Annotated in this window: 49 protein-coding genes, 1 pseudogene and 2 riboswitches (2 of these 52 only partly in view); of the genes and pseudogenes, 28 read left to right on the top strand and 22 right to left on the bottom strand. The window is 59.4% G+C overall.

Annotated features, from left to right (window positions below):
- From Thiofri_RS10145 to hemB, 3 genes are all read right to left on the bottom strand, one after another.
- A protein-coding gene (locus Thiofri_RS10145) for an NAD(P)-dependent oxidoreductase (protein ID WP_009151285.1) crosses the window boundary here: on the bottom strand, window positions 1–520 show its 5' portion. It extends 377 nt beyond the left edge of the window; the window shows 520 of its 897 coding nt (coding positions 1–520); its start codon is at window positions 518–520; the stop codon falls past the left edge of the window.
- 13 nt (window positions 521–533) lie between these two features.
- The gene (gene aroE / locus Thiofri_RS10140; RefSeq protein ID WP_009151284.1) at window positions 534–1,358 is read right to left on the bottom strand and encodes a shikimate dehydrogenase; all 825 of its coding nucleotides are present in this window, start codon (window positions 1,356–1,358) and stop codon (window positions 534–536) included.
- Window positions 1,359–1,505: 147 nt separating this feature from the next.
- Window positions 1,506–2,519: a porphobilinogen synthase gene (gene hemB, locus Thiofri_RS10135; protein ID WP_009151283.1), complete on the bottom strand. Its 1,014-nt coding sequence runs from the start codon at window positions 2,517–2,519 to the stop codon at window positions 1,506–1,508.
- 330 nt (window positions 2,520–2,849) lie between these two features.
- Here hemB and Thiofri_RS10130 point away from each other — a divergent pair, with 330 nt between their 5' ends.
- Genes Thiofri_RS10130 through pdxA form a run of 3 tightly spaced genes read left to right on the top strand, consistent with a single transcriptional unit; the run spans window position 2,850 to window position 7,555 of the window.
- The gene (locus Thiofri_RS10130; RefSeq protein ID WP_009151282.1) at window positions 2,850–5,171 is read left to right on the top strand and encodes an LPS-assembly protein LptD; all 2,322 of its coding nucleotides are present in this window, start codon (window positions 2,850–2,852) and stop codon (window positions 5,169–5,171) included.
- 1 nt (window position 5,172) lies between these two features.
- The gene (locus tag Thiofri_RS10125) at window positions 5,173–6,540 is read left to right on the top strand and encodes a peptidylprolyl isomerase (RefSeq protein WP_009151281.1); all 1,368 of its coding nucleotides are present in this window, start codon (window positions 5,173–5,175) and stop codon (window positions 6,538–6,540) included.
- Entirely contained in the window at window positions 6,530–7,555 is a 1,026-nt protein-coding gene (gene pdxA / locus Thiofri_RS10120) for a 4-hydroxythreonine-4-phosphate dehydrogenase PdxA (RefSeq protein ID WP_009151280.1), read from the top strand. Before Thiofri_RS10125 ends, pdxA begins: the two co-directional genes overlap by 11 nt.
- A gap of 80 nt (window positions 7,556–7,635) precedes the next feature.
- Here the strand turns inward: pdxA and Thiofri_RS10115 are convergent, their stop codons facing one another.
- Together Thiofri_RS10115 and Thiofri_RS10110 are read right to left on the bottom strand one after the other, a co-directional pair.
- A complete protein-coding gene (locus tag Thiofri_RS10115; protein ID WP_009151279.1) occupies window positions 7,636–8,592 on the bottom strand; it encodes a Gfo/Idh/MocA family protein in 957 nt (318 codons plus the stop codon).
- 30 nt (window positions 8,593–8,622) lie between these two features.
- Window positions 8,623–8,787, bottom strand: coding sequence for a hypothetical protein (locus Thiofri_RS10110; protein WP_009151278.1), 165 nt, complete (start codon window positions 8,785–8,787; stop codon window positions 8,623–8,625).
- Between the two features lie 142 nt (window positions 8,788–8,929).
- On the opposite strand from Thiofri_RS10110, the gene Thiofri_RS10105 reads away from it, so the two are divergent.
- Window positions 8,930–9,766 (top strand): symmetrical bis(5'-nucleosyl)-tetraphosphatase, encoded by an 837-nt coding sequence (locus Thiofri_RS10105; RefSeq protein WP_009151277.1) that lies wholly within the window; start codon window positions 8,930–8,932, stop codon window positions 9,764–9,766.
- Window positions 9,767–9,880: 114 nt separating this feature from the next.
- On the opposite strand, the gene Thiofri_RS10100 is transcribed toward Thiofri_RS10105, so the two are convergent.
- Both Thiofri_RS10100 and rsfS read right to left on the bottom strand, forming a co-directional pair.
- A complete protein-coding gene (locus Thiofri_RS10100) occupies window positions 9,881–10,378 on the bottom strand; it encodes a dihydrofolate reductase (RefSeq protein WP_009151276.1) in 498 nt (165 codons plus the stop codon).
- Complete coding sequence (gene rsfS, locus Thiofri_RS10095; protein ID WP_009151275.1) at window positions 10,378–10,755, bottom strand: ribosome silencing factor; 378 nt, start codon at window positions 10,753–10,755, stop codon at window positions 10,378–10,380. Before rsfS ends, Thiofri_RS10100 begins: the two co-directional genes overlap by 1 nt.
- A gap of 337 nt (window positions 10,756–11,092) precedes the next feature.
- Window positions 11,093–11,183: riboswitch (glycine riboswitch) on the top strand.
- Between the two features lies 1 nt (window position 11,184).
- Window positions 11,185–11,368: riboswitch (glycine riboswitch) on the top strand.
- A gap of 168 nt (window positions 11,369–11,536) precedes the next feature.
- On the opposite strand from rsfS, the gene gcvT reads away from it, so the two are divergent.
- The 8 genes from gcvT (at window position 11,537) to moaD (ending at window position 18,730) form a co-directional block, all read left to right on the top strand.
- Complete coding sequence (gene gcvT, locus Thiofri_RS10090; protein WP_009151274.1) at window positions 11,537–12,628, top strand: glycine cleavage system aminomethyltransferase GcvT; 1,092 nt, start codon at window positions 11,537–11,539, stop codon at window positions 12,626–12,628.
- Between the two features lie 128 nt (window positions 12,629–12,756).
- On the top strand, window positions 12,757–13,146 hold the full coding sequence (gene gcvH / locus Thiofri_RS10085; protein WP_009151273.1) for a glycine cleavage system protein GcvH: 390 nt from the start codon (window positions 12,757–12,759) through the stop codon (window positions 13,144–13,146).
- A gap of 117 nt (window positions 13,147–13,263) precedes the next feature.
- On the top strand, window positions 13,264–14,652 hold the full coding sequence (gcvPA, locus tag Thiofri_RS10080) for an aminomethyl-transferring glycine dehydrogenase subunit GcvPA (RefSeq protein ID WP_009151272.1): 1,389 nt from the start codon (window positions 13,264–13,266) through the stop codon (window positions 14,650–14,652).
- Between the two features lie 28 nt (window positions 14,653–14,680).
- Window positions 14,681–16,162, top strand: coding sequence for an aminomethyl-transferring glycine dehydrogenase subunit GcvPB (gene gcvPB, locus Thiofri_RS10075; RefSeq protein WP_009151271.1), 1,482 nt, complete (start codon window positions 14,681–14,683; stop codon window positions 16,160–16,162).
- A 102-nt stretch (window positions 16,163–16,264) separates the two neighbouring features.
- Entirely contained in the window at window positions 16,265–16,633 is a 369-nt protein-coding gene (locus tag Thiofri_RS10070; RefSeq protein WP_009151270.1) for a diacylglycerol kinase, read from the top strand.
- 11 nt (window positions 16,634–16,644) lie between these two features.
- Window positions 16,645–17,175 carry a molybdenum cofactor biosynthesis protein B gene (gene moaB, locus Thiofri_RS10065; protein ID WP_009151269.1) on the top strand — a complete coding sequence of 177 codons (531 nt, stop codon included), beginning with the start codon at window positions 16,645–16,647 and terminating at the stop codon, window positions 17,173–17,175.
- A 26-nt stretch (window positions 17,176–17,201) separates the two neighbouring features.
- Window positions 17,202–18,482, top strand: coding sequence for a molybdopterin molybdotransferase MoeA (locus tag Thiofri_RS10060; RefSeq protein ID WP_009151268.1), 1,281 nt, complete (start codon window positions 17,202–17,204; stop codon window positions 18,480–18,482).
- Window positions 18,479–18,730, top strand: a complete 252-nt coding sequence (gene moaD, locus Thiofri_RS10055) for a molybdopterin converting factor subunit 1 (RefSeq protein WP_009151267.1) — start codon at window positions 18,479–18,481, stop codon at window positions 18,728–18,730. Before Thiofri_RS10060 ends, moaD begins: the two co-directional genes overlap by 4 nt.
- 112 nt (window positions 18,731–18,842) lie before the next feature.
- Here moaD and Thiofri_RS10050 read toward each other — a convergent pair whose 3' ends face one another.
- From Thiofri_RS10050 to Thiofri_RS10040, 3 genes are read right to left on the bottom strand one after another with little or no spacing between them, the layout of a single operon-like run.
- Window positions 18,843–20,321 carry a coiled-coil domain-containing protein gene (locus Thiofri_RS10050; RefSeq protein WP_009151266.1) on the bottom strand — a complete coding sequence of 493 codons (1,479 nt, stop codon included), beginning with the start codon at window positions 20,319–20,321 and terminating at the stop codon, window positions 18,843–18,845.
- 32 nt (window positions 20,322–20,353) lie between these two features.
- Window positions 20,354–21,259 carry a DUF6384 family protein gene (locus tag Thiofri_RS10045; protein WP_009151265.1) on the bottom strand — a complete coding sequence of 302 codons (906 nt, stop codon included), beginning with the start codon at window positions 21,257–21,259 and terminating at the stop codon, window positions 20,354–20,356.
- Entirely contained in the window at window positions 21,256–22,428 is a 1,173-nt protein-coding gene (locus Thiofri_RS10040; RefSeq protein ID WP_009151264.1) for a hypothetical protein, read from the bottom strand. Before Thiofri_RS10040 ends, Thiofri_RS10045 begins: the two co-directional genes overlap by 4 nt.
- Window positions 22,429–23,145: 717 nt before the next feature.
- On the opposite strand from Thiofri_RS10040, the gene Thiofri_RS10035 reads away from it, so the two are divergent.
- The 5 genes from Thiofri_RS10035 to Thiofri_RS10015 all read left to right on the top strand — a co-directional run bounded on the left by Thiofri_RS10035 (window position 23,146) and on the right by Thiofri_RS10015 (window position 28,653).
- Window positions 23,146–25,833 carry an ATP-binding protein gene (locus tag Thiofri_RS10035; protein ID WP_009151263.1) on the top strand — a complete coding sequence of 896 codons (2,688 nt, stop codon included), beginning with the start codon at window positions 23,146–23,148 and terminating at the stop codon, window positions 25,831–25,833.
- Window positions 25,834–26,031: 198 nt separating this feature from the next.
- Complete coding sequence (locus Thiofri_RS10030) at window positions 26,032–27,564, top strand: DHH family phosphoesterase (protein ID WP_009151262.1); 1,533 nt, start codon at window positions 26,032–26,034, stop codon at window positions 27,562–27,564.
- 164 nt (window positions 27,565–27,728) lie between these two features.
- Window positions 27,729–27,983 carry a hypothetical protein gene (locus Thiofri_RS10025; RefSeq protein WP_143742042.1) on the top strand — a complete coding sequence of 85 codons (255 nt, stop codon included), beginning with the start codon at window positions 27,729–27,731 and terminating at the stop codon, window positions 27,981–27,983.
- Between the two features lie 47 nt (window positions 27,984–28,030).
- A complete protein-coding gene (locus Thiofri_RS10020) occupies window positions 28,031–28,255 on the top strand; it encodes a hypothetical protein (protein WP_009151261.1) in 225 nt (74 codons plus the stop codon).
- Window positions 28,255–28,653: a type II toxin-antitoxin system VapC family toxin gene (locus Thiofri_RS10015; RefSeq protein ID WP_009151260.1), complete on the top strand. Its 399-nt coding sequence runs from the start codon at window positions 28,255–28,257 to the stop codon at window positions 28,651–28,653. The genes Thiofri_RS10020 and Thiofri_RS10015 overlap by 1 nt, the downstream gene beginning before the upstream one ends.
- A 73-nt stretch (window positions 28,654–28,726) precedes the next feature.
- On the opposite strand, the pseudogene Thiofri_RS10010 reads toward Thiofri_RS10015, so the two are convergent.
- Window positions 28,727–29,471 (bottom strand): annotated as a pseudogene (locus Thiofri_RS10010) (IS4 family transposase); the annotation flags it as partial.
- Window positions 29,472–29,683: 212 nt separating this feature from the next.
- Window positions 29,684–31,114 carry an integron integrase gene (locus Thiofri_RS10005; RefSeq protein ID WP_009151259.1) on the bottom strand — a complete coding sequence of 477 codons (1,431 nt, stop codon included), beginning with the start codon at window positions 31,112–31,114 and terminating at the stop codon, window positions 29,684–29,686.
- Between the two features lie 316 nt (window positions 31,115–31,430).
- On the opposite strand from Thiofri_RS10005, the gene Thiofri_RS10000 reads away from it, so the two are divergent.
- The 5 genes from Thiofri_RS10000 (at window position 31,431) to Thiofri_RS09980 (ending at window position 38,031) form a co-directional block, all read left to right on the top strand.
- Window positions 31,431–31,778, top strand: coding sequence for a hypothetical protein (locus Thiofri_RS10000; RefSeq protein WP_009151258.1), 348 nt, complete (start codon window positions 31,431–31,433; stop codon window positions 31,776–31,778).
- Window positions 31,779–31,939: 161 nt separating this feature from the next.
- Complete coding sequence (locus tag Thiofri_RS09995) at window positions 31,940–32,413, top strand: hypothetical protein (RefSeq protein WP_143742041.1); 474 nt, start codon at window positions 31,940–31,942, stop codon at window positions 32,411–32,413.
- A 141-nt stretch (window positions 32,414–32,554) separates the two neighbouring features.
- Window positions 32,555–33,988: a hypothetical protein gene (locus Thiofri_RS09990; protein WP_009151257.1), complete on the top strand. Its 1,434-nt coding sequence runs from the start codon at window positions 32,555–32,557 to the stop codon at window positions 33,986–33,988.
- Between the two features lie 1,433 nt (window positions 33,989–35,421).
- Window positions 35,422–36,423, top strand: coding sequence for a hypothetical protein (locus tag Thiofri_RS09985; protein ID WP_143742040.1), 1,002 nt, complete (start codon window positions 35,422–35,424; stop codon window positions 36,421–36,423).
- A gap of 330 nt (window positions 36,424–36,753) precedes the next feature.
- Complete coding sequence (locus tag Thiofri_RS09980) at window positions 36,754–38,031, top strand: IS4 family transposase (RefSeq protein ID WP_323706108.1); 1,278 nt, start codon at window positions 36,754–36,756, stop codon at window positions 38,029–38,031.
- 69 nt (window positions 38,032–38,100) lie between these two features.
- Here Thiofri_RS09980 and Thiofri_RS09975 read toward each other — a convergent pair whose 3' ends face one another.
- From Thiofri_RS09975 to Thiofri_RS09960, 4 genes are all read right to left on the bottom strand, one after another.
- Window positions 38,101–39,339 (bottom strand): M48 family metallopeptidase, encoded by a 1,239-nt coding sequence (locus tag Thiofri_RS09975; RefSeq protein ID WP_009151255.1) that lies wholly within the window; start codon window positions 39,337–39,339, stop codon window positions 38,101–38,103.
- A gap of 404 nt (window positions 39,340–39,743) precedes the next feature.
- Window positions 39,744–40,490 (bottom strand): L,D-transpeptidase family protein, encoded by a 747-nt coding sequence (locus Thiofri_RS09970; protein WP_009151254.1) that lies wholly within the window; start codon window positions 40,488–40,490, stop codon window positions 39,744–39,746.
- A gap of 95 nt (window positions 40,491–40,585) precedes the next feature.
- Complete coding sequence (locus tag Thiofri_RS09965) at window positions 40,586–41,329, bottom strand: TSUP family transporter (RefSeq protein ID WP_009151253.1); 744 nt, start codon at window positions 41,327–41,329, stop codon at window positions 40,586–40,588.
- Window positions 41,330–41,363: 34 nt separating this feature from the next.
- Complete coding sequence (locus Thiofri_RS09960; protein ID WP_009151252.1) at window positions 41,364–42,845, bottom strand: phosphomannomutase; 1,482 nt, start codon at window positions 42,843–42,845, stop codon at window positions 41,364–41,366.
- 357 nt (window positions 42,846–43,202) lie between these two features.
- On the opposite strand from Thiofri_RS09960, the gene Thiofri_RS09955 reads away from it, so the two are divergent.
- A complete protein-coding gene (locus Thiofri_RS09955) occupies window positions 43,203–43,976 on the top strand; it encodes a hypothetical protein (RefSeq protein ID WP_009151251.1) in 774 nt (257 codons plus the stop codon).
- Window positions 43,977–44,132: 156 nt separating this feature from the next.
- Here Thiofri_RS09955 and hrpA read toward each other — a convergent pair whose 3' ends face one another.
- From hrpA to nifV, 6 genes are all read right to left on the bottom strand, one after another.
- Entirely contained in the window at window positions 44,133–48,158 is a 4,026-nt protein-coding gene (gene hrpA / locus Thiofri_RS09950; protein WP_009151250.1) for an ATP-dependent RNA helicase HrpA, read from the bottom strand.
- A 128-nt stretch (window positions 48,159–48,286) separates the two neighbouring features.
- A complete protein-coding gene (nifM, locus tag Thiofri_RS09945) occupies window positions 48,287–49,222 on the bottom strand; it encodes a nitrogen fixation protein NifM (RefSeq protein WP_009151249.1) in 936 nt (311 codons plus the stop codon).
- The gene (locus tag Thiofri_RS09940) at window positions 49,219–49,725 is read right to left on the bottom strand and encodes a nitrogen fixation protein NifZ (protein WP_009151248.1); all 507 of its coding nucleotides are present in this window, start codon (window positions 49,723–49,725) and stop codon (window positions 49,219–49,221) included. The genes nifM and Thiofri_RS09940 overlap by 4 nt, the downstream gene beginning before the upstream one ends.
- Complete coding sequence (nifW, locus tag Thiofri_RS09935; RefSeq protein ID WP_009151247.1) at window positions 49,709–50,056, bottom strand: nitrogenase-stabilizing/protective protein NifW; 348 nt, start codon at window positions 50,054–50,056, stop codon at window positions 49,709–49,711. The genes Thiofri_RS09940 and nifW overlap by 17 nt, the downstream gene beginning before the upstream one ends.
- An 87-nt stretch (window positions 50,057–50,143) precedes the next feature.
- Window positions 50,144–50,698, bottom strand: coding sequence for a hypothetical protein (locus Thiofri_RS09930; protein WP_009151246.1), 555 nt, complete (start codon window positions 50,696–50,698; stop codon window positions 50,144–50,146).
- A 35-nt stretch (window positions 50,699–50,733) separates the two neighbouring features.
- Window positions 50,734–51,924, bottom strand: coding sequence for a homocitrate synthase (gene nifV, locus Thiofri_RS09925; protein WP_009151245.1), 1,191 nt, complete (start codon window positions 51,922–51,924; stop codon window positions 50,734–50,736).
- 324 nt (window positions 51,925–52,248) lie between these two features.
- Here nifV and Thiofri_RS09920 point away from each other — a divergent pair, with 324 nt between their 5' ends.
- The 5 genes from Thiofri_RS09920 to Thiofri_RS09900 all read left to right on the top strand — a co-directional run.
- Window positions 52,249–52,374, top strand: a complete 126-nt coding sequence (locus Thiofri_RS09920) for a response regulator (protein ID WP_255324734.1) — start codon at window positions 52,249–52,251, stop codon at window positions 52,372–52,374.
- Window positions 52,375–52,517: 143 nt separating this feature from the next.
- Window positions 52,518–53,666, top strand: coding sequence for a cobalamin B12-binding domain-containing protein (locus tag Thiofri_RS09915; protein WP_009151244.1), 1,149 nt, complete (start codon window positions 52,518–52,520; stop codon window positions 53,664–53,666).
- Window positions 53,644–54,567 (top strand): GGDEF domain-containing protein, encoded by a 924-nt coding sequence (locus Thiofri_RS09910; RefSeq protein ID WP_009151243.1) that lies wholly within the window; start codon window positions 53,644–53,646, stop codon window positions 54,565–54,567. Before Thiofri_RS09915 ends, Thiofri_RS09910 begins: the two co-directional genes overlap by 23 nt.
- Window positions 54,568–54,582: 15 nt before the next feature.
- Entirely contained in the window at window positions 54,583–56,637 is a 2,055-nt protein-coding gene (locus Thiofri_RS09905) for a sensor histidine kinase (RefSeq protein ID WP_009151242.1), read from the top strand.
- On the top strand, window positions 56,634–57,149 hold the 5' portion of the coding sequence (locus tag Thiofri_RS09900; protein ID WP_009151241.1) for a response regulator transcription factor. It continues 126 nt past the right edge of the window; the window shows 516 of its 642 coding nt (coding positions 1–516); it begins with the start codon at window positions 56,634–56,636; its stop codon lies beyond the right edge, outside the window. The genes Thiofri_RS09905 and Thiofri_RS09900 overlap by 4 nt, the downstream gene beginning before the upstream one ends.

Here is a 57,149-nt window from a genome sequence, read left to right as displayed (position 1 = left end):
TCATCCCCGCCGCTTGGCCCAGCTCGCCAATTCGCTGGGGCTGCTGCGACAGCGCCTGAAACACCGGGTTGCAGCGTTCAAACAGCGCCGCATCGCCACCAGCCATGAGAATCAGATTGCCAGCGCGGGCTTCGGGCAGGCTTCCAAGCACTGGCGCCTCGAGATACGCGCCGCCTTGGTCGGCAACGCGACGAGCGAGCCGACGGCTTTCGTCCGGGGCGATGGTGCCCATCTGGACCAGAATTTTCGTTGAGAAATCTGGCGCTGGATTGCTGCTGAACAGGGTCGCTTCAATCGCCTCGGCATCGCTGAGCAACAACAGAATCACCTCAGCATCGGCGATGGCGGCTGCCGGGCTGTCCGCAGCGTCAATCCCTTGCCCGGTCAGTGCCTGGGCTTTGGATAGTGTGCGATTCCAACCGGCCACCCGAAACCCCTGCGATCTCAGTCGCACCGCGATCTCGGAACCCAGCAGCCCAAAACCCAAAACAGCCAGTCTTGGCGACATGGACTCTTTCATAGCTGACCCTCCTTCATAGCTGCCCCTCCCGTAGCGCGTTAATCACCGGCGCGGTATCCGGTCGCAGGCCGCGCCAGAGCAGGAAGGACTCCGCTGCCTGTTCGACCAGCATGCCGAGACCATCAATGACACGCCTCGCGCCCTGCTCCTGGCCCCAGCGGCAGAAAGGCGTTAGCGTATCGGAATAGTACATATCGTAAACCCAGCCACGCTCAGCGAGACAATGGGATGGCAGGTGAATGCCTGATCCGTGTAAACCACTGGAAGTAGCATTAATGATCAAATCAAATCGCTGGTCCCAAAGTTGATCCAGACCACAGCCGCTGACAGGACCCGCAGCGCGCATGGCTTCGGCCAGGGCTAAGGCTTTCTCGACGGTGCGATTGGCAATGGTCAGTGCCGCCACGCCGGTCTCGAGCAGCGGCAAGAGCACGCCGCGCGCGGCACCGCCCGCACCCACAAGAAGCACCGAGCGTCCTGCGAAGGAGAAACCCTGGTTTTCAGCAAGATCGCGGATCAGGCCGATGCCGTCGGTATTGTCTCCATGCAGCAGGCCGCCGTCGGAGACCGCCAGGGTATTGACTGCGCGGGCCACGCGCGCGCGTTCGCTGAGATCATCAAGGAGTTCCCAGGCAAGTTCCTTGAAAGGGACTGTGACATTCAGACCACGTCCACCCGCCGCGACAAAGGCCCGCACATCGCCGGCGAAATCGTCCGGATTGCCAAGAATCCGGTCATAGTCCATGTCTTGCTCGGTCTGATGCGCGAAAGCCGCGTGAATAGCGGGGGACTTGCTGTGCGCGATTGGATTTCCAATCACGGCGTAACGATCAGTCATGGTCCAGTCTCCGCCTCATATCCCTGGCCAGTGTGCGCTTCTCGGATTGTTCATTATCTGCCAATGCCTTCTTGCAACACTTTCCCAACAATGGCTCCCAACGCTGGCAGTCTCCAAGAATGCGCTGTCTCGCGGACACGCTTCCTTTCAGCCGTTCAGCCAGCGTGCGGCCTGCTTGGCATAGTAAGTCAGAATGCCATCGGCCCCGGCGCGCTTGATGCTAGTGAGTGCCTCGAGCACCACGGCCTGTTCGTTGAGCCAGCCGTTTTGGCTGGCCGCCTTGAGCATGGCGTACTCACCACTGACCTGGTAGACGAAAGTCGGCGCGCCAAAGCCATCTTTGATCCGCCGCACGATGTCCAGATAAGGCATACCGGGTTTGATCATTACCATATCCGCACCCTCGGCCAGGTCCAGCGCGACCTCATGCAGGGCCTCGTCGGAATTGGCTGGATCCATCTGGTAGCTGTACTTGTCGCCACCACCAAGGTTGGCTGAAGACCCGACGGCATCGCGGAAGGGACCGTAGAAACTTGACGCATATTTGGCAGAGTAGGCCAGAATGCGTGTGTGGATGTGTCCCGCCGCCTCCAGGGCTGTGCGCACCTCGCCGATGCGCCCGTCCATCATGTCAGACGGGGCAACGATGTCGGCACCGGCCTCGGCATGGGAAACGGCCTGTTTGACCAGCACCTCCACGGTTTCGTCGTTCATCACATAGCCGCTGTCATCGATCAGCCCGTCCTGACCGTGAGTCGTGAAGGGGTCAAGCGCCACATCCGTCACAATGCCAAGCTCAGGCACGGCATCCTTGAGCGCCTTTACCGCCCGTTGCGCCAAACCGTCCGCGTTGAAAGCCTCGCGCGCATCGAGCGACTTGGCCTCCATTGGGGTGACCGGGAAGAGCGCCATGGCCGGAATACCCAGCGCGGCAATGGTGCGCGCCTCCTCCACCAGCAGATCGATGCTCAGGCGCTCGACGCCCGGCATTGAGGGCACTGGCTCACGCTCGCCCTGCCCCTCCAGCACAAAGACCGGATAAATAAAGTCATCCGGCAACAGGTGGGTCTCACGCATCATGCGGCGAGAGAAATCATCGCGGCGCATGCGGCGCATGCGGGTGACGGGATAAGCGGCGCGGGTTGGGGCGATATCAGGCATGGCAACGAAAAACTCGGTCAGGTCGAATGAATGAAACGGAAGCGGCAACCAAGAGGTTAAGATACCGGAACTGGCGCCTTGCTCCAACCGTCAAAGCGCACGCCGATTTGAAGCAAACTCCCAAGTATGCGATTTTTGCGCCCTTGCGCGAGGCCGATGCGCCACTGCCCCAAGGCCAAAGGGCTCGACTCTCACACAGGAACTAGACTGTTGCAGACGCAGCCAGCATCAACTTCACTAGGCCCGCGCGTGGCTTCGCGCCCGTCGGCACGCGCACGCTGGTTCGCCACCGCAGCTGCCGCCTGGCTGCTTTTACTGGCATTGGGCGCGATGGCCGATTCATCCCAAACGCCGACCACTGTCGCCACCCCGACCACGGACGCGACTGGACTCTCCCCCACCGAGTCCGCAGCGGAACAGCGGCAAGCGAACCTGCTCTATGTCCCAGCCACCACAGCGCGCCTCTATGATGGGCTCGACTGGGACTACTGCGGCCCTAGGCCAGTGCGGCTTGGCCCATATCGGCAGCCACCGCCCATCGACCCGCTGACACCCATCGATGTCGATGCGGGCGGCCTGATCCATCATCGAGACACGCGGGTAACCGAGTTGTCGGGCGGCGTCCATTTACAGCGCGGTGCGCAGGCAATCGACACCGAGACACTGAGCCTTGATCACAATACCGGGCAAGTGACCGCCCCCGGCAAAACCTACCTGGCCTATCCGGGGATCCGCCTCATCGGCGAGGAAGTCCAGGTGAATCTCGACAACGACCAGGGCCAGGTTTCCGATGCCAGTTATCGTTTCAGCGGCGAGACCAACATGCGTGGCCAGGCGGAGCGGATCGAAATCGCATCCCGGGAGCTGATGCACCTAAAAAATATCCGTTACCTCACTTCCTGCAAACCAGGCAACAAAAGCTGGTCACTCCATGCACGCGAACTCGACTTGGACCAAGCGAGCGGACGCGGAACAGCGCGCCACGCGCAGTTGCGCATCCGCAACATCCCGGTACTCTACAGCCCTTGGTTGAGTTTCCCAATCGATAACAGGCGCAAAAGCGGACTCCTCGTGCCCATTATTGGCAATTCGGATCAATCCGGTATCGACATCACCCTGCCGTATTACCTGAACTTGGCACCGAACATGGACGCCACCCTGTATCCCCGCTTCCTGAGCAAGCGCGGCCCCATGCTGGGAGGCGAATTTCGCTACTTGACCCGCCGCGACCAGGGCACGATCAGCGGCGAGATCATTCCCCACGACAGAGCCTACGAGCAAAGTTCAGGCCCCCGCGGTGCCCTGCACATCGAACAGAACGGACGCTTCCGGGAGCGCTGGGGAACTTACATCGACTATAACCTAGTTTCAGATGACCAATATCTGGAAGACTTTGGCAATAGCCTAAATGTCACCAGTACCAGGTACCTGATCCAGCGCGGGGATCTGACCTACTTCGGCAACGGCTGGAACCTGATCGGCAGCATGCAGGCTTATCAGACCGTCGATCAGGATGTCGCACCCGAGAATCGTCCCTATGATCGCCTGCCGCAGATTCTGCTGACCACCAACCAGTTTAACTTTGGCCCCGGACTTCAGGCGGGTGTTCAGGCTGAATATGACTACTTCGACCACGAGCATCTGGTTCATGGCCAGCGCTTCACCCTCTCCCCACGCGTCAGCTGGCCGCTGCGACGCAGTTACGGTCATCTGATCCCAAGTCTCGGCGTCCAGCTCAGCCAATACCAACTCGTGGACCAAGACGCTGGTTTGCCGGATGACCCCTCCCACATCATCCCCACCTTCGATCTTGACGGACGTTTAGTGTTCGATCGCGCCATCGACTGGCTCGGCACTGGCGCCATCCAAACGCTCGAACCACGATTGTTCTATCTCTACACACCCTATGAGGACCAGAACGAAACACCGGTTTTTGACAGCTCCGAGTTGAATTTCAGCTTTTCAAACCTGTTTCGCACGAATCGCTTCACCGGTCGCGACCGCATTGGCGACGCCAATCAGCTCACCCTCGGCCTGACCTCGCGCACCATCGGCAACGACAGCGGCGAGGAACTCTTCCGTGCCAGCATCGGCCACATAGTCTTTTTTGAGGACCGCAGGGTACAGATCGCTGGCTCGGAAGAGACCCGCTCGGGCTCACCCCTGGCCGGAGAAGTCGCCGGACGACTGTTCAGCCACTGGCATGCCCGTGCCAGCGTACTGTGGGATTCGGAAACTGGAGTAGAGAACACCAATTGGCAAAAACGCAGCCTGGAGTTGGAGTATCGCCATCCAAGCAATGACCGCCTGATTAACCTAGCGTACCGATTCGACGAGGGAACCAGTGTGGATACCAGTTATGAAGATACCGATGTATCCTTTCGCTGGCCAATCAACAACGGGCGCGCTGAACTCGTCGGCCGCTGGCTCTATTCCGAACAACACCAACGCACCATGGAGGCTTTCGCGGGAATCGAATTCGGCCAGTGCTGCTGGCGACTGCGTCTGGTGGGCCACCACTTCAAGAACAGTCCCGACTCCACCGGCACCAACTCCGTCATGGTGCAGCTCGAGCTTGCCGGACTCGGCAGCATCGGTAACTCGATCGATAGCTTCCTGACGCGCGAAATTTACGATTACCAGATGAACTAACATGCACCAATTTGGCACTTTCAACCTTGGACAGCCCATTCTGCCGCCCACCTTCGTGCGACAGTTTCTGCTGCTGCTAGCCATCGGGCTGTTTCAAACACCGGCGCTTGCCGCAACCATCCAGCCGCTCGACGGCATCGTCGCTGTGGTCAATGAAGATGTCATCGTCCAAAGTGAGATCGAGAACGAAATCGATCTGCTTATGCCTCAGCTTCAGCAGAGTGGTGCTGCGATCCCTCCCCGCCCGGAACTCGAACAGCAGGTACTCGAGCGGCTGATACTGAAGCGACTGCAAGTTCAGCGCGCAAAGATGCTCGGTATCGAAGTCGACGATGCGACTTTGACTCAGGCCATGGAGAACATCGCCGCGCGCAATGGCATGGCGCTTGACGAGTTGCAACTCACGCTGGAGTCCAGCGGGGTTGACTTCAATGACTTCCGCGAAGACACCCGCATGCAGATTCTGACCTCACGTCTGCAAGCGCAGGAGGTCGCCGGGAACATCCGCGTCAGCGAGCCCGAAATCGACCGTTTTCTCGCAACCGAATCCGACTCCCTGCTCGAACGGCGCGAGGTGCGCCTGCAGCACATTCTTGTTGCCCTACCAGACGAAGCCTCGCCCGAGGACATCCGCGCCGCTGAGCAGAAAACCCAGTCCCTGCTCAAACGGCTCCGCGCAGGAGAGGACTTTTCTCGCATTGCCGCTGCCAACTCCGACGGGCGCAATGCCGCCGATGGTGGCGACCTTGGCTGGTTTGCCATGGCCGATGTTCCCGTTCTGGTTGCCGCGCCAGCACGTCAGCTCGACAAGGGAGAGGTATCGGGCCCCATCCGCAGCCCCAGCGGCTTTCATTTGATCAAGGTCACAGACATCAAGGGCGATGACCCCGAGCCCATCACCCAGACCCATGCCCGCCATATACTGATTCGCACCAACGAGTTGGTCTCGGACGCTGACGCCAAACGCCGACTCTCGCAACTGCGCATGCGCATCGTCGGTGGCGACTCCTTCGAGACCCTGGCGCGGGCAAATTCGGACGATACCGGCTCTGCACTCAAAGGCGGCGACCTTGGCTGGATCGGCCCCGGCGATACCGTGCCTGAGTTCGAAAAGACCATGAATAGCCTGGCGCCCAACGACATCAGTCAGCCGTTCCAAAGCTCCTTTGGCTGGCATATCGTGCAGGTGCTCGAGCGCCGCAAGCAGGATACGCGCGAGGATCTCCTGCGGATGAAGGCCGTCGAAGCCATACGCGCGCGCAAGGCCCAGGACGCGACCGAAATCTGGCTGCGCCGGCTGCGCGATGAGGCTTTTGTAGAAGTTCGCCTTGAGCAGCCGGAGCCTGACGACACGGACAATGCCAACTGACTCAGGCTTCGCTTCCATCCCGCGCCTGGCGATCACGCAAGGCGAGCCGGCCGGTATTGGACCCGACCTGTGCATTGCCATTGCCCAGCGCGACCACCCCGCCGATCTGGTGGTGATCGGCGACGGCCCGCTGCTGCGCGAAAGGGCCGCCGCACTCGGCATGCCGCTTGCGTTGCGTCCCTTCGATCCCAAGGCACCAGCACAGCCCCAGCGAGCCGGGCAACTGCGGCTACTTCAGAACCTTTCTCCGGCCAAAACAGTGCGCCCCGGCACCCTGGAGCCCGCCAACGCCGCCCATGTGCTCGACACCCTGGCACTGGCCTGCGATGGCTGTCGCGATGGACGCTTCGATGCCATGGTCACGGCACCCGTGCACAAAGCCGTGATCAACCAGGCCGGCGTTGCATTCTCGGGCCACACGGAATTCCTCGCCGCGCGCTGCGGCGGCCATCCGGTCATGCTGCTCGCTGCCCCCGGTCTGCGCGTCGCGCTGGCAACCACCCACTTGCCGTTAAGGGAGGTTCCCGACGCCCTCAGCGCAGCATTGCTCGAGCGCGTCATCATCACGCTAGATGCCGCGCTCAAACAGGACTTCGGCCTGGACGCGCCGCGCATTCTGGTCTGTGGTCTGAATCCGCATGCCGGCGAAGGCGGACATCTCGGACAGGAGGAACAGACCCTGATCGGCCCAACCGTACAAGCACTCAAGAACCGCGGCTTCCGACTGCAAGGCCCGCTGCCGGCCGATACGGTCTTTGTACCCAAGCGCCTAGCGGAGGCAGACGCCGTGCTAGCGCTCTATCACGACCAAGGCCTGCCGGTGCTCAAACACTTGGGATTTGGCCGCGCGGTAAACATCACGCTCGGTCTGCCAATCATCCGCACCTCGGTTGACCATGGCACCGCGCTCGATCTGGCCGGGAGCGGCGCGGCTGATCCCGGGAGCTTTGAAGCTGCTATCGCCAGCGCCATCGCCATCGTCGAGCAACACCGCAAAAACCGTTGCAGCGGCTAAAGCTATTGCAAATAACGTTATCAGTTTTGGGCCGAAATTCCATATCAGCTAGGTACAAACAAGACCGCGAGCGAGCAGCCTCAATGCGAAAGAGTCATCGGCTCCATCGCCGCCATGCGCTCACGCACCTGCAGCGCGACCTCAAGCGCCCTCAGCCCAACACGCCCGTCAACCAGCGGCGACTGCCCGCGCGCCACCGCCTGGACAAAGGCTGCGATCTCGGCATCCAGCGGCTTGACAGCCTCCAGCGCGATACTCTCGCGCAAAATGCTCGGGCGCGTCTGACCTTCCACTTCCTCACGCGTTGCCACATCCAAGCGCTGTTCGGCAAAATCCAGCGACAGATAATTGCGCGGTTGAAACACCCGGATGCGGCGAATTTTCTTCTCGGAGACGCGACTGGCCACCACATTTGCCACGGCGCCATTGGCAAACTCTAGGCGCGCGCTGGCGATATCCACATGCTCGGTCAACACCGGAGTGCCGACCGCCCGAACTTCCGTCAGATCGCTATCGACCAGTGCCAAGATAATATCGATGTCGTGGATCATCAGATCTGTGACCACATCGACATCGGTCGCACGCTCGACAAAGGCACCCAGGCGCTGCGCTTCGAGATAGCGCGGCTCTCGGATGCGCCCGGCCAAAGCCATGACTCCGGCGTTGAAGCGTTCCAGATGGCCAATTTGCAGCAGCGCACCGCGTTGCTCGGCCAGTTCGACCAGCTCCGCCCCCTCTGCGGTATTCACCGCAATGGGCTTCTCGAGCAGCACATGAATACCCCGGGCCAGAAACGGCCGCGCCACCGCCAGATGCGCGCTGGTTGGCACCACAATGCTAACCGCGTCGATTTGATCGAACAGCGCCTCAGCACTGGCCCAAACCCGGGTACCGGCCTCGGCCGCGACCGCCGCCGCCCGTTCGGCGTCGCTATCCACCACCCCGACCAGCTCTACAGCGGCCAGCCTGGAGTAGATCAGCGCATGGAATCGTCCCAGATAGCCAACGCCAATGACCGCAACGCGTAGCATACTCATGGCGCGGCACTTGCCCCGGACGGTCGCAGCTTAACCATCCTTTGCCGGTCCAACGGCCAGTTCGCTGGCGACTGGCAGTGCGCCATTGCCGTAGAATAGGTGAAACTGATAAGCCACGGTCAGCGAGAGGCCCATGGCCACGGCAACCAGCAGGAGCGAAAAGAGGTCTATCTTGTTTCGACGCTTGTATGACATGGACTTAGACAGCAAATCTAAGGGTTTCGGTATGCTAAGTTTACAACAGACTGAAATTTAGAAAAGGCCAAATTCAACAACAATCGATCAGCGGTCGCTGCCCGCACCGCCAACCCCGCCCACCCAAAGACAGTATTAAGCCATGGCCACTTACGCAATCGGCGACATCCAGGGCTGCCGCGACGAGTTCGCGCGCCTGCTTGAGCGCCTCGCCTTTGATCCGACCAACGACCGTCTGTGGTCGCTCGGCGACCTGGTCAACCGCGGCCCCAAGTCACTGGAGGTACTGCGGTTTTTCAAAACGCTCGGCGAGTGCGCCGTGGTCGTCCTGGGCAACCACGATCTTCACCTGCTTGCATTGGCAGCAGGCAATCAGCGACATGCCCGCGACAGCACCCTGGACGCCGTACTTCAAGCGCCCGACCGCGACGAATTACTCCATTGGCTGCGCCACCGCCCGCTGTTTTTCCACTCAAAAAAGAAGAATGTCGCCTTGGTCCACGCCGGGCTGCCACCGCAGTGGGACTGCACCCAAGCAGCCGAACTGGCAACTGAGGTCGAGTCCGCGTTGCGCGACACGGGTTATCAGGAATTTTTGCAGGGCCTCTACGGCAACGAGCCAAGTCGCTGGCGTGATGACTTGCGCGGCATGGATCGCCTGCGTTTCATCGTCAATGCACTGACCCGACTGCGCTACTGCGACGCTGAGGGCACGCTGCTACTCAAGGAGAAAGGACTGCCAGGCAATCAACCCGAGGGCGCCCTGCCCTGGTTCCAGGTGCCCGGTCGCCGCAGCCGTGATGAGCGCATCATCTTCGGGCACTGGTCAACCCTTGGCTATCACACAGAGGACAACATCTGGGCCATCGACAGCGGCTGCCTCTGGGGCGGGGAGTTGACCGCGATTCGGGTCCGTCGCAAGAAAACGATCGAGCGCATCGCCATCGACTGCCCCGGTTATGCCGAGCCGGGCGAATGACAGCCATGGCACCGTCTTTATTTACAAGGCCCAGCTGGATTCGCCACTTCCCCTGGGATCAACCACCCTGGGATCAGCCACGCCAAGGTCCAGCACAACTTGCAACCAGGGAGCTCAAGCATCGGCGCATCGCTCCAGGGTCACAAAGCGCAAATCATAGGCATTGCGCGCATCCGCCGGGCGCGACTCGCTGGCGATTTCACGCCAGTGCGCCGGATTCCAGCGCGGAAAGTCCACATCGCCATCGACATCCGCCTCAACCCAGGTGAGATACATGCACGCGGCCTGCGGCATCAGTGCGCGATAGAGCGATGCCCCGCCAATCACCATGAGTTCCGCCGCGCCCGCACAAGCGGCAATGGCAGCTTCCGGACTGTGAACAAGAATCACGCCATCAGGCTGAACATTGCGCTCACGCGATACCACAATGTGCTCACGCCTTGGCAGCAGACCAGGCAGCGACTCGAAGGTCCGCCGCCCCATCACAATCGGCTTATCGAGCGTTAGCGCCTTAAAGTGAGCCAGGTCGGCGGGCAAATGCCAAGGCAGCGCATTGTCGCGGCCGATGACAAAATTGCGCGCCAGCGCAGCGATCAGGGTAACGCGCGCCATCACCCCGCCGCCAGTTGCCGCACGGGCTGAGAGCTAACCAGAGTCGGCGCCGACCACAACCGCTCCAGATTGTAGAAATCCCGCACCTTCGGCAGCATCACATGCAACACAATGCCGTTTAAGTCCACCAGCGCCCACTCGCCTTCGGTCACGCCTTCGGTTCCCAGCGGTGTTTCACCGGCCTCCTTGGCCTTGTACGCCACGGTCTCGGCAATCGCCTTCACATGCCGATCAGAGGTCCCGGAGGCCAGGATCATCAGATCCGTCACCGAAGTCTTGTCGCGAACATCCATCACCTGAACATCGCGCGCTTTCATGTCATCAAGGGTGTTGAGCACCAGTTGTTTCAGAACAAGAAGCTGTCGGTCGAGCTGCATGCAATCTCCGTTTGTTAACGCCAAACTGCTTGGCGGGAGTAGTCAGTGTTAATCAGTCGCCAAGAATACCCGTTCCGAGGCATCCGGGTCAGCCGCACCTTGAATCAAACTCTGCTGACCCCGTCCCATCCGACAGGCTCGTCGGCATCTCTGCTGGTAGAGGGTCTGCTATACCAGTCGCAAACAGTCTTAGGTCTTGGGCCAGAATCTCAATAAAGTTTCGGTCTGTCAGTCATTTTGATGGATCAATCATAAGTGAAACCGACGGTCTCTTTCTAGAAAACCACAACCCCCGTCTTGGCAAGGCGGTGCGAGCACGGTTATAGTTAGCACTCGGAAAGCTGTCGCGGGAGAGATCGGCCCATGGCCGACGCCGAAGGCGCAACTCCGCCCGGAATCGCTCAGGCACCAAGGACCGCGAAATACAGCTCCGACTCTGGAGAGTGGTTTGTCCGCCAACTCTTGCCCCTACCGGGATTTTGCCGGTTTTTTTAGGGGCTCGAGCCGGATGCGGACCAACCCACCGAAGGGGCAGCCCAGCAAGATGTCGCGCGCTATCATCTGCGCGTAACAGGCTAGGGCAAACTCTCAGGTTCAGGACAGAGGGGCGGTGCAACAATCGGCGACAAGCTCCATATGCTGTCACCCCAGGTCAAAAAGTCGCCCGCGCGACCCATGCCATCTGGGTGTCACGCATAGGAGTCATGGTTTGCCATGAGACACGCGCCCCTTCACGCCCCCAAGAACCTTGCCCCAGAGACCCGAACCAGAGACTTTATCTATGGCTCATCGCACCCCCCTCTTTGCCGCGCACCAAGCCGCCGGTGCCCGCATGGTGCCCTTTGGCGGCTGGGACATGCCCCTGCACTACGGCTCCCAGATCGAGGAACATCACAGCGTGCGCCGCAGCGCCGGGGTCTTCGATGTCTCCCACATGCGTGCCCTCGACATCTCAGGCCCGCGCGCGAGCGATTTTCTGCGCTACCTGCTGGCCAACGACATCACCCGAATAAAAAACCCCGGCAAAGCGCTTTATAGCTGCATGCTGAATACCACCGGCGGAGTGATCGACGATCTGATCCTCTACCGAACCAGCACCGACAGCTACCGTCTGGTCCTGAACGCCGCCACCACCGACAGCGACATTGACTGGATCAACGCCCAAGCCGCCCCCTTCGCGCCGGTCATCGCCCGTCGCGACGATCTGGCCATGCTCGCGGTGCAGGGTCCGGAAGCGCGCGCGAAGGCCATTCCCCTGCTGCCGGCGGATATGAAAGCAGTGCTCGAACAGCTTAAACCCTTCAACGCCTGCGAGCACGACCAATTCTTTGTCGCTCGCACCGGCTATACCGGCGAGGATGGCTTCGAGATCATCCTGCCCAATGCGCAGGTAACAGACCTTTGGCAGCGGCTGCTGGATGCCGGCGTGCGCCCCTGCGGGCTGGGCGCGCGCGATACACTTCGGCTTGAAGCCGGCATGAACCTCTCGGGACAGGACATGGACCCCGAGGTCTCGCCGCTGGTCAGCGGCCTAGGCTGGACCATCGCCTGGGAGCCGACCGAGAGGGATTTTATCGGTCGCGCGGCACTGGAGAAGCAACGCCAAGAACCGCCAGCCGAGCGCTTTGTCGGACTGCTGCTGCTTGAGCGCGGCGTGCTGCGACATGGCCAGCTAATCATTGACAACGACCAGACCGCCGGCGTGATCACCTCCGGCGGTTTCTCGCCCACGCTAGAGCGCTCCATCGGCTTGGCGCGGGTCAAGACCGAGATCGCGGGCAATTGCCAGGTCGAGATCCGCGGCAAGCGACTCGCCGCCCGTCTGGTCAAACCGCCCTTCGTGCGCCATGGTGAGATTAAGATCCCACTTTGACCTGAAACGACTGCTTCATCCTCCGGGGTGCCCGGGTCCATGAGCCTTAGGCCGACACTCTTCCCTCATGCCCCGCCCCACCCCGAAAGGGTCTCATTCACCCCCGCTTTACAGCCCGGAGAATCCCCATGAGCCAGGTACCCTCAGATCGAGTTTACAGCGACAGCCACGAGTGGCTAATGGACAACGGCGACGGCACTGCAACCGTCGGCATCAGCGAACATGCGCAAGAGGCGTTGGGCGACCTGGTGTTCGTCGAGACGCCCAGTGTTGGCGACGAACTGAGCGCCAAACAGGCGTGCGCCGTGGTTGAATCCGTCAAGGCCGCCTCTGATATCTACAGCCCAATCAGTGGCGAGGTGGTGGAAGTCAACGAACTGCTCAGCGAAACCCCGGAGCTGATCAATGGCGATGCCCATGGCGAAGGTTGGATATTCCGCCTCAAGATTGCCGATCCCACTGAAATTGATGACTTGCTCGACGCCGACGCCTACGGCGAGCTAATTGCCGAGGACTGACGCGCGCAGCGCCTGCCGCGCCTTGCTAGCCGGCCCTTTGGCGTTGCCGCAGTCTTACATCCGCCCCCTCTCTGGCCGGCAGCTTGCAGGCCGGGGCCAATGACGTGAAACCATCACATGCCCTTTATTCCCCACACCCCTGAAGACACCTCGGAAATGCTGGCCACCATTGGCGCCGCAAGCATCGAAGAGCTGTTTGACGAAATCCCGCCCGAATTGCGCGCCGGGGACATTTCCGGCCTGGCCCAGTCGCTGATGAGGCCCGAGCCGGAAATGGCCGTTGCCCGCTTGATGCAGGAACGCGCGCGCGCCGATGGCGAGCCGCTGTGCTTCTTGGGCGCTGGCGCCTATGAGCATCACATCCCAGCCGCCGTGTGGCAGCTTGCCACCCGGGGTGAGTTCTACAGCGCCTACACCCCTTATCAGGCCGAGGCCAGTCAGGGCACCCTGCAGGTGCTGTACGAATTCCAGTCCATGATGACCGCCCTGACCGGCCTGGATGCCTCCAACGCCTCGCTCTACGACGGCGCCTCCGCGCTGGCCGAGGCGGCACTGATGGCAGTGCGCGCCAACCGCAAGGTGAAGGACAAGCGCGTGCTCATGCCGGCGAGCGTGCATCCCTTCTATCGCCAGACGGTGCGCAGCATTGTGCGCCACCAGGGCATTGAGCTGGTCGAGGTCCCTTATGATCCAACCGGTGGTCATACCACGATCAGCGCCCTGGAACAGGCCGCTGCCGGCAAGCCCTTCGCGGCCCTGGTCATTCCGCAGCCAAACGTCTTCGGCGTGCTCGAGGAGGTCGACAGCCTGACTGACTGGGCGCACCAGCACAACGCCCTGGTCATTGGCCTGGTCAATCCCGTCGCCCTGGCGCTGCTCAGCCCACCCGGCGAATGGGGCACCCAGAGCGAAAAATCCGGCGGTGCCGATATCGCCTGCGGCGAAGGCCAGCCACTCGGCATGCCACTCGCCTCCGGCGGTCCCTATCTCGGTTTTCTTTGCTGTACCCAGGCGCTGGTGCGGCAACTGCCTGGGCGCATCGCCGGCAAGACGCTCGACCTCGACGGCAACCCCGGCTACACCCTGACCTTGCAAGCGCGCGAGCAACACATTCGCCGCTCCAAGGCGACCTCCAACATCTGCACCAATCAGGGCCTGCTGGTCACGGCGGCAACCATTCATTTGTCGTTGCTTGGTGCCGAGGGGCTTGAGCGCGTTGCGGCTGCCTGCCATGCCAACACGCGCGCCCTGATCGCGCGACTGTGCGAAATCCCGGGTATCGAGCCCGTCTTCGACCGCCCGGTGTTCCACGAGCAACTGCTGCGCCTACCTCGGCCGACCGAGGATATCCTCAAGGCGCTGGCTGCCGAGAACATTCTTGCCGGTTTCAACCTCGGTCGCTCCTACCCCGAACTCGACGGCAGCCTGCTGGTGTGCGCCACAGAAACGCGCACCGAGTCCGACATCGACCGCTTCCGCGACGCTCTCGGCCGCGCCCTGTCCTGAGCCAGCGCCAATTAATCCTTCATTCGCCATGCTAATTCACGACCATTCCCATCCTGGCCGCCGTGCTGCGGCCCAGGCGCCGCTTCATCTCGCCAATTGCGACGACCTGCCCAAGGCACTGCGGCGCAAAACACGCCCAGCGCTGCCGGAAGTCTCCGAGCTGGATGCGGTGCGCCACTACACCCGCCTGTCACAGAAGAACTTTTCCATTGACACCCACTTCTACCCGCTCGGCTCCTGTACCATGAAGTACAACCCGCGCGCCTGTAACAGCCTGGCCTCCCTGCCCGGCTTCCTAGCGCGCCACCCGGCAGCGCCAGAAAGCCACAGCCAGGGTGTCATGGCCTGTCTGTTTGATTTACAGGAGATGCTCAAGGCCATCACTGGCATGCATGCGGTCTCCCTCGCGCCAGCCGCCGGTGCACAGGGCGAGCTTGCCGGGGTGCTGATGATTCGCGCCTATCATGACGCGCGCGGTGACCATGCCCGACGCGAGGTTCTGGTGCCCGATGCTGCGCATGGCACCAACCCCGCCTCGGCCATCATGGCCGGCTTCGAGGTGCGCGAGATCCCAACAGGGCCGGATGGCGACGTGGATGTCGAGGCTCTAAGCCAGGCGCTTGGCCCCCAGACCGCCGGCATCATGCTGACCAACCCGAGCACCGTCGGCGTCTTCGACCGCAACATCCAGGTGATCGCCAAGAAGGTTCACGCCGCCGGCGGCCTGCTCTACTACGACGGCGCCAACCTCAACGCCATTCTCGGCAAAGTCCGCCCGGGCGACATGGGCTTTGATGTCATCCACATGAACCTGCACAAGACCTTCTCCACCCCGCACGGTGGCGGCGGACCAGGTGCGGGCCCGGTGGGTGTGGCCAAGCACCTCGAGCCCTATCTGCCGATTCCGCTGGTGGCGCACGAGGGTGAGGGTCCGGGCGAAAAATGGGTCTGGCAAGACGAGCACAGTCGCCCCGAGACTATCGGCCGCCTGACCGCTTTCGGCGGCAACATCGGCATTTTGCTGCGCGCCTATATCTACGCCCGTCTACTCGGCCTCGAAGGCATGCAACGGGTGGGCGAATACGCCACACTGAACGCCAATTATCTGCTCAAGCGCCTGAGCGCGGCCGGCTTTCAGCCCGCCTACCCGCAACGGCGCGCGAGCCATGAGTTCATCATCACGCTAAAGCGCGAGGCCAAGGACCATGGCATCACCACCATGGACTTCGCCAAACGGCTGCTCGACTATGGCTTTCACGCGCCCACAACCTACTTTCCGCTGCTGGTGCCCGAATGCCTGCTGATCGAGCCGACCGAGACCGAGAGCAAAGAGGCGCTCGATGCCTTTGTAGAGACCATGATCGCCATTCGCGAAGAAGCGGTCCAAAATCCTGAGATGCTGCGCACCGCACCGCACTCGCTACCGGTCAAACGCCTTGACGACGTGCGCGCCGCGCGCCACCTCGACTTGGCTTACAACAGTGAAACCAACAATGCAACGGCAATTTAGGCAGACCGCAAGGCGCACGAAAGGCCCTGATCTTAACGGCGTCGACCATTTCGGGCCGCGATCAGACCCTATCATACGCCTGCACCATTCACGCTAAACGGCATGGCCTACCAAAATCAAAACGGCCTGAAACGCATCCTGCGTGCGTTTGGCTACTCGATGAAAGGCTTCAAGGCTTGTTTCGAGCTCGAAGAAGCCTTTCGCCAGGAAGTCATCTTGCTGATTCCACTGGTCCCACTCGGCATGTGGCTAGGCGAGACACCTGTCGAGCGCGCCATGCTGGTCGGCAGCCTGCTCCTGGTGCCCACTGTCGAACTGCTCAACTCCGCAATTGAAGCGAATGTCGATCGCGTGGGACTCGAGCGTCACGAACTCTCCGCCCGCGCCAAGGACATCGCCTCGGCGGCAGTTTTCTCCAGCATCGCCTTTGTGGTGGTAATCTGGCTACTCATCCTGCTCCCAAAGATTTAGCGGTTTAGCCCATGTCCCATCACGCGCCAGATCTTGATTTTCTGCCACTCAATCTCGCGATCCTGACGGTATCCGACAGCCGCACAGCAGAGAACGACGCATCCGGCGATCTGCTGGCCGAGCGCGCCACCGCAGCCGGTCACCAGGTGGTGGCACGCGAAATCTGTAGCGACAACCGCTATCTGCTGCGGGCGGTGTTCTCCCACTGGATCGCAGATGCCGAAGTACAGGTGGTCATCAGCACCGGCGGCACCGGCGTAACCGGACGCGACAACACGCCCGAGGCGCTGATGCCCTTGCTGGACAAAGAGATCGCAGGTTTCGGCGAGCTATTTCGCTCCCTGTCCTTTGGCGAAATTGGCGCCTCCACCATCCAGTCGCGCACCCTGGCCGGCATGGCCAATGCCACCCTGCTGTTCTGCCTGCCCGGCTCCACCGGCGCCTGCCGCACCGCCTGGGATGGCATTCTTGGCCCGCAACTCGACCGGCGTACCCAGCCGTGCAACTTCGCGCAGCTGATTGAACGTTTCAGCGAGCGCTAAGCGCTGACTGCCGAGTATTTGCGACCATGACCACCGCCACCGACTCCAACACCTGCGACTCAGCCAGCAACACGACACTGACAGTTGAAGAGGCCATCGCGCGCATTCTCGCCATTGAGCATCCGCCGCTAGAGCTGGAACACCTGCCGCTGGATCAGGCCCTCGGGCGCATTCTGGCCAAACCTGTCGTCAGCTCGATTGATCAGCCCAACTGGGACCACAGCGCCATGGACGGCTATGCGCTGCGCCATGCCGATCTGCGCCGCGACCCGCCCGAATGGCCCGTCAGCCAGCGTATCCCGGCGGGCAGCCATCCCGGCCCCCTCGCCCCCGGCACAGCCGCGCGCATCTTCACTGGCGCACCGGTACCAGAGGGCGCAGACACCGTGGTGGTGCAGGAAATCTGTAGCCAAGATAAGGATAAGCTGTACATCGCGCCCGAGGATCTCGCGCGCATCAAACCAGGTGCCAACATCCGCCAGCGCGGCGAGGACATCCGCGCAGGTGATCACATTTTAGACCCGGGTACCAAACTCGACCCCCAGCATCTGGCGCTCGCGGCTTCGCTCGGCGCGGCAGAGCTCCAAGTCTATCGGCGCCTGCGCGTTGCCATTCTGAGCAGTGGCGATGAACTGGTCATGCCGGGCCAGCCCCTGCAACCCGGACAGATTTATAACTCCAACCGCTTCATGCTCGCCGGCTTGCTACGCGCCCTAGGCTGCGAGGTCATTGACCGGGGGATGATCCCGGATCGCTTTGAGCCGACCCTGAAGGCATTGCGCGAGGCCGCCGACCAAGCCGATCTGGTCATCGCCAGCGGCGGCGTCTCGGTCGGCGAGGAAGACCATGTCCGCCCGGCGGTCGAGCAGCTCGGCAAGCTAGATGTGGCCCGAGTGGCGATGCGCCCCGGCAAGCCCATTGCGGTCGGGCACATCGGCCAGGCCGCCTTCCTCGGCAGCCCCGGCAATCCGGTGTCGCTCTTCGTCACCTTCGTGCTCTTTGCCCGACCGCTGATCCTGAAACTCCAGGGAAAGCTCCGGGGCATGAGCAGCGACCTATTGCCCCACCCCCGGCGCGTCAGCGCCGATTTCGAGACCAAAAAGCCAGACAAGCGCCGAGAGTACCAGCGCGCCCGGCTGGTTCCAGGCGACGACGGCCAGCCCCGGGTTCAAGTCTTCCCCAGCCGATCCTCAGCCGCCATCACCTCGCTCACCTGGGCTGATGGCCTGGTGGTCATCCCCGAGCGCACCCGAATCAGTCGCGGGGATATGGTCGACTTCCTGCCCTTTAGCGAGCTGCTGAGATGATCCGCCTGCTCTATTTCGCCAGCCTGCGCGAGGCACTGGACTGCGAGGGCGAGGACTATCCGCTCGAAGCCCCCATCACAACCGCAGAACTGCGCGCCCAACTCGCCATGCGCGGCCAGCCTTGGTCCGATGCGCTTGCCCTCTCTCAATCAGTGCTTGCCGCCGTCAATCAATCCATCGCCAGCGCTGATGCCATCATCAAGCCTGGTGATGAAGTGGCTTTTTTTCCTCCAGTAACCGGTGGTTAACTTGGGATGCTCGGTCCCGCCACCTGCGGCAAGGGTCTCGAGCCCCCAGGGTTCTCGCGTGCGCAATCACGGCCTTGATGGTAAAGAAATCGAATCTGCACCATTTTATTGCTTAGAACCCACCCCCGGTGCGAAAGCCACCGCCTCGGCCACCTCCGCTCGGGCGTCCTGCCCCGCTGCGCCTTCTGCTTGAAGTCCGGCCAGGCTTCCCAGAGAGCACGCCGCCCAGATTGCCAAGATCGCCCATGCCGCCGGCCCAGACGCTACCGCGACCGAAGCTTCCGGAGCCGAAGCTCGGATCGCTGCGCGGCGGGCGATAGCGTTGCTGTTCCTGGAGCACGCGCCAGAGTCCGTGGCGGTCAAGCATGCCATTGAGAAAATTGCCGAGCATGAGTGTGATCAGGGCGCCGTCCTTGAAAGTCGAGCCGGGGCGATCATAGCCACTGCGTTTGACGTCCAGCCGCAGGGCTTCAAGCTCGCTCGAGCGCTTGCGCTGCTGGACGAGAGTTTCGCCCAGGCTCTTGAGCGAGACCTCGAGCAAACGGCGCTGGTCATCGCGCTCGAGCAAGCGCTCGACAATGAGGTCGTCGTCCGGGAAGGGCGTTTTCAAGGCTTCTCGCCGCAGTGCCATCAGGTCGTCACGCTGCAGCTCGGCTGCAAGAACGTCTAGCGCCTGCTTGGTGTGCGGATCATCGCCGCTAGCGAAGCGGGCTTTTTCCGAGCCAAGCTCCTGTTGCCTCGCCTCGGCGGCTTCGATGCGAGCGTCAATTGCACTCAATGCCAGCTGTGCCTTCTCGAGCTCGGCTTGCAGTGCTGGAATGCCGTCGGCCTCGCCTGCGGCAGTGTCCAGGCTTATTAGCGCATCAATGACGGCGTCAGCCGCTGCCTTGAGCGCTTCGGCATGCTCGCCCAAGCGCTCGGGGATTTCATTCAGCCGAGCAAAATTAGCGCGGGCATCGGCAAACCCAATAAGCCGCGCGACCTTGCCATCGAGCCAGCGTGCGAGGGGATTGGCCTTGTAGGCCGAGGTGCCGTAGTGGCGACGCCAAAGATACATGAACATCGGATCCGCTCGATAAGAAGCGCCCTTCTCCTCCATTTCCTGCGCGCTCTGGACAGCCTTTTCCTCGGCGTGCAGGGCGGTGCGCTCGGCTTCGTTAGCCTGCTCGCGCTGACGCCGATAGTCAGGGTCGGCATCGAGTCGGGCCTGGGTGCTGGCCTCGGCAGCATCGACGACCTCGGCTGCGCGCTCCACCTCGTCAGCCTGGTCCATGCGTTCGGACTCCAAGCGCGCACGTTCGTCCTCGGCGGCTGCCATGCGCTCGTCGAGGCCTTGCAGAGCCTGCTCGCGCGCCTGCAAAAGCGCCATGACTTGCTGCTCCGCCTGGTCGATATGACGGAGCAAGTCATCGCCGGTCAGCAAGTCGATGCGAGTCCGCGCCAGCGCGCGATAGTCCTCGGCATCGGCTTGCTGGAGCTGCAACCCTTGAGTGTTGGCGGCCTGGATGCGCTGCTCAAGCTCGGCAAGCCGGGTGCGCTCCGCAGCCATGGCCTGGTCGATGGAGGCCAGGGTTTGTCGCCCAGAGATCATCTTCGTCTCCTTACCAGGTTCTCACCAAGTCCTTACCACTGGGTAATGGCGCCGCCGGTGGTGCGCATCTCGTAGCTGGGCGTCAGCGCGCCGCGCGCTTTCTGGCCGAAGCTGTTGTGCTCGATAATGCCGTCATCCTGCTTGTCGCGGGCGACTGCATCGAAGACCGGCTTGTCCACGCGCAGCCCCCAGGCGGTCACCATTTCCGTCTTGCCGGTTTCTTCGTTGGTGATGGGGACCCGGAGCACCCCGCCGCTCAGGTCGACCGCTTCGACGATGATGTAGTAGTTGCGCGCCTGGGTGTTGATGTCCGGAATACGCCAGACACCAGTTTGCTCGCCCGGTCGGTTGAGGATCCGCAAGCTGTATTCCTGACGCAGGATGCTCTGCATGGCGTCAAGAGCGGCCAGTGCCTGGCGGGCAGCGTCAGTGTCGCCGCTCCGAGCGGCGGCCTGGCCGGTTTCAAGCAGTTGTTCCGCTCGGGCGCGCGCTTCGCCTGACTGGGCGATTGCAATAGTCTCGGCATGAACTTCGGCGAGCTGGTGCGGCAGGGCCGCATCCGGTGCCACAAAGATAACGTAGTTGAGCGCCCAAGCAGCGATCACGGCGGTTAGACCACCAAGGAGCCATTTCCCCCAGCGCCCGCGACTGACATAGACCCACGCGAACGTAACGGCAAGGCTGCGCACGGGCGGCTTGTAGACGAAACGGTCTTCCTTCAGGGCCGCGACGCCCTCCTCGAGAATCTGATCCGAAACCTCAATACCCTGGGCGTGATAGATCTTGTGCAACCGGTCCTTGAGATCCTGCTCGCGCCCAGCGCCGTCGAGCTCGCGCTTGACCAGACGCTCGCGCCTGCGCAGGGTGTCGACCACGTCCATGGCCAGCATCAGGTCGTCGAGCGGCGCAGCGACCGCCGAGCTGGTCTGGGCGCTCATCGGGTGAGGGGCGCCAGGCCCTTACCTTGCTCGGCCAGCCGGGCGAGCTTGCGTTTGCCGTCTTCGACCGCGTTGCGAATTTCGGTGGCATTGGCGGTGCTCTGCGCGCGCATCTCCTCAATGATCTCGTGCGAGCGGGTCTGCCAGTCGACCACTGAGTCGACCAGCTTCTTGACAGCGTCGGCGCGCACCGTGGGCCCATAACCGGCCTTGACGGCCGCCTCCTGCACTTTGCCGCCAATGTCGGCGAGCACCTCAAGCGACTGGCTGACGCCTTCTTTCATCGCCTCGACGGTGCGAGTCCCTTCGTGCAGCCCGAACATCCCAGTGAAGGAGGCGGTCAGCGCGGTGAGGACCACCTCATTGGTGCTGAAGAAGCTCACAGCCTGGGCATAGACCCGCTCCTTGGCGTTGGTCGTCTGCACTAGGCGAGCCATGACCACCTCGGAAGTGTTATAGGCGATGGTCAGATTGTCCGACAGGTCTTTGGCGATCTGGTAACGCTTCTCTTCGTCTTGCAGGGCGCGGACTTTTTCATCGCGCGCCAGTTCGAGCTTGGCACGCTCCGCGGGCTCCTCGCCCTGAAAGCCCTCAATCGCTGCCATGGACGTCTTCACCTCGGCCTTGGCCGCATCGAGCCGAGACTCCGCAGTCTTGAGCACCTCAAGCGCCAGCACCTCAGATTCCTTCAAGGCGCCACGGAAGTCCTGATAGGCTTCTAGGATCTTGTGCTCGCGCTGGATCTGGTCGCTGGTCGAAGCGGTAACATCCAGGTATGTGTCCTTGATTTTGTCGAAGCGACTAGCGATGTCGCCGCGAGTAACCTTCATCCAGGCATTGCTCATACGCTCGAAGGTGTCGATCTTGCCGTCTTCGACCTGATCGACCATCGATTTAGCATCGTCGCGAATGCTGTTGAAGGCCTTGGTGATCTCCTCGTAGCGCTGGCCAATCTCCATGGCCTGCACCTGCTCGCGCACCACGTCGTTGAACAGCGAGGACTGGCTCAGGGTGCGGGCGATGGCGGCGACGCGACCCTCGTCAAGCTCGGAGATCTGGTTGAGCAGGGTGATGATGGGCGCGCGCTCGTCACGTTCCTCGGGCAGCAGTCCTAAGTCGTGCAACTGCGTCATAGCCTTGTCAAGGTATTGCATGGGGGTGGCAGACATGGCGATTCCTATAAGATCGGGTAAGATCGGGTAAGATCGGGTAAGATCGGATAAGATCGGGTAAGATCAGGGAGGTCGTGACGTCGGCACGGTTAAGCGTTGAAGCGCAGCCGTTTTTTGGCGAACATTCGGCTGGCTGCAAGCAACTTAGTTTACCCTTATGATCCAGAGAGATTCAGACTTCTTGACCCAGAAACAAGGGAATGAGCTCTTTAACGCGCGACTCCGCTCCCGTAGGCTTTCCAATCGCCAGTTTCGTTCCGTTAAGGACCAGCAATTCAGTCTTAGGCGAAGAGAAACTGACGGCTCCTGCCGACCAGCCCGCGAGTCTTTTTCTCAATGATGGTCTCTAGCCCAATCCGCCGCCAAGCCCATCAGACGGCTATTGGGCCACACCCAGTCATCAGCGACAAGCATCAGCGTATCTCCCGACCACTTCCGGCCCGAAATTGGCAATGAGATCGATCAATCTATAGACCTCTGTTCTTCCGCGAGCTGCTATATTGTTTGGACAGACTTCAGTTTTTTGCCGAGCCCATCACGCCATTGCCCTGACAGGGAGCTCTCGACGCCGTCGCTCCCGGCTCCGCAACCTGCAACAGATGGAGGTCGCTTCAGCCCTGTGCCCGCCCAAGCGGCGGCCACTCTGCCCAAGCCATTGCATTGTTCCAATCTCACGCTCAGCCCCCAAGCCCGGCGCAGCCGACACCGGAGTCCATGCCGAAACCGGTGCCCAAACCTGTACCCAAACCAGTACTGGGCAGGCTGCTTCCGCCACTCACCCTCTTGATCACTCTGCTTCTCGCCGGCGCCATCTGGCTGCTCATTGACCTGCACCGAAACTACCTAGACGAATCGCTTGGAAACCTGGCCCTTGACGTCCGCCACGAGGTCGAGCTTTCGCTGGAGGAGCAAGCCGATGGGCTTTTGGTCGCAGCGCAGGTCCTCGCGCAGGATGCCGACCTGCAACAGGCGCTCGACGATTTTGATCGCGCCGCGCTGCTCGCCCAATGGAGCCCCTTGTTCGCAAGCCTGAAGCAGCGTCATGAAGTTACCCATTTCTATGTCATCGGACCTGACCGCCGCTGCCTGGTCCGGCTGCACCAGCCGGCACGTCATTCCGATCTGATCGAGCGCTTCACCACGCGCGAGGCAGAGCGCAGCGGCGAGCCGGCCGCTGGCATCGAGCTTGGCGCTCTGGGCTCCTTTACGTTGCGGGCCGTGGTGCCCGTTCGCGCCGATGGGCGACTACTTGGCTATGTCGAGTTAGGCAAGGAGATCGAGGACGTCCTCACAGACGTTAGCCGTCATCTTGACATCGAATTGGCCGTACTGATCGACAAATCCGGTCTCGACCGTGCACGCTGGCAGGAGGGCATGCGCATGCTCGGCCGCAAGTCAGACTGGGACAGATTCCCACAGCAGGCGTCGAGCTTTGTCTCCAATTCGGCGCTGTTGGACGCACTCGAGCCCCGGACTGCCGCCGAACAGGAGACCGAGCGCCTCAGGGCGAACGAAGACCAAGGGGTCAAGGGAAAGCGTTTTCGCGCCCCGGATGGCCAGGTTTGGTGGCATGCCCGTCTGGCGTTGCGCGATGTCGCGGGCATCCAGGTGGGCGACTTGGTAGTCTTTCGCGACATCAGCGCCGAAGAGACGAACTTCTACCGGCTACTCGGCATCAGTTTGCTCGCCGGGCTTGTCTTGCTGCTGATACTGCTTGGCCTGGTCATCGCACTCTTGCGCCGCGCAGACCGCCAGCTACTCGCGCAACAGCAGGCATTGCGCGACAGCAATCAACTGCTGGACAGCCTGGCACGTATGGTTCCCGGCTATTTGTTTCAAATGGAACAGCTTGCCGATGACCGCCTGGCCATCCCATTCGTCTCCGATGGCTTCCGCGACGTTTGCGGACTCTCGCCCGAGACCGTGCATGACGATGCGCAACCGGCCCTCGCACGCATTCACCCCGAGGACAGCGCGCCCTTTATGGAATCGATTCGGGAGTCCGCGCGGACTCTGAGCCTATGGCAGTTGGATTTCCGCGTGCTGATCCCCGAGAAGGGTTCGCGCTGGCTGCGTGGCATGTCGCGTCCGGAACAAATGGCGGACGGGCGCGTGCGCTGGTACGGCTATACCGCCGACATCACCGAGCGCAAAGCCGACGAAGAACGCCTGCTCGACACCAATCGCCAGCTCGCTCAAGCATCCGCCAAGGCCGAAGCGGCCAATCGCGCGAAAAGCCAGTTCCTAGCCAACATCAGCCATGAAATCCGCACGCCGCTAAATGGCGTACTCGGCACCCTGCAACTGCTCGAAGACAGTCATTTGGATGAGGATCAGCGCCGCCTGCTCGCCACCGGGCTCGAGTGCGGGCAGACCTTGTTGCAGCTCATCAATGACATTCTGGATTTCTCCAAGATCGAGGCCGGCATGCTGGAGCTGCGCCCGAGCACCTTCGCACCCCGCGAGTTGCTGAACGCCATCTGCGCCATTTTCGCACTCCAGACAAAGCCAAAAGCCGTGCATCTCGAATACAGCGTTGCGCGGGAGGTACCCAGCTTGATGCGCGCCGATGCCGGTCGCCTGCGTCAGATCCTGCTAAACCTGATTGGCAACGCCGTCAAATTCACCGATCAGGGCCGGATCGACATCAGACTAAAGGCCACACCCACGGCGAATGTGCCTGGGCAATGCCAGCTGCAATGCACCGTTGAAGACACCGGCATCGGCATGGACCCCGCAATGGTGGATCAGCTCTTTGAGCCCTTCACCCAGGCCGATGCCTCCGATACCCGACGCTACAAAGGTACAGGGCTTGGACTATCTATCGTCAAGCGACTGATCGATCAGTTCGGCGGCGACATTCAGATTAATACCAAACTGGGTGACGGCTGCCGCATCCAGTTCTCGCTGCCTGTCGAGGTCGTCGCACCAGCCCCTGATATCGCCTCGCCCGATCCCCTCGCAGTCCAACAAGGCATCGCCTCGGCGGAGCCCAAACAACCAGCTAACAGCACCGGGGCCAAGCTTCCCCTGTCCATCCTGGTCGCCGAGGACGAACCGGCCAATCGCCTGGTGGTACAAAAGTTACTGGCTAAGCTTGGGCATCAAGTGACCTGCGTCGAAAACGGCCAGTTGGCGTTAGACGCCCTAGCTGCCGGGCACTTCGATCTGATCTTGATGGACGTACAGATGCCCAAGCTCGACGGCCTCGACGCTACACGCCATATCCGCACCGATCCCCAGGCAGACTGGCCGCGCGATATCCCCATCATCGCCCTGACGGCGCATGCGTTCGAGCAGGACGCCGATCACTTTATCGCCGCAGGCATGACCGACTTTCTGCCCAAACCGATCGATTTTGCCGCTCTGAAGAAGCTGCTGGCGCGCTATCGGCAGCTATGATGAGATTGATACAGTCGCGACGGCCTCTGATTGACCGACGCAGTACATCGTTTATGCTCACTGCGACGGCTTATTCAAGCCCATGCTCAATGCGCCCGAAGCGAGCCTGACATCCACAAGATAGGTGCTCAGGGCGGTGACAGGGCCAATTTGGAATTGCTGGAATCAGACACCCAATTTGACTGATAGAGGCGCATCATGCTGCATTTACAAGACCTGCACGATTTTCCGGCCGTTGTCATCCAATGCCACAACATTCCAGATGCCGACACCATCGCGTCGGCCTTTGCCCTAGGACGTTACTTCGAGCAGCGTGGCACACCGGTCAAACTGGTTTACGCCGGACCATGCCCGATCAGTAAGCCCAATCTCGCGCGCTTTGTCGAGGCGCTGGACATTCCCCTCGTTTATCTTCGCGATGCCAGCCGCGATCAGCTCAGCTTATTCCCGAATGAGCCGGATCGGCTGCTTATCACCGTTGATTGTCAGCATGGGGCGGGAAATGTTCAGTTGATCGAAAACGACGCTGTCTGCGTGATTGATCATCACATCAAGGAAAAAGACCTTGCCCGGTTCGAACTCATCGAGCCTTATCTCGGCAGCTGCTCCACCGTGATTTGGAAACTGCTGCAACAGGCCGAATTCGATTTTTCCGCCAATCCCGATGTCGCTACGGCACTCTATTACGGCTTGTATACCGATACCAACAGCTTTGCTGAGCTCTTCCATCCGATGGATCGGGACCTGCTCGACCATCTCGATTTCGACGCAAAACTCATCAAAGAGCTTAAAGGATGCAATCTGGCCAAAGAAGAACTGACCATCACCGGAGAGGCCCTGCACCGCGCCCGTTACGATGATGCACGCGGGGCAGCGATCTTCGAGGCGCCCCCCTGTGATCCAAACATCCTTGGCTTTATCAGCGACCTGGCAATGCAGGTGCAGGATGTGAATGTGATTGTTGGCTTCACACCCATTAGCGGCGGCATCAAACTGTCGCTCAGGAGTGCCACCGCAGAAGTGATGGCCAACGAACTGGCCGGATTCCTCACCGAAGGTCGCGGCAGTGGCGGCGGAAACAAAGAAAAGGCTGGAGGATTCCTGAGCCTGCCGGAGTCAGACACCGGGGCTGGCGATTTTCTGTCGCACCGGCTGGCCAAGTATTTCGACAACTATGACAAGATCATCTCCGGAGCCTACCAGCCCGATACAACGGACATGCCCCGCTACAAGAAAAAGCCGCTTCAGCAAGGCTATGTGCGACTGAGCGACCTCTACTCCGAGGGCACGGAAGTGATTGTCCGCACCCTTGAAGGCGATGCCTCATTCACCGTCTCTGCCGATACCTATCTGATGATTGGGGTTCAGGGCGAAGCCTACCCCATCGACCGACAGAAGTTCGAGCGAAGCTATATCCAGGAGGACGGGACTTTTTCATTCCTGCCTGCGGCCATGACCGAAGCCTTTTACGCCCCGACAGTGAAAGACAAGCTGCGGCATGAGTCGATTGATCTGCTCCCCCACGCACGTCCGTGCAAGGCATCAGGGGAAACCTTTATTCATGCCAGCCCACTGGAACGCAACACCAAGGTTTTCACACCCTGGTACGCGGACGGCTACATGCACGGCAAACCCGGCGACTACTTGGCCGTGCGCAGTGACAGCAACAGCGACCTTTACATCATTGCCGCACCGATCTTTCAGCTAAGTTACGAACCACTTCCTGACTAAAGGCTCATCGTGTGGCTCTAGCCCAATGTCGTTAACTTAAGCGCCATCGCGCGGATTTTGCTGAAATTATCGCCTCGATTCCCGATTTTCACCCAATGGAGTACAACCAATGAAGCGCCACACACAAATTGTAAGCGCTCAGTTAAGTACATCTAGCCCAGCCCATGGCGATCAGCCACGATGCCCACCACATGAACAGCGCGTTATGCCAGCTTGGCGGGAGTATTTTTGTTTGCAGCGGCGACAAAGCGCTGAAGCTTTCCGGTGCCAGTTCAGAGTTTCTGGAGTGCAGTTATTCCGGAGTGGCCGTTCGGCTGGTTCTGGATACAAGCAAGATTTCACGACTAAATGACACTCTCGATGAGCTTCGACGGAAAGGCGAAAAAGTCGCATCTCACGGCTTAGCGCCCGATGGATAAATGCTTAATAGTTAGGCCCGCATTTTAAATACTGAAAGGTATGTTTTATGTCAGTAAGTGAAGTTATCCCTATTATTACGTCTTTATCGCATACTGATAAATTCAGACTGATGCAGGTTATTCTGACGCAACTGGCTAAAGAAGACGGGGTTCCCTTGCAAGCTGAACCAGCCAGTCAGCAAGACCCTCTATTTGATATTATCGGTATTGCGGAAGGAGAAGACAGTGACGTGGCACGGCGGCATGATGCTTACCTGTACGGTGCTTCATAATGCAGAGCATTTTTGTTGATACTGGCGCATGGTATACAGCAATGGTTCGCAAGGATCGGGATCACGAAGCGGCAAAGCTTTTCCTGAAACACAATACATCGTCGCTGATTACAAGCGATTATGTCATGGATGAAACCGTCACTTTGTTATTGTCCCGTGTGGGTCACAACTATGCAGTGAAGTTTCTTGATATGCTGCAAACCAGTCAGAAAATTCGGCTAGTTTACCTTACTCCGACACAGATTGCCGCAACAGCAGTCTTGTTTCGTGAACGGGCAGATAAAGAATGGAGTTTTACCGATTGCTCGTCATTTGTCCTCATGCAGGAGTACCAGATTCAGATTGCGTTTGCATTTGATGAGCACTTCAAACAGGCAGGTTTTCAGGTTAAACCGTAGAAAGCGCCTAGCGAATCGCTCAAGGTCGACCACCCGCCGTCGAACTTTTTTGGTTTTATTTTGAGCTTTGTGGCGGTGTGCTTGAAGCTCAGTTGCCTGGGAACTTGGTCGGCCAGCAAAGCGGCTTGGGCCATCAGCAAGCGGATCAGGTTGTAGGCCAGTAAGTAGACCCACAGTTCCTTGATGGCCATCTCCGGGGTCTTGCAGCGCAGTTGTGCCATGCCGAGGGTGGTCTTGATGTTGCGCAGATCCAGCTCCACGTTCCAGCGGCGCAGGTAGAGCACCTTGAGTTTGTTCTTCGGGGCCGCTTTGGCATCCAGAAAGGTGGTGACCATGATTTTCCCACCGGCTGCGAACTCGCGCACCTTCAGCGTTTCCGGAGCTTGCGCGTACTGCTCCTGCGTCATCCAATCCGGTCGCTTTTTTGGTTTCTCCAGCACCAGCAAATGATCACGCGCGCCGAGCGTCTCCCCGGTTTTGAAGTCGGTGCTGCGTTTGCGTGCGCCGTGCTGCTCGAACACCCCATCGACGCCCCGGCGCACTAATTCGCAGAGCAGAAAGTAGGTCGGGTAGAAGGCGTCGCCGAGCAGGATATCGTCCGCAGCGAGCGCATCGAGCATGCCGCGCAGCAACGTCTGCTCATCGCTGCCCCTGCTTCCACACTGGCCTTCGCACGGGCCAGTGGCGGCATCGAGCAATGCGCCACTGCCCAAACAGATCAGTGCCACCATGCGGCAGATCGGAAAGCCCATGCCGGGTTTCTGGCTGCTCGGCTGCGGATAGACCGCTTGGTTCTCCTCCGTGTCAGACATGGTCATGTATAGTTCAATTTGGCAGGATTCCCTGTCTTCTAGCTCATGCAGTTTTTCGCCGTCACGGTGCCGTTTTTTTTGTGCATTTTAACAATGACTTACGACCGGCGCAGTGCATGAATGTTGCGGGTCGAAAAAGTCCATGAATCAGTTCAAATTGAACTACCTACCCGGGGCCCATTTGACGGATGCGAAATCGCCGGCCGGCAAATGTGCATTTAGAGCAACCCATCCAACGGACTGCGCACTCCCTGACAGCCGCGATTAAGCACATGGGTGTAAATCATGGTAGTCGACACATCCGCGTGCCCCAGCAATTCCTGCACCGTGCGAATGTCATAGCCCGACTCCAGCACATGGGTGGCGAACGAATGGCGCAGGCAATGGCAGTTCACCTTCTTCGCGATCCCGGCCCGCGTTCCCGCCGCCTTCACCGCCTTCTGCAAGCCATTTTCATGCACATGATGCCGGCGCATCTTCCCGCTGCGCGGGTCCACCGACAGTCGGCCGCTTGGAAAGACATACTGCCAAATCCATTCCTTAGGCGCATTCGGCCACTTGCGCGCCAGCGCGTCCGGCAGAAACACCTCCCCAAATCCCTGGGCCAAATCCTGCTCATGTAAAGCGCGGACTTTCTCCAGCTGCTCCCGCAGTGGTTGCTCCAACCGCCCCGGCAGCGGCACCACCCGATCCTTCTGTCCCTTGCCATCGCGCACCACAATCTGATGGTACGCAAAATCGATATCCTGAACCCGCAGGCGCACGCACTCCATCAGCCGCATTCCCGTCCCATAGAGCAAAGCCGCCATCAAATGCTGGGTACCTTCGATGCCCGTCAGCAAGAGCGCGACCTCCGAGCGCTCCAGCACCACCGGCAGCCGCTTCGGCCGCTTCGCCCGGACGAAGTCGCCCATTTCGTCCATGGACCGACCCAACACCTGCCGGTAGAGAAACGCCAGCCCATTCAGCGCCTGGCTCTGGGTACTGGCCGACACATTGCCTCGCACCGCCAAATCCTCAAGGAAGGCACGCACGCGTTCCGCACCCAGCTCCGTCGGGTCGCGGTTGTCGCAGAACAGAATGAAACGGCAGACCCAGGCTTCATACGCCTGCTCGGTGCGGATTGAATACTTGCGCCGGCGAATCTCCGCAATCATCCGCTCGAGCAGCGCGGAATGATTTTCCCTCACCGCATCCAATGGCGAGCGCGCATTGCGCTTTGGCTTGAAGGCGATTCCTGATGGGGGTTGCTCGTCCACCTTGGCGGCACCCGATGCCTCGGTCTCGCGCGTGATCGTGGGATGATCCGTCTCCAGCGCCCGCGCAGAATCGCGCCAGAACCCCCAATCCACCTGCCCGACCAAGGGTGCATTCGCGGTCTCCAGCAGATTCTGTATAGCATCGACAGTTTGGACAAATTGCCAGTCCTTGATTCCGCCTAGCCGACCGGTGTGTTCCAGGTAGCCGCTCACATCATCGACGCTGTGTTGCGCCAGTCGCTTGCCCGCAAATGCCTTGAGGTAGGCTTCCGCCCGCCGCACAAGCCACCGAATCGCGTTCTCCTTGACGCCTTTCGTCCGCGCCCGCTCAATAAAGCGATCCCAGAACCGATCCATGGCGTCTCTTGTTGTTGCTCGATGCGCGGGCATGTGCTAGCCTCGAATTCACAGACAGGAAGTGTTAGATTTGGAGCGCCTGCGAAAACATTGTTTTCAGGCTCGGCGCTAGACAGAATCTATGCTAACGGTGCTACACGGATTCTGTCTAGCACGCCTGACCAACTTTCTGTCTAGTAAACTGTTAGGCGCTCAATACGTCCAGTGTCTAGCGTATCCATTAAGTAACGTTTCATTGATAAGTAGTGCATTCTCTATAATCGCAGGCCAAGTTCTAAAAGGCTTACGATTTGCAGAGGTGTTCAACTTATTTTTTACACGTTACTAATCGTGCTAAAGGAAAAAAGAAATGAAAAAAGTCGTGATTACCTCGTTCGTAATGTACTCGGTTTTTCAACTTGGAGTTGCAAATGCGGATTTTAAAGTAGTGGAGGATCCAACGCCTGGCCAGCAAGTCTATTGGACAATGCAAAATGATAAATCATCACCATGCGCTTGGTATGAAGTTTGGGAAGTACTGGCAATTCAAAATGGTGTGGTAAAGCTAAAAAAAGTGAAATCACCAAGCGTCTCATTTACTGATGATGAAACGTATCAGGAATTAGGCAAACTCAAAAGCTGGTCATCTGAGGAAGATGCCAAAAAATCTTCTGATTCGAACAAGTGCCATCTCAAGCACAGATTTGAGGGCAAGTAGTCGCTTAAAATAATCGCCTAACAAACGCCTCCAGTCCGACCGCTCGCTCCGCTCGCGGCGGCTGAGGCTGGCGTTAGGCCACTTAGGAGAAAATTAAACTCCGTTATGTTACCAATTATCAAATATTCTACAACATCATTCCACAACGAAGGTACATTACAATGTCTCATAAGAACTTACTGTTTTCGGTGATCATGCTGCTATCAGCGAGCAGCACTAGTGCTGAGCCCATTACTATTTTTGGAGTTAATATTACAATGACTCCTGAAAAAGTATTGACGACAATAAGCGAACGCGGGTTGCAATGCCAGCCAGTATTAAAAATGTATCAGTGTAGAAGACCAAATGATATTTCGGTTATTAATCTGAATTTTCAACCGGGCAGGACTTATATTAATTTTTCATGTGGCATTTTTGACGTATGCTCGCTTGGCATGGAAAAAGTTGCCCGACAGTTGATGCAAGAAGATACTGTGCCGGTTTCTACAATGGAACCTACTTCATGGGGTCTATACTGGGAAGCAAAACCGGCATATTGTGGTATTGGCGAAGATGGAGATCGTCTTTGTGTGACGGATGGCGGCATTACCATTGAGCAATTTCGATATGGGAAGAGCGAACCAAACTTTAACTGAACATGGAATCAAAGAATCAAAGAAGAATCAAAGGGGTCTGGAATCAAAGGGGTCTGGATCGAATTGTTGCCGCCTGTGCTGTAATCAAACCGATCCCGGCCCCATAAAACCGGCCCCATAAATAAGTCTCAGGAGAATAAAATGTCTGAATTAGCTATCGGAGAGACGGTCACGCATAAAGCGCGCCGGGAATTTGGAGTAGGTAAGATTTTTAAGGTTTACGATAATGGCAAGGTTGCTGTAGAGTTTCCGGATTCTTCAACCAAGACGCTAATTTATAAAGACAAACCTTACACGACATTCACATACATCTCGAGAGATTGCCTAGTGCCTGCTGGTTCTTCCAATAGTAGGCAGTTAAAAAAGGCTAAAGGTGCCAAACAAACTTCTTCGATGAAGCAGAGTTATTTAGATTACTACATTCCGCTCGTAGCGAAGTTTTGTAGCCAGCTGAAAATGGGTCAGTTTGATGATCTCGAAAGACTTTCTCAACCATTTTTGCCTCTTTTTGGAGACAGCTATGAACACTCCCAACAAAAGCTCCTTATAATCGGGCAGGATACTTATCAATGGTTTCCTGCTGATCAATTCATTGCCGGTGAGCTAGCTGAACCTGGCAGTGGTATTAATAAAGCTTTTGAAAATGTGATTCAGGGGTATCAGTTTCGCGATTGGGGTCGAAATACCCATTCTTTTCTGGGCTTCGTAATGGGGTTACTCGGTTCAGTAAACGAAATCGATGATTGGACAATACTCAAAAGGGGAAGCGGCTATGAGAAAGTGCTTGGCTCATTTGCCTGGGGTAATTCAAACGCAATCGAGGTATGGGCAACAATAGAAAAGTATAAGGAACAAGGCTTGCCACATCCCTCTCAAGAAACATGGGAAGCTGCGCGCGAGGCGAGTAAGCATTTTAATAAACTAGAGCACATGCTTTTGACGTTAAAACCTAAGACAGTCTTGATTCTTAATAGCGGCTTAGAAATAGAAGATTTTTTTGCTGGTTTAGATTTTGAAGGGTTAGGTAAGATTGGCGAGCGATTTTTGCGCTACAGGGTCAGGAATTTTGATGTGGATGTTTATCATACATGTCATCCATCCTACATGAGGAACCGTGGTGGCCCATTAGGTTTCATTAGAGAGTTTCATGACATTCTTGAAGAAAAGAATAGTGTACGCATTGAGGTCTCAACGCTTCTCCAAAGCGAAGCAGAAAAAGCTAAGTCAGAAGACGAAGCTCTGCTTGATTTTATACGCGAACATGCACCATCAGCTGAAAAAGCAGACAAGTATGAGCTTGTTGCTTGGGTTGCTGCAACTTTAATAAAACATGATGCGTTTATGGTGGTTCCTACTTTGGCTGAAATTCTTAATGATAAGGGGTTTAAGACAGACTACGACACAGAGTATTCTGGAGGGCGAGGGACCTATCGATTAGTTAGCTCGACTTATATCAGGCTTGAGAAGGATGGGGCCATTGACGAAGCGCGTTATGTTGCGGAAGCATTTAGAAAACCTGATTTAACCTATGCTTACTGCAGTGATGATGAGTCAGCCGAAAGTGAATTCAATTGAATTAAACGGGTCAGGTTCGGTATTATTTTCAAGACCGAATCTAAGCCATCAAATCGCCGGCCTTGATCATAAGTCCGCCCAAAACCCAGCGTCACCGGTGGTTGTGCTTCTGCCAAGCTCGTCAAAACAGACACTTAGCCTGGAGCGTCGGAGACCGCAGCAGAAAGTGGTCGGAGTTATGATCAAGGCCAAATCGCCTAACACGGTGCTTCACCCGACCCGCGCCGTCGGCACTTCGCTCTCGCTCAGTGCCGCCATCGCGGGCGGGTGAGCCGGGCGTTAGGCAACTTCAACGAAATAGGTGAGCAAAATGGCGAGACAAGGTTGTAGAGATTGTGAAATTTGCACCCGAAGCGGCATTTCAAAAATATTGCATATTCCAGCCGATATCGTGTATGCACTTGCTTTCAGTTGGAACCATGGTCTGTTTGTAAAAAAATGCCCGCAGTGTAAGCACGCAATGAGCAAGCATCAGCGTCGAGACGACGGCTCGTTCAAAGATTAAAAAGCCTATTAACTGGTTTTGAATTTGAAAGCCGATTAAGCACAACGTCATCTCCTTAGAAGAGTTCAATAAATTAACTCTGGGGAGATGATTTAATCAAAGGCATGAAAACAGATTATGGCAAATGTTGAAATACTAGAAGAGGTGTGCGTAGGTGACAGTGGAGACTGGAATCTATGCTTCCAATGGGCTCGTTACAAATATGATGACGACTTCTATCCTGACACTGAGGGCCTCGACCGGGGTTATGTTGTCCCTCAGTCTCAAACGGTACCCATTCCATCAATTGGGAACCCCTCTGACTTCCATGATAGGCGACAGCGACTTCGTTGCCTTATACGCTGGCGTTGGTGGTCTTGCCCACCTCCCGTCATGGATCTCCAGCACTGGACAGATAAATCTTCAAGAACATGCCGCCCCTGCTACCCCGAGAGACGATGACCACCACTTCCGTTCTTCCAGTGGCCAACCAACGGCCTTCCCCTTCTGACCACAGGGTCGGCGTCTCCAACCTTTGTTCACGAGGCTACATCTAGGTTCACTTAGCTGACGGCCTGCTCTCTTGCTGTGTGGAAACTTACGACCCCTTGTTACCAAGACGCCGCTTCCTCATGCTACCGAGGTGTACGGACAACTCCCCGGACGGGACTTTAACCCGCTAGACTTACTGTTGTTACTGCGAACGGCCAGGCTCGGTTTAATTTCTGAGTGCTAAATCAAGCCAACTAATTCGCCTAACACGGTGCTCCAGCCGAAGCCGGTTTCGCTCTCGCTCAACCGGCTCGGCTGAGCGAGGCGTTAGGTGCAGAAATCAACATAGCCCGCCAGGAGGAGTATGCTCAGCATGGGTAAGGTGTGCAAAAAATGCGGATATGCCAGAAAGCCACAGGACGCAGCTCCAGCCTATGCATGCCCAAACTGTGGAGCAGTGTATGAGAAGGTCGAAGCGCAGCTAGCCCGCCAGGCGACCGGTGACGGCGCTCCTAAGAACTTACCCGGCGCCCGCAGAATCAACCGCAAGGCCGGGCCTGCATTTCGTCGCGGTAGTCATTTACTTCTGCTTCTCGTCTCCTGGGTTCTCGGCCTTGCGGGAATCGTTAATCTGCTTGCGGGCGATTTCAAACTTGCCATCTTGACGCTTCCTGCGTTGATCGTTGCTTTACCTGCGTCGCGCAAACTGTTGCCGTCGGTGGTGCAAGTTTCGCTTATCGGGCTACTGATTACCGGACTCACTGTCAACAACCTAATCGACGCCATTCAGGAAACCGAGCGCCTAGAAAAGGAGGCGGCCGAACGCCAAGATCGGCGGGAGGAATATGCCAAGAGGCGAGCGGAGCGAATTGCCGATTTCGAATCAAAAAAGCAAGCGTTGTTGAGCGAAGCAAGACTGAACTTGAGTGACGGCAATTTTGGCGCTGTGCTGGCGGTAACAACGGAATGGGCTGATTTGAAAGATAAGGAACTGGTTGAGTTGGAGCGGGAAGCGCTGCGTAGTGCCAAGGAGGAACTCGCAAACGGGAATTTCGCCTTTCTTAGTGGCTTCAATAACTCCGACTTTCCGCAATTCGCGCTCTTGAATGAAGAAGCGCAACGTCTGCGCGCAGCCGCAGAAGCGCGAGCCGAGGCAGAAGCGTGCAAGAAGGATCTACAATGCTGGGGTGATAAGCATACTGTTATGGCGGGCTTTCGTTGCGACAATCATGTCGAAAGATTGGCCAAGTACGCTTTCGAATGGACAGACGGCTTCCTTGAGCCGAAGTTTAGCCGCTTCAGGTGGAAGTCTAAAGAATCTGGAGTAATCACGTATATCGGCGATAAGATACGTTTTCAGAACGGCTTCGGCGCATGGCAGAATTACGTATACGAGTGCGATCTCGACCCGATATCGGAAGTCGTTCATGACGTTCGCGCTAGCCCAGGGAGGCTTTAGAACCATGCGGAAGCGTGGCCACAAGCACCTAACTAGGGCGCAAGCCCGACCGCCAACTGGCCAGCCGCCGCTGACGCGGGCGGCTGGCCAGTTGGCGGCGGGCTGCGCTTGACGTTAGGCAAAAGAACGTACGGAGGAACTATGTCAGAGAAGAAAAAGGACGAGTACCACAGACCGCAATGTCGTTGACTTAAGCGCCATCGCGCTGATTTTGCTAAAATTATCGCCTCGATTCCCGATTTTCACCCAATGGAGTACAACCAATGAAGCGCCACACACAAATCGAACTGAAGCCGGCGGAAGTAGCGCATACAAAGTGTATTCCAAAATGTGTACAACGCGATTAATGGCTCACTTTCCAACGCCGATTTTGCCGCTGAACATCGTCTGAATGAGCGCGCCTTCACCCGCCAACGTGATTTGCCCTTCGAGCGCTTGGTGTCCTTCCTGATGAAACCCCGCGCGCGCAGCACCGAAACCGAACTGGCGAGTTTTTTCGCCGCGATTGAGGGCGAAGCCGTGGCCTCGGAGGTGCCGACGCGCTCGGCGGTGAGTAAGGCGCGCAAGGGGCTGGCCGCGTCGGTGTTCGAGGCGCTCAACCGCCAAGCCTTGGCGAGGTTTTTCTCCGGTTTCGGGCGTCCAACCTGGCATGGGTTCCGCCTGCGGGCGGTGGATGGGACGACCTTTCGCCTGCCCGATGGCGAGGGCATTGAACGGTCTTTCGGCGCTCAACCCAGCGGACCGGTGCTGGCGCGCGGTTCGCTGCTCTATGACCTGGACCTGGAGATGGTTCTGGACTTCGCCGTGGCGGCCTACTGTGTCAGCGAACGTGAACTGGCGGTCGATCATCTCAAGGCGACCGCGCCGGGGGATTTGGTCATTTATGATCGCGGGTATCCGGCGCTTTGGCTGTTTGCTTTGCACCGGACCTTGGGGGTCGACTGCGTGATGCGTTTGCCGCGCAAACAGTTCAAGGAAGCCGAGCCGTTTTGGCACAGTGATGCGCCCAGTGCGCTGATCACCTTGCATCCCTGCGCGGAACAAGCGCGCGCGTGCCGCGACCAGGGGGCCGAACCCGATCCGATCACCTTGCGCCTGGTGCGGGTGAAGCTCAAAGGCGGCGAAACCGAGGTGTTGGCCACCACAGTACTGGAGGAGACGCGGCTGCCGGCACGGTTGTTCAAAGACCTCTACCACCGGCGTTGGGGAGTGGAAGAAGGGGGCTATAAGGTCACTAAGGTGCGCGCGGAGATGGAGAATCTCTCCGGGCGCACGTCGCTGGCGGTGCGCCAGGACATGCATGCGAAGGTGCTGGCGATGAATCTCGCGGCCATGCTGCGCGCGGTGGCCCAGTTGGTGGCAAAGCGCCTGTACGAGGCACGCCGGTTTGACTACAAGGTGCGCATGACCAGCGCCTTGTCCCACCTGAGCGATCAGTTGTTTCATCTCCTCTACGCTTCACCAATCGGTTGCGCGGAACTGATCACACGGATCATCCAACGCTTGTCACAAACCACTGAGCAAGTGCGCCCGGGGCGGAGTTTCCCGCGCCACAATCCCGGGCAGCGCAAGGCGGGATACCATATCCCGTACAAGCGGGTCGTCTAAAGTTGACGGCATTGGTGCTCTACCCTGGTCGATGAAGCTGCTGTTACGGTAACGCTCACAGCGTTCCGATCACTCCTGTTTTCGGCACCTCACTGGCCGGTACCTGGATTCGAGCGAGCCGTTGGTGCAATCCCAAAGAACATTTCCGTCCTCCACCACAGGCACGATGATCACTGTCTTGCCTTCGAGTTGGGTTGGCGGTCCGGCGTAGGTCACAATGATGACGCCGCCGTCGGTGACGACCACGGAACGCACAGCCGAATTCTCCGCATCCCGATTCGCGTCCCAGCCAATATCCTCGTTGCTGGCTGGCCATTCGCCGGTCTCTCGCGCGAAGTCAATCACCTCCTGCTCGACCTGGCGACTGGTGATCAGGCCTTCAGACACCCGCGCCCGCATGGTGAACTCCTGAAAAGCGGGAATTGATATGGCGGCCAGCATGCCGATGATCGCGACCACCATCATCACAGCAATCAATGAGCCGCCACCGGTACCCGCGCCAATGCCAAGCCTGGGGACGAATACAGCGACTATCCAAGCAAGAAAACTCCTGCGAGGCAATTTCGGATCGCGGGCCTCGGCACGCGCCATAACGCACTCCATGCGCTTGGTCAGCCAGGGATAGTCGCCAATCAACTCGTGAAAAGACATCCAAAAGCCCCCGGTCACGGCCGTCTGCGCCCGATATTGTTCGAGGCTGAGAGTTCGCCACCGCTTGCTCCCCGCAGCCAATGCCGCCAATCCGCGTAAAGCGTCATCGGCATTCTGGCAACAGGCTAAACCGTGGAGATCACAGCTATACTCGCGCGCCCGTGAATATGCCGCTCCGAGCAGCGGCAGAATGCCCGCCGGCCACAAGACCGGACCCCAGGTCAGATGTCCGCGCCGCACATGGCCTAACTCGTGCCCGATGTAAAAGGAGATGGCGCCGGGTTGCTCATCCAACGCATCAACAACGTCCGCGTACAACACAACAAAGTCGCGGCCGAGAAAGCGCGTCGCAAAGGCGTTAAAGACCCCGTCGGCATGCAGCAGGAAAGTCTCGGGAGGCTGTTGAATGCCGAGCTTTTCACAAGCGGCCAAAACTTGCGCATGCAGATCCGGAAACTGAACCGCACTAACCCTGACCGCAGTTCCTTTCAGGTAGGAGATCAGGGCGGAGTGTGCAAAGAGATAAATCAGAAAAAAGAGCAACAGCCACAACAAAACGCCGCCAAAGGTGGCAAGAATCAAAACCAGCCAAAAGAGAACCGAAATCACCAGGGAGAGCACGAACAGCGGCTGCTCGTTTTTGTAGACCAGATCCATGCGCTATCCTCTTGTATGGGTAGAAAACCGGCCACAAAGTTGCGGTCTCGACACCAAGTCGAATCCAGACCGTATGGCCTATACCAATCGCAAACTGATTTTCGGTCTTGGGTCGGGTGACGGCCACGGGGGTCTCGGCGGCAGGACGCCACCGGAAAGTCTACAGAGAGGTATTCACGGCGTCCCCCGTGGCCGTCACCCGGCCCAGAACGAGCCGAAATCTCAAAGGGTTTCGGTATACATTGTTCATTCTAACCCTGGCGGATCTTCCCTTCTCGAACCGCTAGCTCCGCAGGACGGTAACGAATTCAGCGACCTTGCCCGCAAGCCCAAAGATGGCGCACTGGACAGCGCGAGAAACCAAAGGTCACTCGCAATGCTAGGCTCGGCCAGTCGCCTTCCGATCAGTAGCCTTCCTTGGTGCCATACCTGACGATAGTCACCGGAGTCCCCTCCTTGAGATCATAAGAAAAGAGCTTGTCCATGTCCTCATTCGACAGGGCGATACACCCGAGCGTCCAATCAATGCCCATGCCGCCCTCGCCATGGATCTCAATATGACCGCCAGGTCTTGCGGTAGATTTGACCAGGTTTCTCGCCTGCAAGTCTCTCAACTCATTCAAGTCCGTCTGATTTGGATAATCCAGCAGATAGGCGCGGTAATAACGTGTCTGACCATGGTCCCGAACCCATGTCACCCGATAAAAGCCCTCCGGTGTCGCGCCATCCCCTTCAAGAATTTTGTCCCTAATGGGGTCGCGACCAAGATCAACGGGGAAAGACGCTTCTTTCTTCCCATCAATCCATAGCTCCAAGGTACGCGCCAATTTATCGATGATGATGGCAGGTTTATCCCCTGAGCCCTGAATCGCTTGATCAATCCAGGAACGATAGCGCTGAAACGCCGCATCCGAATAACCATAGTCAGCTGGAATGCCGTAAGCATTGGCAGTGCTCATGTCCTCTCGGGTTTTGTTGATCGGTCGAGATCGCGTGCTTGCCTCTTTAGGCACCTCATACAAATACGGCTGCAGCTTGACGTACAACTGATCGATCAGTGCATGCATCTCCGCTTGGAAAATCTTCGCAGCACCAATGGCTAACGCGCCGATCGCCAACAAGATCACAAACCGTTTCGTGGATTTTTTCATTCCCGTTTCGCGACTCTATCCGACCCAAAGTGGAGAGCAACAGAAGGCTGTTGATAGTACACAGAATTTGAAAAAGCGCAGCCGGCGGGCAGCGCTCAGAACAGCAGCTTCACTGAAATCACAAGCGATACCGCTACCAGCACCGGCCGCACCAGTCGGGCACCATGGCGCAACACCAGGTGGGCGCCGAGCCAGCCGCCGAGGAGTTGACCGCCAGCCATCAGCAGTCCAAGCGTCCAGACCACATGGCCACCAGCGGCAAAAAATAGCAGTGCCGCCAGGTTGCTGGTGAAGTTGAGCAACTTTGCGTGCGCCGTGGCGCGACGCAGGTTGTAGCCAAGCAAGGCAACATAGGCAGCGGCGAAGAAGGTCCCCGTGCCTGGGCCGAAAAAACCGTCGTAGAAGCCGACGCCCAGCCCAATTAGCAAGGCAAAGGCTGTGGCGCCGAGGCGCTGCCGCGAGTCGATATCAGCCACCCGGGGCGAGAGACCAAAGTAGAGCGCGAAACCGATCAGCAGCACCGGGATCAGTTGCTCTAGCAGATCGCTGGCCAAATACTGCACCAAAAGCGCACCGGCGCCGGCTCCGATAAAGGTCGCCAGCACGGCACGCCAGGCATGCAGCGGTTTGACCATGCCCCGACGCGCAAAATGCACCGTGGCAGCAAAGCTGCCGAAAACAGCCTGAGCCTTATTGGTGGCTAACACCGCAACCGGCGGCAGCCCAGCCCAGAGCAGCGCTGGAATGGTCAGCAATCCGCCACCGCCGGCAATGGCATCGATGGCACCGCTGACAAACGCCAAGACCACCAGCAGCGGTGCGACTTCCAACCATTCCATCAGTGTGTTTTGCGCTCAGGCCAGAGCCGCTCTGTCAGCGCCAATCCTGCAACACCCGCATGCACTGCCGATTCATCTCGTTCGCGCGCTCTGGCGTGTCGGCCTCGGTGTAGGCGCGCAATTCCGGCGCATTGCCTGATGGTCGCAGATGCAGGATTTCCCCATTACTCAGAGTGGCACGCACGCCGTCGGTATGGTCAATCGCAACAACGGGGGCAAAGACATCGCCAAAGGCGGCAGCAAATGCCTGGCAATCGGCACTCGGGTCGCTGGTATTAAAGGCACCGAGTCGTTCGCGACTGAGGTCGACGGGGAAGTCCTTGATGCGGTCACTGTCGGTGAAGCGCGGCGGTAAGCCAGCGCAGAGTTCAACCAGGGACAGTCCGCGTGCTTTGGCGTCGGCCAGCACCGCCACCGCAACGATGGCCGCATCGCGCGTCGGCAGAGCCGGCAGCAGACGGCCCTGGCGCTCAATGCACGAGGCAATCAGAAAGCCACCATTGGCCTCATAGCCGACCACAGGCCGATGCCCGTCATCAATCAGGGTTTTCATGCCAGCGATCACATAGGGCGAGCCAATGCGGGTGCGATACACCCTGGAAAACTCGCCCAAGCGATCAACGGCCGTGTTGCAGCTCACTGGCGTTGCAATGGCCGCAGCCCCCAGCGCCCGCGCGCACAGGATGCCAGCCACGTCGCCGCGCAGCCAGCGCCCGCTTGCATCGGCCAGCAGCGGGCGGTCGCCATCGCCATCGGCCGAGACCAGGGCGTCGAAGTCGCCTCCGGCGCACCAATCGCGGGCCAGGTCCCGGTCTTCGGCGCGGATGGCCTCGGTATCCACCGGCACAAAGGTGGCGGAGAAGCCGAGCCGGGTGACATCCGCCCCCAGTCCGCTCAGAATCTCGAACAACGGATCACGCGCAACTGTCGAGTGCTCGTAAAGGCCAATGCGCAGACCGGCAAGGCAATCGCGCGGGAAGAAGTCCAAAAAGCGCCGCTGATAGGCCTCGCGGGCAGCATCGGTCTGCGCCGGCAGTGCGGGAGAACCGGCACGAAAGCTCCCCGCCTCATCGAAAAGATCGGGCGGCAGCACCACGCGTTGATGCGCGATACCGGCCTCGTCGTCTTTGAGTATTTCCCCTGCTGGCAAATTAAACTTAATCCCGTTGCGATCCTCCGGGATGTGGCTGCCGGTAACCATCATGCTTGGCATGCCAGCAGCGAAACTAAAGGTCGCCAGCGCTGGCGCCGGGATGCGCCCGAAATAGCGCGGCTCGCAGCCGGCATCGCGCACCGCCTGGGCACAGGCTGCCAGAATGCGCCCGGTACTCTCCCGGTAATCACCAGCCAGCGCCACGGGGGCTCCGGTCTCCAGCCTACCAGTCTCGCTGAGGTAGCTCAGGAACCCGCTGGCATAGCTGTAGCAGACCGCATCGGTCATGTCCGCCACCCGCCCACGCGCACCGCTGGTGCCGAACTTCACGCCCGAGGTCATCATCAAGTCGCCGATCTGCATGCCTTTCTGCCACTCCTTATCTTTCTCTGTTTCTTTCCGGAAATCTTCCGCCGGCTGACCCGCTGCACCAAAGGCACGATTTTACCAACTGAGGCGCGCGCGCGCCTGTCGCGGCCGACCCATCAGTCTCCCACCGTCTCAGATGACCCAAGCGCGCTCAGGTTCTTGATTCAATACAAGACGGAACCATGCTATGGTCGTGCCTGTCGGGTATCCGGCTGACGGCATCGATCCACGCATCCTGCGGTAACGGCAAAACCGCGCATTAACATAACGGATGACCGATGCCCGAGCGCCCGGCAACAGAAACAGCCTAAAGTTACCACCGAAACAAGAACCAACTGACGGAGTGACACAATGAGCCGACAATCCACCTCGATCCTGGTCGCAAGTATTGCGGCCGCAGCCCTGGGCCTATCTCAGGGCGCCTTTGCTACCGACGCCACCGCGCCCGCAGCAGCCACCCCACCGGCTCCGCCCGCACCCCCGGCGGCCCCTGCCCCGATGAGCGCTCCGGAATCTCCCGATGCGATCATCGCCCGCATGGAAGCGCGCCACAAACAAATGGCTGAGGAGCGCGAGCGCCGATACGAAGAATTGCGCAACCGCGCTAGCCAGCTGGGCTTTGAGATGCCCGAGATGCCACCTTGGGAGCCAGGCGAACGCGCCGGCATGCCATCGCCCGATTACGCTCCCTGGATCACGCCCGAGGAGCGCAATGCCCTGCGCGAGAAACGTTGGCAGGAAACCCGCACCCGCGCTGCCGAGCATGGAATCGAGCTGCCCGAAATGCCCCCTTGGAAAGCCGCTGAAGAACGTCGCAAGGAAATGAAAGCGCGCTTCGACAAGTTTCGCGAGACCATGGACGCCCTGAACCAAGAACAGCGCCAAGCCATTGAGCAGGTGATCGGCGAGATGCCGGACTTTGGCGAAATGCCGGAATTCGGCACCATGCCAAGCCGCCCCGGTGGCATGGGTCCTGGCTGGCATGGCCAAAGCCGCTGCCCCCATGGCAGCAAGCCATGCAATCATCCGCGTCCCGGTTACCCGGTTCCCATGGGTGCTCCCGGCATGATGCCGCCGCCGGCCGCTGAAGCGCCCGCACAACCCACTCCGGCTCCTGCCAATTAAAGGCTGAAGCAGGCTCCCTCGCCGCCCGGACCGCTCGCGTCCGGGCGGCCTTCCCGCCTGATTCCTGGTCCACGGTTTATGTTGGAGCGACATCCCAAAGCATGAATCCATGAGACTCGCGGCCCGGAGACCTTCAGTTATCCAGTCGCGACCAGGTCAAAGCCCCAACTCCCGCCAACGCGCCTTCACTCTCTTGACTGAAACAGGATAGGCCGTCCCCAGTTGCTGGGCAAAAAATGACACCCGCAGCTCCTCCAGCATCCAGCGGATTTCAGCCAGTCTCGGGTCCGCGCGTCCCGCCTTGTCAGCGGCCGTCTGGCGCTCCCCCCATTGCTCCAGCAGCGGCCTGATTTCCACCATAAGCGCACGATCACGTCCGCCGGCGTGGAAAAGCTTCTCGGCTCGCTGCCCAATGGCTTTCAGATAGCGCGGATACTGCTTGAGCTGACCGAATGGCATCTGCTGCAGGAAACCTTTAAACACCAGGGCATCGAGCTGTTCGCGCATGTCGCTCACCGCCTCGAGCCAGTTGATCTGGGTAATGCCGCCCAGTTGCTTGCGCAGGCTTTGATAATTGCCGAGTATCTCAGCGGCCAGGGCACAGACCTCGTTCGCGGTTGGAAACAGACGCGGCTTGCCGGCGGTCAGGCACTGCTCAAATGCGCTCTGGCTGTATGGGGTCGGCTGATCCTCGAGAAAGGCGAGATCCAGGATCAGGGCGATGAGTTCATCGGCCAGATCAGCGGGCTGAGCGCGACGGGATGTCGCATCGACCGGCGCCTTGGCATACTGCAATCGCATCCGATCCAACCCCGGCAGCTGCCGGCGCAGTGCGCGCATGTCAGTCGCCAGCTGTAGCATGATCAGCCGCCGCAGCCCGGCGCGCATGGCTTGCGCGGCACTGGCTTCGGAATCCAGCACCCGCACGGCCACCGTCTTGCCCTCGTCGACCAACGCCGGATAGCCGCGCAAGCGGATGCCGCCGCGAGTGAGATCAATCTGCGCGGGCAGGTCGCCGAAGTCCCAGCGGGTCAGCCCCTCGCGCTCCAGCCCGGCGCTCGGGATTTCAGCAAAGCGCGCGCCACCGGCCTGGCCATATTGGCGTTTAAGCGCGATCAGATCCTCCCCGCTCGCCACGGCACGACCGTCCTGATCGATGAGCCGCACCTTCATACGCAGATGCTCCGGGATGACGGATTCATCCCAGGCATCCTCCGGAATGATCTGGCTGGTCAAGGATTTGATCTCTTCGTTCAGCGCCTGGATCAGCGGTCGCTCGCTGGGCGACAAGCCCGCGGCAATCTTCGCCGCTGTATCAGGGATGGGCACCAGCGCCTTGCGGATAGGTTTGGGCAGGCCACGCAGCAGCGCGGTGATGCGTTCTTCCAACAGCCCCGGCACCAGCCATTCGAGCTGCTCGGGCGCGAGCTGGTTGATCAGCGGCAGCGGCAACACCAGGGTGACGCCATCGGCCTGATTGCCGGGATCGAAATGATATTCCAGTGGCAGTTCGGTGGCGCCGACCCGCAAGGCATCCGGAAAAGCCTCGGCGATGATGCCGACGGCCTCCCGATTGTAATCAGGGTGCATCACATCCTGCATGCTCATATGCAGCAGTTTCGGCTGCTTCTTCAGCGCTCGGCGCAGCCATTGCTCGAATTGCGGCTTGGAATAAATGCCGCTCGGCACGCGCTGGTCGTAGAAGGCATAGATGGCCTCATCATCGACCAGAATGTCGTGGCGACGTGATTTGGCCTCCAGATGGCGCACGTAGTCGATCAACTCGGCATTGTGGCGCCAGAAAGGAGCGCGGGTGTCAAAGTCGCCTTCGGTCAACGCAAAGCGCAGAAATATCTCCCGTGCCTCGGTCGGGTTGTTGGGCCCGTAATTGATCCGCCGTTTGGGTACCAGGGTGAGCCCATAGAGGGTTACTTTCTCAAAGGCCGCCACCTGTCCGGCGCGCGCCTGCCAGTGCGGCTCAAAATAGCTGCGCTGGATGAGATGGGCACCGGCGGCTTCGATCCAGGCTGGCTGGATTTTGGCAACGGTGCGGCCATAGTGCCGGGTCGTCTCCACCCGCTCGGCGACCAGAATCCATTTCGGCGCCTTTTGGTTCTCAGCCTGGGGCTGGCTCCCACGCTGAAGTCTTGAAGCCAGGCCGGAGCCGGGATGAATATAGAAGCGGCTATTGCGCGCGCCTAAATACTCACGCTGTTCGTCTTTGACGCCAATGTTGCTCAGCAGACCGGTCAGAAGCGCGCGATGGATTTCTTCATAGCTGCCATCCGCTGGCCGGTTCACAGGTTCAAGCTTGGGAACCAGGCCCATCTCAGTCAACTGCTCGCGCAACTGGGCATGAATGTCGCGCCATTCCTGCACCCGAGTCCAGGACAGGAAGTGCAGCCGGCACAGGTTCTGGAATTTGCGCCTGGAGAGCTTGCGCCGCTCAGATTCGAGAAAATTCCACAGATTCACAAAGGCGAGAAAATCTGAGTCTTCATGGCGGAAAGTGGCATGCACTTCATCCGCTGCTTGCTGCTTTTCCAGCGGGCGCTCGCGCGGGTCCTGCACACTCAAAGCAGCCGCAATGATCAGCAACTCGCGCAGGCAATGGTGCTCGGCACCCGCGAGCAGCAGGCGACCGATTCGCGGGTCGACCGGCAACCGTGCGAGCTGTTTGCCAAGAGGTGTCAACTGGCCCTCGGCATCAAGCGCGGCCAGTTCCTCCAGAGTGCGATAACCGTCCTTAATCAGACGGCTGTCAGGCGCATCAATGAACGGAAAGCCTTCGATGGCGCCGAAGCCAAGCAGCTTCATCTGCAGGATGACGGCGGCCAGATTGGTACGCTGGATCTCGGGCTCGGTGAACTCGGCGCGCGCCTGGAAGGCGTCCTCGTCGTAGAGCCGGATGCAAATGCCGTTGGCAATACGCCCGCAGCGACCCTGGCGCTGATTGGCCGAGGCCTGCGAAATCCGCTCTACCGGCAGGCGCTGCACCTTGGTGCGATAGCTGTAGCGGCTGATACGCGCAAAGCCAGGGTCGATCACATAGTGAATGCCAGGCACCGTCAGCGAGGTCTCAGCGACATTGGTCGCCAGTACCACGCGGCGAGCACCATGGGGCTGAAAGACGCGCGCCTGCTCGGCCGGCCCCTGACGGGCATAAAGCGGCAGGATCTCGGTCGCCGGCGGATGATGCTTGCGCAGCGTCTCGGCGGTCTCGCGAATCTCGCGCTCGCCGGACAGAAACACCAGCACATCGCCGCGCCCTTCGCGCGCCAGTTCAGCCACCGCCTCAGAGATGGCGGTCTGCATGGCCTCGTCGCGCTCGCCGGCATGCTCTTCTGCGGGCGGGCGATAGCGGGTTTCGACTGGATAGGTGCGCCCGGAGATTTCGATAATCGGCGCCGGCTGGCCATGGCGATCAGCAAAATGGCGTGCGAACCGCTGTGGGTCGATGGTCGCCGAAGTGACAATGACTTTCAACTCAGGGCGCTTGGGCAGAAGCTGCTTGAGCACTCCGAGCAAAAAATCGATGTTCAGGCTGCGCTCATGGGCCTCGTCGATGATCAGGGTGTCATATTCATTGAGCCAGCGATCCTGCTGAATCTCGGCCAGCAGCATGCCGTCGGTCAGCAGCTTGATACGGCTCTCAGGCCGCACCCGATCATGAAAGCGCACCTTGTAGCCGACCAGCCCGCCCAATTCCGTGTCCAATTCGGCACCGACACGACTGGCCAGCGAGCGAGCAGCAATGCGTCGCGGCTGGGTATGGCCAATGCGTCCAAACAGCCCGCGCCCAAGCTCCAGGCAGATCTTCGGCAACTGGGTCGACTTACCCGAGCCAGTCTCGCCGCACAGCACAATGACCTGATGCTGTTCAATCAGCGCCGCAACCTCCTCGCGGCGCTCGCTTACCGGCAACTCGGGCGGATAATGAATGACAGCCGGGCAAAGCTGGCGACGCTGCTCGACCAATGCCTGGGAGCGCGCAATGCATTGCTTGAGATCGGCAAGGGCCGACTCCTCTGGCGGGCGGGAATCACGCCCAAGGAGACTCTTCAAGCGTCGGCGCAGACGGTGACGGTCGCGTAACAGGCAGGAGGCGAGATCGGCTTGCGTTGGCAGTGCGGTTGAGGTCGGAGATCCGTCCATTGCGTCATTGACCAGGGCATTCGACATTCCAGATGCTCAGCCGGGCCGGCACGCGCCGGTCGGGGGAATCTGGAAAAGCGCCTATTATGCAATGCTGGTGCTGCCGACAGGCAGGGGATCACCAGTTTTTCAACATCAAGCCACGGAATTCGCGCTTATTTGCCCGTCTGCGCGCGCAATTCTGCTATCCAGGCTTTTTGCATTTCGCCTTGGCGGCGCTCGGTGAGCGCTTGGCGGATGCGCTCGCGTGCCTGCTCGAAGGGGACGGTTTTGGCAGGACTGATGGCTTCGCAGTAGAGCAGGTGGAAGCCGAGCGGGGATTCGAGCACTTCGCTGATAGCGCCTTCGACCATTTCAAAGAGCGCGTTATCCAGCGCCGGGTAAAGTTGGCCGCTGGTCAGTGTGCCGAGTTGGCCATCTTGCAGTGCGCTCGGACACTCCGAGTGGTTGCGCGCAAGCTCGCCGAAGGTAGCAGCATCGCCGGGTTTGATCTGTTCAGCCAAAGCCTCCAGGCGCGCACGGGCGGTGGCGCGGGAATTCTCGGCGAATTCCTCGTTGACTGTGATCAGCAGATGGCGGGCGCTGCGGGTCTCCGGCTGGCGAAAGCGCTTGGCATGGAGTTCGTAGAAGAGTTGCTCGTCGGCTTCGGTCACCGGCGCATGACGGGCGCCGACGGTACGGATGACGGCATCGAAGGTTAGCTCGCGTTGGAGGGCACGGCGCAGCGCTGCCAGATCAAGCCCATTTAGCGCCAGTTCGTCGCGAAATTGCGCTTCGTCGGCGTAGCGCGAGCGCACCTCCACCAGTGCCTGTTCGATCTGGTCCTCCGGGATGCAGACAGCCTGAGCTTCCGGTGCATTCAGCACCAGGTTCTCGAGGCAAAAGCTCTGCCTCGCGCGCGCCTCGACCTGCGGCCATTGGTCATCGGCTAAGGCGGCAAGTCCGCAGGAAAATTTGTCCGCCGCCGCACGCAGCAAGTGGTAGCGGTATTCCGCTGGTTGCGAGTCGTGTTGAGCATTCGCTGCTAAGCCTGCGCTCTGTTGGGACGCTCGCGCGGTACCATTCATACCATTGGTCATACGATTGGTCATGCGCCTGGCTCCGACGGTGCTGAGGGCGCGCTCGCCTGATCATTCGCCGCTGGCTCTTGCACCCATTCAGTGGCTTCAAGCGCGGACTCTGGCACCTGTAGCAGATTGGCGCCAGGAAACTGGACATGGTAGCCAAGCAGTTCGCGCTCGCCGCGTAGGACCTTGACCACTTCCCCGATGCTGCCCTCCTCCACCAGCAAGCGACCGCCGCTGGCCAGGGTCAGGGTGGCGCGCACCCGGTCGCGGGTATCGAAGCGACTTTCGACCCAAAAGTCACTTGCCGCCTGCAATTCCTGCTCGCGACAGCCAACGACGAGATCCTGGTCGACAAAATGCACGCTGTAGATGATCTGGTCCTGCAAAAAGGTCCCAACATCGCGCACATAGCCCGTGCTGCCGCGACGAATCAGCAGCGCACCGCGATCCCGACCGGGAAATGTCCCGTCGTTGCGCAGGTGGCGGATAACGCGCACCTCATCGCCGTAGTCATACGCTGGGCGCATGATGCAACTGACCAAGCAGCGAATCCAACCCCACGTTCACCGGCTGCCCTTGCTTAAAGACGCGAAAGACTTTCTCGGTGCGCGCATCCGAATTCACAAAATCTCCATAGGCGCCTTCGAGCAGATCCCGGTGTAACTCAAACTGTGCCTGGGCATCCTCTGGCAAGGTCTCGACCTCGGCGAGATAATCATGAAAGCGTTGCAAAATGTGCAAACGGTTCACATGAACCACGGCAGGGTCAAAAGCAATACCGAAGTAGGTCAGGAAATCTTCGGCACTTTCGAGTTCATCGAGGTCCAGTTCCTCGATCGTCTGTGTTACATCGGACATGGCAGGCACCTTTTAGTTGATGGTCAAGGCCTAATGGCGAATAGATTCGCCGCGTCGGTCAGGCGAATTCATTCGCCAAATTTTGCGTCAGCGACGCCGCAAAACATGCAGGTTATCCCCAGCACCCTGAATCTGTTGCTCGGTCACCAGACTGCGCGCCAGGCGCAGCAGGCTGTCGATGCCCAGACGCCCCTCGGTATCGAGCCGCGCAAGGGTCTCAAGACGTTCGAGCGCCTCGGTGGCGCGCTCCAAACGCAACTCCAGATAGCCAGCGCCTTTGAGCGCCAGCAGCAGAAAGCGGGTCAAGGGCATGGCATGCTGGCTTAATTCATGCAGCCGGGCCTCATCGAGTTCCCGCCAGCCGCCGTCCAATCCCAGGTCGCGGGCACTCAGCGCCAGCGCACGCTCGGCCACAATCAGCGCATCCTCCAGCCGGTGCTGATAGTAATAGTAGCGATAGAGCGCGACCAGCACCGATAGCTGCTCGGGCGCCAGAAAGTAAGCCCGCAGCAAAGCCAACTCAGCGCTCGCGCCGCCTTCGCTTCCATAGTCGCTCGCAGCATCCTGTATGAGCGCGTCCACCTCCGCCGGCAGCGGGGCGTCGAAGTACATCTCCTGGCCGGTGAAGTCGAGTAAATCCAATGCTATCCCACAAATTGCTTGGCGATGGTTGCTGGCTATTGCAAGCGCAGACTACCGCCGGCGCTAAGATCAATCTCCGAGAGGAAACCGCGCAGATCACCCAGCTCAGGCGAGCGCTTGTGCTCGGTCACGAAGCTGCGCACACGCGTGAGCAGACAGGCAGCCTGCTCAGCACTCAGTGAGGTATTGAGCTGCTCGGCATAGGCGCGACACAGGGCATGGCGGCCGGAATGCTTGCCCAGCACCAAGCGGTGAGTGCGGCCAAGCTCGGCCGGATCGACACCCTGATAATTGCGCGGATCTTTCATCAGTCCATCGACGTGGATGCCAGCCTCGTGGGTAAAAGCCCCGGCGCCGATCAGGCTCTTCTGCCAGGCCACTGGCCGGCCCGATGCGGTTGCAACCAACTCGGACAGACTCTCGAAATGGGTGAGATCAATGCCAGTTGCGCAACCATGGACGTGCTTCAGGCCAATTGCCACCTCTTCGAGTGCCGCATTACCAGCGCGTTCCCCCAGCCCGTGCACCGTGGTATTCACATGAGTGGCCCCGCCGCGCACCGCCGCCAGAGTATTGGCCGTGGCCATGCCGAGGTCGTCATGGGCGTGCATTTCAATCTCGCAGTCACAATGGGCGCGCAGATCGCTGATGGCGGCAAACACGCCGAAGGGGTCCAACACCCCAAGGGTGTCGGCATAGCGCACGCGCCTAGCGCCCGAGGCTTGTGCCACCTCCACGACCTGGCGCAGAAAATCCGCATCAGCGCGCGAGGCGTCCTCAAAGCCAACGCCAACCTGAAAGCCCGCCTCCAGTGCCCGTGGCACCTGGATGCGAATCTGTTTGAGCACCCAGGTGCGATCACGCCCGAGCTTCCCGGAAATTTGCTGATCGGACACCGGAATCGACAGGTCGATTAGATCCACCGGTAGGTCACGACTGGCGGCAATATCCTGCTCGACCATGCGCGCCCAGACCATTAGGCGCGCATTCAGTCCCAAGGCCGCGACCGCAGCGATGGATGCGCGTTCCTCCTCGCCCATCGCCGGAATGCCGATTTCCAACTCCGGCACGCCAAGGGCGTCGAGCCCGCGCGCAATGGCAAGCTTTTCGTCCAGCGAAAAGGCCACCCCGGCAGATTGTTCGCCATCGCGCAGCGTCGTGTCGTTGATGCAGACCGCACCGGGTGCGATGCTCGGCGGAATAATCTCGGGCGGAGTCCTAGTCATGCGCAAGCCCTCCAATAGAGCCCTGAATACCGATGTCGCGTCAGCGCCGCCGGCAGTCATTTCATCGACCGCACGCGACACCCACCCCAGAGGAGCCGAAACACCTCTGGCAGGGCAATCTAAAGCAAAGGGCATGCCTAAATAGAAAAAGGCAATACATCAAGGGTGATATCGCATGCCGCAGGCCAATTTGCGCCCTTTGCGACATCCCATCCGCCGCTGTTGTCATCTTGACTGCAAGACCGGGTGCGAGACGGGGACGACAAAGAAGGTATTCGCGATGCCTTCGTTCTCGCGCTGAGCCGTCTGATGGACTAAAATCTCGTGCTCGCAGCCAAAGGCACCGAGGGCATCGCGCGGGTGCGGGCGCAACGGCCCGATCCGATCTTTTTCGACCTGCACATGCCGGACATGAGCAGCGTTGAGGTGATGTGCAAGGTGTCAACCTGACCGGGGAATTGGAATCATGAACATCGAATCCAGCGGCACATCGGAACTGGTCCATCCAGAATGACAGGTGTCAGTTTTTCGAGACCGCTACCGGCCTGTAATTGTGGGCATCCTGAACTGGGCACGGTTAAGAGGCCGCCGGCATGACGCGCAATGCCGCACAGCGCTCTGACCTGATCGCACAGGGCGCCGCCAGCCTGCCCGCAGTGTCCGCCGTGGCCGTGCAGGCCTACCAATCGGTTATGCAGTTGTTGGCGGCGGAAGTTACGGACCGTATTGCAGCCCATTCGCGTTACCCGGAACTGATCGGCGGCAACCCGCCGACGCTGTTCGCGGACAACCATCGATATCACGCCCAGTTTATGGACGAGGTGTTCCAGAGCGCGCAATACGACTTGCTCGCGGTGACCCTGCCCTGGGTCTATCACGCCTACCATGCGCAGGGCGTCCACTACGACTATTTCGCCATCGAACTTGGCCTTTGGAAGGAAGCCATAGTCGCAGCGCTGCCGGCAGAGCCTGCTGCGGAGATCATCCGCGTATACGACTGGATGCTGGCGCAGCACCAGCAGGTTATTGAACTGGCCGAACAGCGCGCCAAGACGTCACTCACCGTCGATTCAAGTCTAGCCGATGCCTTCGCTGCATTCACCGAAGCCCTGCTTGAGGCCGACGATGAACGCCTGCTCCAGTTGTGCCGCGAGTTGCGGGACGCCGGTATGGCTCTACCGACCCTGCTGCAGGGCCTGGTGGTGCCAGCGATGAATCTGGTCGGCCTGCTCTGGGAAGATGGCAAGCTCTCGATCACGGGCGAGCACCAGGCCACCGCGATCATCAACCGGGTACTGTCCTCGCTGTACTACGAGCAGGCGTTCCCCGAGCCGGTGCGGGGCCGCGCGCTGGTCGCCGCCAGCGTGAACGAGTTCCATGAGCTGGGCGCCTGGATGGTGGCCACCTGTCTGGAGTTGGATGGTTGGGACGTGATCTATCTTGGCGCCAATGTTCCAAACGATGTCCTGTTGCACAAGGCATTAGATCAGCGGCCCGATTTGGTCGCGCTGTCCATCTCTATGCCATTCAATCTGCGTGCCGCCCGGGCAGCGGTTGCGGCGTTGCGCTCGCATCTACCGGCGACCAAGGTCGTGGTAGGTGGCCAGGTGTTCCAGTTCCTGAGCTCGCTCGGAACGGACATCGGCGCCGACGCCTGTCTGCACAATTGTCTGGACGCCGTTACCTGGGCGCGCGCCCATTGTCTCCCCAGTGCGAACGATGTCCTACACCGAGACGCCTGAGTTTCAAGCCGCGCTGTTCGATTTCGCCCTTGCATCCGGTTACCTGATCATGGTCGAGTTGGATGCGGATGGGCTGATCGTCGATCACAACAACGGCTTCACTATCGCCTTGCGACCCACCGGCGAGGCACGGGGAAAGGCGCTCAGCGAATTTCTGCGTAACAACGGAAACGAGCGGCCAGAGATCGTCCCAGGGCTTCCGAACGGCACACCCGTGCCCTATGTGCTGAACTCTTGGACGGATCAGGACATTCTGATGTACGCCTACCCGTTACCCGATCAGCACGCACTCCTCATTGGTTCCGTGACCAGCCCGGACGAATCCCAGGCCACGCAGAGCCTCTCGCGTATGACCACCGAAATGGCGAACTTGGTGCGAGAATTGCGTCATGCGAACCGTCGCGTCATGGAACTCGCCCACACCGACGGCTTGACCGGCTTGGCGAACCGCCGCTGCTTTCTGGAGCGCCTGGACCTGACCCTGCTGAGCGCGCAAAGGCAAGGCCAGCCCGTCGCATTGCTGATGATGGATTTGGACCACTTCAAACAGATCAATGATCGGTTCGGACACGCCGGCGGCGACGCGGTGCTCAAAGCTTTCGCCGATTTGCTGCGCGAGGGCAGTCGCGCCGGTGATCTGTCCGGGCGCCTGGGCGGCGAGGAATTCGTGCTCATGTTGCCGAACACTAACGTCGAGAAGGGGCGGAAGGTCGCCGAGCGGACTCGCATCGCAACGGCGAAGCTACGCCCGCTCGGTGAACCGCATCGGGTTACCGTGAGCATCGGCCTGGCAATTTTGCAGGACGGCGACAATGCAAATCTATTGCTGGCTCGCAGCGACCAAGCGCTCTATGCGGCCAAGAAAGCCGGCCGCAATTGCGTAGTCGTCACCGCAAATTAGTCGTGGCGCTGGCCAATGCCCGTCTTGAAGACGGAAGTGTCTGAATGCAACCAACCGGTCTTTCAAGAAGAACGCCAACAGGCAATTGTGGCTCGAACTGCACTCCTTTATTTCCTTGCCGAGGTCGCACTGCGCCGCTTTGACGAGGCGCATTCCTGGCTCAGGATCGCTACCATCACGGGATGCGTCATCCTGGTCGCCGTCTTGCTTGCGCCGAACGCCGCGCTGGCGACTGACTCGGATGGCTCCGAGACACCTCAGCGCGTTGTCATTCTCAATGCAACCGATCCCTACCTGCCCGCCTTCCAGGTGTTTGAGCGCGCCCTGCGGGCGGCGATCGTGTCAAACAGCGCAAGCCCTGTCGAGCTATACGGTGAGACGCTGGATATGCACCGTTTTCCGCACGCGCTGCTCGAAAAGGATATCGCCAGGCTGCTGAAACGGAAATACCACGACCTGAAGATCGATGTGGTCGTCACCATCGCGCCGGTTGCGCTTGACTTCGCTCTGCGCTATCGCGATGAGACCTGGCCCGGTGCAGACATCGTGTTCAATATCATTTCGCCCAAGTTGCTCGATGAACGCAACCTTGCGCCCGATGTCATCGGCCTTCCGCACCGTCTCGAGTTCGTGGAAACGCTCGATCTTGCGCTGCGACTCAGGCCGCAAACACAAACGATTGCCATCGTCGGCGACATCCCTCGCGCTTGCTGCGAGTTTCTGGCACCTGCGCGCGCGGCAATCAAGCGCCTGGAGGCGCGGGTCGACACGCAATTGATCATTGGCCTGAGTACGGCCGAAACCCTTGCCGCCGTTGAAGCGCTGCCTCCCGATGCCATCGTGCTCTATCTGGCGATCTATCGCGATCTTGACGGCCAACCTCAGGTACCCCGCGTGATGCTGGAGCGGCTCAGCAAGGTCTCTCCGGTACCCATCTTCGGGGTCTTCGAGACCTACCTGGGGCACGGTATTCTCGCCGGCTCGATTGCCAGCTTCGGCGTGCAGGGGCGAAAAACCGGCCAAATGGTTGCTCGGGTGCTCAATGGGGAAGACCCGGCGGCAATCGGCATACAACCGCCGGTGGCGCCAAGCTGTATGGCCGACTGGCGGCAATTGCGCCGTTGGGACATCGACCCGGACCTGCTGCCCGAAGGCTGCGAGATTCGGTTTCGTGAACTTGGGGTCTGGGATCAGTACCGTCAGCAGATTCTCCTGGTGCTGGGCGTGATCCTGGCCCAGGCTGGATGGATCCTGGCACTGATGCGAAACCAGCGGCGGCTGCGCAAAACGCAAGCGGGGCTGGAGGCAGAATGCAAACGACGCAAAACAGCCGAGAGCCTCGCAGCGCAGTTGCGAGGCCGACTGGCCCGCGTCAGCAAGGAGCGCGGCCTCGGCACCATGGCTGCGGCGATTGTTCACGAAATCGATCAGCCAATTACCGCCATCCTGAACTATGCGCAGGCGACCAAGCGCAGATTGCAGGGCGATCGCGAGAGTAAGGCAAAGAGCATTGAGTTACTCGGGAAGATCGAAGGACAAGCGGAACGCGCCGGTAGCATCACGCAGCGGGTCCGCTCCTTGGTGAGCAGCGGCGAGCCGCAGCTAGAGCCTGTTCCCCTCTATCCGCTGCTCGAAGCGGTAATCCGGATGATCGAGCCCGAGATTGAAAGCCGCAGCTGCCACATCCGTTGTAGCCTGACCGGCGAGGCGCCGACGGTGCTCGCCGATCCCTTGCAGGTGCAGCTCGTACTGGTCAACCTGATACAAAACGCCACCCAGAGCCTGGCTGATGACACTGACACTGGAGCCGATAAAGAGGTCTCGGTTGACCTAGGCTACGCAGGCAAGGATCAAGTCGAGGTGAGCGTGACGGATCATGGGCCGGGCGTGCCGCCGGAGCGCGTCGGCGACATCTTTGAACACTTTTACTCAGAGAAGCGCGGTGGTATGGGCATGGGGCTATCAATCGCCCGAACCATCGTCGAGGCTCACGGCGGCAAGATCTGGCACGAGCCGAACCCGACCGGCGGTGCGATCTTTCGCTTTACACTGCGAGCAACTGCGAGATGAATAACAACACAATCCCGACAGTCTACGTGGTCGATGACGATGCCGCGATGCGGGACTCGATCGCCGAGTTGGTGGAGTCGGTCGGGATGCGGGCCGAACTCTATCCCTCCGGGCCGTCCTTTCTCGTCGCCTATGCGCCCCAGCCCCCCTGCTGTCTGGTGCTTGACGTGCGCATGCCCGAGATGAGCGGCTTGACGCTACTTCAGCGACTCCAGGCGCAGGGTTCACCCCTGCCGGTGATCCTGTTAACCAGCCACGGTGATGTGCCCATGGCCGTCGCTGCCATGAAAGCCGGCGCCATCGATTTCGTCCAGAAGCCCTACCGCGAGCAGGCACTGCTTGACAGCATCCAGGCCGCGCTAGCCGTTGACGGCCGCCGCAAGAACTCGCGGGAGACCCAGGACCATATCGATCAGTGCTCCAATACGCTAACTGCGCGAGAGCGTGAAGTCTTTGATCATCTGCTGGCCGGTAAATCGACCAAAGAGATTGCCCTGGCGCTTGGCATCAGC

Source organism: Thiorhodovibrio frisius (assembly GCF_033954835.1).
In the GTDB taxonomy this organism is placed as follows: domain Bacteria; phylum Pseudomonadota; class Gammaproteobacteria; order Chromatiales; family Chromatiaceae; genus Thiorhodovibrio; species Thiorhodovibrio frisius.
Note: the sequence above shows the minus strand (reverse complement) of the source record. Positions and strands in the feature narration are given on the sequence as shown.

What these genes read in the sequence shown, in the direction of transcription:
- aroE (WP_009151284.1), bottom strand. Translation starts at nt 1,358, where the DNA reads ATGACTGATCGTTACGCCGTGATTGGAAATCCAATCGCGCACAGCAAG.
- hemB (WP_009151283.1), bottom strand. Translation starts at nt 2,519, where the DNA reads ATGCCTGATATCGCCCCAACCCGCGCCGCTTATCCCGTCACCCGCATG.
- Thiofri_RS10130 (WP_009151282.1), top strand. Translation starts at nt 2,850, where the DNA reads ATGGCCGATTCATCCCAAACGCCGACCACTGTCGCCACCCCGACCACG.
- Thiofri_RS10125 (WP_009151281.1), top strand. Translation starts at nt 5,173, where the DNA reads ATGCACCAATTTGGCACTTTCAACCTTGGACAGCCCATTCTGCCGCCC.
- pdxA (WP_009151280.1), top strand. Translation starts at nt 6,530, where the DNA reads ATGCCAACTGACTCAGGCTTCGCTTCCATCCCGCGCCTGGCGATCACG.
- Thiofri_RS10115 (WP_009151279.1), bottom strand. Translation starts at nt 8,592, where the DNA reads ATGAGTATGCTACGCGTTGCGGTCATTGGCGTTGGCTATCTGGGACGA.
- Thiofri_RS10110 (WP_009151278.1), bottom strand. Translation starts at nt 8,787, where the DNA reads ATGTCATACAAGCGTCGAAACAAGATAGACCTCTTTTCGCTCCTGCTG.
- Thiofri_RS10105 (WP_009151277.1), top strand. Translation starts at nt 8,930, where the DNA reads ATGGCCACTTACGCAATCGGCGACATCCAGGGCTGCCGCGACGAGTTC.
- Thiofri_RS10100 (WP_009151276.1), bottom strand. Translation starts at nt 10,378, where the DNA reads ATGGCGCGCGTTACCCTGATCGCTGCGCTGGCGCGCAATTTTGTCATC.
- rsfS (WP_009151275.1), bottom strand. Translation starts at nt 10,755, where the DNA reads ATGCAGCTCGACCGACAGCTTCTTGTTCTGAAACAACTGGTGCTCAAC.
- gcvT (WP_009151274.1), top strand. Translation starts at nt 11,537, where the DNA reads ATGGCTCATCGCACCCCCCTCTTTGCCGCGCACCAAGCCGCCGGTGCC.
- gcvH (WP_009151273.1), top strand. Translation starts at nt 12,757, where the DNA reads ATGAGCCAGGTACCCTCAGATCGAGTTTACAGCGACAGCCACGAGTGG.
- gcvPA (WP_009151272.1), top strand. Translation starts at nt 13,264, where the DNA reads ATGCCCTTTATTCCCCACACCCCTGAAGACACCTCGGAAATGCTGGCC.
- gcvPB (WP_009151271.1), top strand. Translation starts at nt 14,681, where the DNA reads ATGCTAATTCACGACCATTCCCATCCTGGCCGCCGTGCTGCGGCCCAG.
- Thiofri_RS10070 (WP_009151270.1), top strand. Translation starts at nt 16,265, where the DNA reads ATGGCCTACCAAAATCAAAACGGCCTGAAACGCATCCTGCGTGCGTTT.
- moaB (WP_009151269.1), top strand. Translation starts at nt 16,645, where the DNA reads ATGTCCCATCACGCGCCAGATCTTGATTTTCTGCCACTCAATCTCGCG.
- Thiofri_RS10060 (WP_009151268.1), top strand. Translation starts at nt 17,202, where the DNA reads ATGACCACCGCCACCGACTCCAACACCTGCGACTCAGCCAGCAACACG.
- moaD (WP_009151267.1), top strand. Translation starts at nt 18,479, where the DNA reads ATGATCCGCCTGCTCTATTTCGCCAGCCTGCGCGAGGCACTGGACTGC.
- Thiofri_RS10050 (WP_009151266.1), bottom strand. Translation starts at nt 20,321, where the DNA reads ATGATCTCTGGGCGACAAACCCTGGCCTCCATCGACCAGGCCATGGCT.
- Thiofri_RS10045 (WP_009151265.1), bottom strand. Translation starts at nt 21,259, where the DNA reads ATGAGCGCCCAGACCAGCTCGGCGGTCGCTGCGCCGCTCGACGACCTG.
- Thiofri_RS10040 (WP_009151264.1), bottom strand. Translation starts at nt 22,428, where the DNA reads ATGTCTGCCACCCCCATGCAATACCTTGACAAGGCTATGACGCAGTTG.
- Thiofri_RS10035 (WP_009151263.1), top strand. Translation starts at nt 23,146, where the DNA reads ATGCCGAAACCGGTGCCCAAACCTGTACCCAAACCAGTACTGGGCAGG.
- Thiofri_RS10030 (WP_009151262.1), top strand. Translation starts at nt 26,032, where the DNA reads ATGCTGCATTTACAAGACCTGCACGATTTTCCGGCCGTTGTCATCCAA.
- Thiofri_RS10025 (WP_143742042.1), top strand. Translation starts at nt 27,729, where the DNA reads ATGGCGATCAGCCACGATGCCCACCACATGAACAGCGCGTTATGCCAG.
- Thiofri_RS10020 (WP_009151261.1), top strand. Translation starts at nt 28,031, where the DNA reads ATGTCAGTAAGTGAAGTTATCCCTATTATTACGTCTTTATCGCATACT.
- Thiofri_RS10015 (WP_009151260.1), top strand. Translation starts at nt 28,255, where the DNA reads ATGCAGAGCATTTTTGTTGATACTGGCGCATGGTATACAGCAATGGTT.
- Thiofri_RS10005 (WP_009151259.1), bottom strand. Translation starts at nt 31,114, where the DNA reads ATGCCCGCGCATCGAGCAACAACAAGAGACGCCATGGATCGGTTCTGG.
- Thiofri_RS10000 (WP_009151258.1), top strand. Translation starts at nt 31,431, where the DNA reads ATGAAAAAAGTCGTGATTACCTCGTTCGTAATGTACTCGGTTTTTCAA.
- Thiofri_RS09995 (WP_143742041.1), top strand. Translation starts at nt 31,940, where the DNA reads ATGTCTCATAAGAACTTACTGTTTTCGGTGATCATGCTGCTATCAGCG.
- Thiofri_RS09990 (WP_009151257.1), top strand. Translation starts at nt 32,555, where the DNA reads ATGTCTGAATTAGCTATCGGAGAGACGGTCACGCATAAAGCGCGCCGG.
- Thiofri_RS09975 (WP_009151255.1), bottom strand. Translation starts at nt 39,339, where the DNA reads ATGGATCTGGTCTACAAAAACGAGCAGCCGCTGTTCGTGCTCTCCCTG.
- Thiofri_RS09970 (WP_009151254.1), bottom strand. Translation starts at nt 40,490, where the DNA reads ATGAAAAAATCCACGAAACGGTTTGTGATCTTGTTGGCGATCGGCGCG.
- Thiofri_RS09965 (WP_009151253.1), bottom strand. Translation starts at nt 41,329, where the DNA reads ATGGAATGGTTGGAAGTCGCACCGCTGCTGGTGGTCTTGGCGTTTGTC.
- Thiofri_RS09960 (WP_009151252.1), bottom strand. Translation starts at nt 42,845, where the DNA reads ATGCAGATCGGCGACTTGATGATGACCTCGGGCGTGAAGTTCGGCACC.
- Thiofri_RS09955 (WP_009151251.1), top strand. Translation starts at nt 43,203, where the DNA reads ATGAGCCGACAATCCACCTCGATCCTGGTCGCAAGTATTGCGGCCGCA.
- hrpA (WP_009151250.1), bottom strand. Translation starts at nt 48,158, where the DNA reads ATGTCGAATGCCCTGGTCAATGACGCAATGGACGGATCTCCGACCTCA.
- nifM (WP_009151249.1), bottom strand. Translation starts at nt 49,222, where the DNA reads ATGACCAATCGTATGACCAATGGTATGAATGGTACCGCGCGAGCGTCC.
- Thiofri_RS09940 (WP_009151248.1), bottom strand. Translation starts at nt 49,725, where the DNA reads ATGCGCCCAGCGTATGACTACGGCGATGAGGTGCGCGTTATCCGCCAC.
- nifW (WP_009151247.1), bottom strand. Translation starts at nt 50,056, where the DNA reads ATGTCCGATGTAACACAGACGATCGAGGAACTGGACCTCGATGAACTC.
- nifV (WP_009151245.1), bottom strand. Translation starts at nt 51,924, where the DNA reads ATGACTAGGACTCCGCCCGAGATTATTCCGCCGAGCATCGCACCCGGT.
- Thiofri_RS09915 (WP_009151244.1), top strand. Translation starts at nt 52,518, where the DNA reads ATGACGCGCAATGCCGCACAGCGCTCTGACCTGATCGCACAGGGCGCC.
- Thiofri_RS09910 (WP_009151243.1), top strand. Translation starts at nt 53,644, where the DNA reads ATGTCCTACACCGAGACGCCTGAGTTTCAAGCCGCGCTGTTCGATTTC.
- Thiofri_RS09905 (WP_009151242.1), top strand. Translation starts at nt 54,583, where the DNA reads ATGCCCGTCTTGAAGACGGAAGTGTCTGAATGCAACCAACCGGTCTTT.